Origin of the sequence: Amycolatopsis orientalis DSM 43388 (assembly GCF_000411975.1) — a bacterium.
Classification (GTDB): domain Bacteria; phylum Actinomycetota; class Actinomycetes; order Mycobacteriales; family Pseudonocardiaceae; genus Amycolatopsis; species Amycolatopsis orientalis_D.
The window spans coordinates 1-50,007 of record NZ_ASXG01000066.1 but is presented as its reverse complement, the minus strand read 5'-3'; the positions used below and the strand labels follow the sequence as shown (position 1 = coordinate 50,007).

47 protein-coding genes are annotated in these 50,007 nt (G+C 70.1%); 23 read left to right on the top strand and 24 right to left on the bottom strand.

Features of this window, described 5'->3' with window-relative positions; translation table 11 throughout:
• Positions 1–840: 840 nt before the first annotated feature.
• Positions 841–1,179 (bottom strand): hypothetical protein, encoded by a 339-nt coding sequence (locus L942_RS44240; RefSeq protein WP_158684453.1) that lies wholly within the window; start codon positions 1,177–1,179, stop codon positions 841–843.
• Positions 1,180–1,663: 484 nt separating this feature from the next.
• Here L942_RS44240 and L942_RS11765 point away from each other — a divergent pair, with 484 nt between their 5' ends.
• From L942_RS11765 to L942_RS11755, 4 genes are all read left to right on the top strand, one after another.
• Positions 1,664–2,290, top strand: a complete 627-nt coding sequence (locus tag L942_RS11765) for a maleylpyruvate isomerase family mycothiol-dependent enzyme (protein WP_037358844.1) — start codon at positions 1,664–1,666, stop codon at positions 2,288–2,290.
• A 583-nt stretch (positions 2,291–2,873) separates the two neighbouring features.
• Entirely contained in the window at positions 2,874–3,104 is a 231-nt protein-coding gene (locus L942_RS42820) for a zinc finger protein (protein WP_081655030.1), read from the top strand.
• Between the two features lie 142 nt (positions 3,105–3,246).
• Positions 3,247–3,720 carry a hypothetical protein gene (locus tag L942_RS11760; protein ID WP_081655029.1) on the top strand — a complete coding sequence of 158 codons (474 nt, stop codon included), beginning with the start codon at positions 3,247–3,249 and terminating at the stop codon, positions 3,718–3,720.
• 692 nt (positions 3,721–4,412) lie between these two features.
• Entirely contained in the window at positions 4,413–4,898 is a 486-nt protein-coding gene (locus L942_RS11755) for a DUF2127 domain-containing protein (RefSeq protein WP_037358840.1), read from the top strand.
• Positions 4,899–4,904: 6 nt separating this feature from the next.
• Here L942_RS11755 and L942_RS11750 read toward each other — a convergent pair whose 3' ends face one another.
• From L942_RS11750 to L942_RS11715, 8 genes are all read right to left on the bottom strand, one after another.
• Entirely contained in the window at positions 4,905–5,606 is a 702-nt protein-coding gene (locus tag L942_RS11750; protein ID WP_037358837.1) for a PP2C family protein-serine/threonine phosphatase, read from the bottom strand.
• Between the two features lie 77 nt (positions 5,607–5,683).
• Positions 5,684–7,516 (bottom strand): glycosyltransferase family 39 protein, encoded by a 1,833-nt coding sequence (locus tag L942_RS11745; protein WP_037358836.1) that lies wholly within the window; start codon positions 7,514–7,516, stop codon positions 5,684–5,686.
• Entirely contained in the window at positions 7,513–8,778 is a 1,266-nt protein-coding gene (locus L942_RS11740) for a bifunctional glycosyltransferase family 2/GtrA family protein (protein WP_037358833.1), read from the bottom strand. Before L942_RS11740 ends, L942_RS11745 begins: the two co-directional genes overlap by 4 nt.
• Positions 8,779–8,881: 103 nt before the next feature.
• On the bottom strand, positions 8,882–10,693 hold the full coding sequence (locus L942_RS11735) for an ArnT family glycosyltransferase (protein ID WP_037358832.1): 1,812 nt from the start codon (positions 10,691–10,693) through the stop codon (positions 8,882–8,884).
• Between the two features lie 39 nt (positions 10,694–10,732).
• A complete protein-coding gene (locus L942_RS11730; RefSeq protein ID WP_037358831.1) occupies positions 10,733–12,253 on the bottom strand; it encodes a sensor histidine kinase in 1,521 nt (506 codons plus the stop codon).
• 422 nt (positions 12,254–12,675) lie between these two features.
• Complete coding sequence (locus L942_RS11725) at positions 12,676–13,545, bottom strand: carbohydrate kinase family protein (protein WP_037358828.1); 870 nt, start codon at positions 13,543–13,545, stop codon at positions 12,676–12,678.
• Positions 13,542–14,456, bottom strand: coding sequence for a pseudouridine-5'-phosphate glycosidase (locus L942_RS11720; protein ID WP_037358825.1), 915 nt, complete (start codon positions 14,454–14,456; stop codon positions 13,542–13,544). The genes L942_RS11725 and L942_RS11720 overlap by 4 nt, the downstream gene beginning before the upstream one ends.
• A gap of 9 nt (positions 14,457–14,465) precedes the next feature.
• Complete coding sequence (locus L942_RS11715) at positions 14,466–15,122, bottom strand: HD domain-containing protein (protein WP_037358821.1); 657 nt, start codon at positions 15,120–15,122, stop codon at positions 14,466–14,468.
• An 84-nt stretch (positions 15,123–15,206) separates the two neighbouring features.
• On the opposite strand from L942_RS11715, the gene L942_RS11710 reads away from it, so the two are divergent.
• Together L942_RS11710 and L942_RS11705 are read left to right on the top strand one after the other, a co-directional pair.
• Positions 15,207–15,449 carry a DUF3039 domain-containing protein gene (locus L942_RS11710; protein ID WP_037358817.1) on the top strand — a complete coding sequence of 81 codons (243 nt, stop codon included), beginning with the start codon at positions 15,207–15,209 and terminating at the stop codon, positions 15,447–15,449.
• A gap of 137 nt (positions 15,450–15,586) precedes the next feature.
• On the top strand, positions 15,587–16,435 hold the full coding sequence (locus L942_RS11705) for a hypothetical protein (RefSeq protein ID WP_037358815.1): 849 nt from the start codon (positions 15,587–15,589) through the stop codon (positions 16,433–16,435).
• A 2-nt stretch (positions 16,436–16,437) separates the two neighbouring features.
• On the opposite strand, the gene L942_RS11700 is transcribed toward L942_RS11705, so the two are convergent.
• Complete coding sequence (locus L942_RS11700) at positions 16,438–17,676, bottom strand: YihY/virulence factor BrkB family protein (RefSeq protein ID WP_063695761.1); 1,239 nt, start codon at positions 17,674–17,676, stop codon at positions 16,438–16,440.
• 212 nt (positions 17,677–17,888) lie between these two features.
• Here L942_RS11700 and L942_RS11695 point away from each other — a divergent pair, with 212 nt between their 5' ends.
• The 5 genes from L942_RS11695 (at position 17,889) to L942_RS11675 (ending at position 24,630) form a co-directional block, all read left to right on the top strand.
• Positions 17,889–19,634, top strand: coding sequence for a DEAD/DEAH box helicase (locus tag L942_RS11695; protein ID WP_037358861.1), 1,746 nt, complete (start codon positions 17,889–17,891; stop codon positions 19,632–19,634).
• Between the two features lie 349 nt (positions 19,635–19,983).
• Positions 19,984–21,120 (top strand): sugar ABC transporter substrate-binding protein, encoded by a 1,137-nt coding sequence (locus L942_RS11690; RefSeq protein ID WP_037358813.1) that lies wholly within the window; start codon positions 19,984–19,986, stop codon positions 21,118–21,120.
• Between the two features lie 93 nt (positions 21,121–21,213).
• Positions 21,214–21,987 (top strand): ATP-binding cassette domain-containing protein, encoded by a 774-nt coding sequence (locus L942_RS11685; protein ID WP_037358810.1) that lies wholly within the window; start codon positions 21,214–21,216, stop codon positions 21,985–21,987.
• A gap of 17 nt (positions 21,988–22,004) precedes the next feature.
• Positions 22,005–23,438 carry a sugar ABC transporter permease gene (locus tag L942_RS11680; RefSeq protein WP_037358808.1) on the top strand — a complete coding sequence of 478 codons (1,434 nt, stop codon included), beginning with the start codon at positions 22,005–22,007 and terminating at the stop codon, positions 23,436–23,438.
• Between the two features lie 22 nt (positions 23,439–23,460).
• Positions 23,461–24,630, top strand: coding sequence for an ROK family transcriptional regulator (locus tag L942_RS11675; RefSeq protein WP_037358806.1), 1,170 nt, complete (start codon positions 23,461–23,463; stop codon positions 24,628–24,630).
• 532 nt (positions 24,631–25,162) lie between these two features.
• Here the strand turns inward: L942_RS11675 and L942_RS11670 are convergent.
• Entirely contained in the window at positions 25,163–25,342 is a 180-nt protein-coding gene (locus L942_RS11670) for a DUF7455 domain-containing protein (protein WP_037358805.1), read from the bottom strand.
• Between the two features lie 341 nt (positions 25,343–25,683).
• Between L942_RS11670 and L942_RS11665 the strand changes: the two genes are divergently transcribed.
• From L942_RS11665 to L942_RS11655, 3 genes are all read left to right on the top strand, one after another.
• Positions 25,684–26,484: an EamA family transporter gene (locus L942_RS11665; RefSeq protein ID WP_037358859.1), complete on the top strand. Its 801-nt coding sequence runs from the start codon at positions 25,684–25,686 to the stop codon at positions 26,482–26,484.
• Between the two features lie 63 nt (positions 26,485–26,547).
• Complete coding sequence (locus tag L942_RS11660) at positions 26,548–27,900, top strand: glutamine synthetase family protein (RefSeq protein WP_037358804.1); 1,353 nt, start codon at positions 26,548–26,550, stop codon at positions 27,898–27,900.
• The gene (locus tag L942_RS11655; RefSeq protein WP_037358798.1) at positions 27,888–28,646 is read left to right on the top strand and encodes a DUF6885 family protein; all 759 of its coding nucleotides are present in this window, start codon (positions 27,888–27,890) and stop codon (positions 28,644–28,646) included. The genes L942_RS11660 and L942_RS11655 overlap by 13 nt, the downstream gene beginning before the upstream one ends.
• On the opposite strand, the gene L942_RS11650 is transcribed toward L942_RS11655, so the two are convergent.
• Positions 28,613–29,002 (bottom strand): winged helix-turn-helix transcriptional regulator, encoded by a 390-nt coding sequence (locus tag L942_RS11650; RefSeq protein WP_037358797.1) that lies wholly within the window; start codon positions 29,000–29,002, stop codon positions 28,613–28,615. The genes L942_RS11655 and L942_RS11650 overlap by 34 nt on opposite strands.
• Positions 29,003–29,085: 83 nt before the next feature.
• Here L942_RS11650 and L942_RS11645 point away from each other — a divergent pair, with 83 nt between their 5' ends.
• Positions 29,086–29,706 carry an NAD(P)-dependent oxidoreductase gene (locus L942_RS11645; protein ID WP_037358795.1) on the top strand — a complete coding sequence of 207 codons (621 nt, stop codon included), beginning with the start codon at positions 29,086–29,088 and terminating at the stop codon, positions 29,704–29,706.
• Positions 29,707–29,708: 2 nt separating this feature from the next.
• Here the strand turns inward: L942_RS11645 and L942_RS11640 are convergent, their stop codons facing one another.
• The 3 genes from L942_RS11640 to L942_RS11630 all read right to left on the bottom strand — a co-directional run bounded on the left by L942_RS11640 (position 29,709) and on the right by L942_RS11630 (position 33,097).
• Entirely contained in the window at positions 29,709–31,142 is a 1,434-nt protein-coding gene (locus L942_RS11640) for an APC family permease (RefSeq protein ID WP_037358792.1), read from the bottom strand.
• Between the two features lie 123 nt (positions 31,143–31,265).
• Positions 31,266–31,919 (bottom strand): response regulator, encoded by a 654-nt coding sequence (locus L942_RS11635; protein ID WP_037358789.1) that lies wholly within the window; start codon positions 31,917–31,919, stop codon positions 31,266–31,268.
• Entirely contained in the window at positions 31,916–33,097 is a 1,182-nt protein-coding gene (locus L942_RS11630) for a histidine kinase (RefSeq protein ID WP_037358856.1), read from the bottom strand. The genes L942_RS11635 and L942_RS11630 overlap by 4 nt, the downstream gene beginning before the upstream one ends.
• A gap of 124 nt (positions 33,098–33,221) precedes the next feature.
• Between L942_RS11630 and L942_RS11625 the strand changes: the two genes are divergently transcribed.
• Genes L942_RS11625 through L942_RS11610 form a run of 4 tightly spaced genes read left to right on the top strand, consistent with a single transcriptional unit; the run spans position 33,222 to position 35,372 of the window.
• Entirely contained in the window at positions 33,222–33,791 is a 570-nt protein-coding gene (locus tag L942_RS11625) for a hypothetical protein (protein WP_081655031.1), read from the top strand.
• Positions 33,788–33,991: a hypothetical protein gene (locus L942_RS11620; RefSeq protein ID WP_037358787.1), complete on the top strand. Its 204-nt coding sequence runs from the start codon at positions 33,788–33,790 to the stop codon at positions 33,989–33,991. The genes L942_RS11625 and L942_RS11620 overlap by 4 nt, the downstream gene beginning before the upstream one ends.
• A 10-nt stretch (positions 33,992–34,001) precedes the next feature.
• The gene (locus L942_RS11615; protein WP_037358851.1) at positions 34,002–34,379 is read left to right on the top strand and encodes a hypothetical protein; all 378 of its coding nucleotides are present in this window, start codon (positions 34,002–34,004) and stop codon (positions 34,377–34,379) included.
• Between the two features lie 21 nt (positions 34,380–34,400).
• Entirely contained in the window at positions 34,401–35,372 is a 972-nt protein-coding gene (locus tag L942_RS11610; protein ID WP_037358785.1) for a phosphotransferase family protein, read from the top strand.
• On the opposite strand, the gene L942_RS11605 is transcribed toward L942_RS11610, so the two are convergent.
• From L942_RS11605 to ppgK, 7 genes are all read right to left on the bottom strand, one after another.
• Positions 35,364–36,299 carry a DUF3592 domain-containing protein gene (locus tag L942_RS11605; RefSeq protein ID WP_200862782.1) on the bottom strand — a complete coding sequence of 312 codons (936 nt, stop codon included), beginning with the start codon at positions 36,297–36,299 and terminating at the stop codon, positions 35,364–35,366. The genes L942_RS11610 and L942_RS11605 overlap by 9 nt on opposite strands.
• 80 nt (positions 36,300–36,379) lie before the next feature.
• Entirely contained in the window at positions 36,380–38,071 is a 1,692-nt protein-coding gene (locus L942_RS11600; protein ID WP_037358782.1) for an ABC transporter family substrate-binding protein, read from the bottom strand.
• A gap of 40 nt (positions 38,072–38,111) precedes the next feature.
• Positions 38,112–40,244 (bottom strand): ABC transporter ATP-binding protein, encoded by a 2,133-nt coding sequence (locus tag L942_RS11595; RefSeq protein ID WP_037358780.1) that lies wholly within the window; start codon positions 40,242–40,244, stop codon positions 38,112–38,114.
• Positions 40,241–41,248, bottom strand: a complete 1,008-nt coding sequence (locus L942_RS11590) for an ABC transporter permease (RefSeq protein ID WP_037358778.1) — start codon at positions 41,246–41,248, stop codon at positions 40,241–40,243. The genes L942_RS11595 and L942_RS11590 overlap by 4 nt, the downstream gene beginning before the upstream one ends.
• Positions 41,248–42,225, bottom strand: coding sequence for an ABC transporter permease (locus tag L942_RS11585; RefSeq protein WP_037358777.1), 978 nt, complete (start codon positions 42,223–42,225; stop codon positions 41,248–41,250). Before L942_RS11585 ends, L942_RS11590 begins: the two co-directional genes overlap by 1 nt.
• Before the next feature lie 602 nt (positions 42,226–42,827).
• Positions 42,828–44,249 (bottom strand): RNA polymerase sigma factor, encoded by a 1,422-nt coding sequence (locus tag L942_RS11580; protein ID WP_037358774.1) that lies wholly within the window; start codon positions 44,247–44,249, stop codon positions 42,828–42,830.
• A gap of 222 nt (positions 44,250–44,471) precedes the next feature.
• On the bottom strand, positions 44,472–45,233 hold the full coding sequence (gene ppgK, locus L942_RS11575) for a polyphosphate--glucose phosphotransferase (RefSeq protein WP_037358770.1): 762 nt from the start codon (positions 45,231–45,233) through the stop codon (positions 44,472–44,474).
• Between the two features lie 64 nt (positions 45,234–45,297).
• On the opposite strand from ppgK, the gene L942_RS11570 reads away from it, so the two are divergent.
• Positions 45,298–46,134 carry an inositol monophosphatase family protein gene (locus tag L942_RS11570; RefSeq protein WP_037358768.1) on the top strand — a complete coding sequence of 279 codons (837 nt, stop codon included), beginning with the start codon at positions 45,298–45,300 and terminating at the stop codon, positions 46,132–46,134.
• A 34-nt stretch (positions 46,135–46,168) separates the two neighbouring features.
• On the opposite strand, the gene cei is transcribed toward L942_RS11570, so the two are convergent.
• Positions 46,169–46,852, bottom strand: coding sequence for an envelope integrity protein Cei (gene cei / locus L942_RS11565; protein WP_037358765.1), 684 nt, complete (start codon positions 46,850–46,852; stop codon positions 46,169–46,171).
• A 509-nt stretch (positions 46,853–47,361) separates the two neighbouring features.
• Between cei and L942_RS11560 the strand changes: the two genes are divergently transcribed.
• Positions 47,362–47,670 (top strand): DUF4193 domain-containing protein, encoded by a 309-nt coding sequence (locus L942_RS11560; protein WP_013224476.1) that lies wholly within the window; start codon positions 47,362–47,364, stop codon positions 47,668–47,670.
• Between the two features lie 481 nt (positions 47,671–48,151).
• On the opposite strand, the gene L942_RS11555 is transcribed toward L942_RS11560, so the two are convergent.
• Entirely contained in the window at positions 48,152–48,634 is a 483-nt protein-coding gene (locus tag L942_RS11555) for a DUF3093 domain-containing protein (protein ID WP_037358762.1), read from the bottom strand.
• A 24-nt stretch (positions 48,635–48,658) separates the two neighbouring features.
• Between L942_RS11555 and dut the strand changes: the two genes are divergently transcribed.
• Positions 48,659–49,162 (top strand): dUTP diphosphatase, encoded by a 504-nt coding sequence (gene dut / locus L942_RS11550; protein ID WP_037358759.1) that lies wholly within the window; start codon positions 48,659–48,661, stop codon positions 49,160–49,162.
• Entirely contained in the window at positions 49,162–49,818 is a 657-nt protein-coding gene (locus L942_RS11545) for a DUF3710 domain-containing protein (protein WP_037358757.1), read from the top strand. The genes dut and L942_RS11545 overlap by 1 nt, the downstream gene beginning before the upstream one ends.
• Positions 49,819–50,007 lie beyond the last annotated feature (189 nt).

The following is a 50,007-nucleotide window of genomic DNA, read 5'->3' as shown; positions in this document are numbered from 1 at the left end:
CGAGCCGAGCCGAGCCGAGCCGAGCCGAGCCGAGCCGAGCCGAGCCGAGCCGAGCCGAGCCGGGGTTCTGTCGGGCCCGCGGAGCGGGGGTTGTGCCGGGCCCGCGGAGCGGGGGTTGCGCCGGGCCGGGCTGTGCGGGCCGAGCTGAGGTGGAGGCCGAATCGGGCGAGTCGACCTGCGCCGCTCCCGAGTCCGAGTCGTTTTCTGCGGGGCCGGATGGTGCGAGGCGGTGTCACCGGTCGGGCCGAGCGAAGGATCGTGCCGGGCCGAGCTGAGGCAGAGGCTGAGTTAAGCGAAACGAGCTGCGCCGCCGAGTCTCCGAGCCGAGTCGTGTGCTGCCGGGCCGGGGGACGTGCCATGCCGGGCCGAGTCGAGCCGCTTTATGTTGAGCAGGGCGGGGCGCCGGTGGGGTCGCGTCAGGTCGAGGTGGGCGGAGTCGGGGCGGGTCAGGTGGAGGTGCGCCGCGCGGCACGGAACCGGGCCGAGCCGAGCGGGTTGTGGCGAAGGCGGGCTGGGCGGGTGGAATAAGGCCAGGCTGGCGGCCGAATCAGGCTGATCGCCCAGCGCGGCGGTTGAGCCTGAGCGAGCAAGCGAGCGGGCCAGGCGGATCGAGCGGAACGCGGACCGAGCGAAACGACCCCGGCTCCCCTCCCCTCCTCTCCTTCCTCTCCACGCGCTGACGAGCCCCGGCGTCGGTCTTCCCGTCATCGCCGGTCGGAGCGGCCAAATCCCCGAGTCGGCAACCCCTCGTCTCCCGGTGCCCGGCTCTGCCCAGCCGGGCACCGGGAGGGCAGAACGCGGGCGGCCCTGAGCCGCCGCCCGCGTCCGCTTCGAGGGTGGTCAGGCGTCCCGGCGCGCTGTGTACCGCTTGCGGAGCACAGCGCCCGCGACGTGCACCAGGGCCACCCCGCCCGCGGTGGCCAGGCCGGCCGGGACTCCGGCGGTGGCGAAGACGATCGCGGTCGCCCCGGCGAGCAGGAGCACCAGGAGCGCGATCAGTTGCCCCGACTGGGTCCTGCCGCCCGGCAGCCCGGCGGCTAATTCGACCAACGTCCGCGCCGTCTTCCATGACGGGTAGGCCGGACGCGTGCTCGGCCGCGGCGAGGGTGCCGTCGGTGCTGGCTGCGGCATGCCCGGTTCGTGGAACGTCACGGTCACCCGGCTGGGGCGTTGACTCAAGGCGACGGCATACCGTCTGTCGTCGCCGGGGTCCGACTTTTCTGTCCGACGGCATGCCTGGCCTGCATTTTCCGCGCCAGGAACGGTCATTGTGCATCCTTTCTCATCCGCCGGAAAAGTTTCGGAACACAGTTCCCCGGCCGCATCGAGGGAAGCTGGTTCCGGTGGCTGCAGCGGGCGTCCGAGGAATGGAATATTCCACCCTTTTAACCCTTCCTGCCTGCGGCAACGCTATCTTTGCATGCCCACTGTCGATCGCGCTAACCCGGGGTGGATTATTCCTCGCCGCAACCGGACTTCCTGGTGTTTTGGGAACAGGTAGTCGCGATCTGGCGGGCTATTCTGGACGTTATCCACTGGCGCATATTCGACCCGATCGGATGAACAGACGCGAAGTTCCACTTTGGGTCCCCGGCTGTGATCAAACCGGCGAACGTCGGTGGAGCGCTGCTACGGTGAGTGTCCGCCGCAGGTAGGGGAGGGCATGGACGTACGGACGCTGGCTCGCGAAGAGCGCGCCGACTTCGCGGACTTCCTGGAGACCCTCACGCCAGAGCAATGGGACCACCCGACGCTGTGTGTCGGCTGGAACGTGCGCTCGGTCGTCGCCCATGTCGTGAGCTACGACGAACTGAGCGGACGCCAGCTGGCGCGGCGGTTCGCCCGCGCGAGGCTGTCGCTGAGAAGGTCCAACGAAATCGGCCTCGCCGAATACCGGGTGCGCGCGCCGGAGGAGCTGATCGGCGTGCTGCGACGGCACCCGCAGCCCGGCCGGCGCCTGGGCAAATTCGGCGGGATGGTCGGATTTCTCGACGGCTTGATCCATCAGCAGGACATCCGCCGCCCGCTGGGGTTGCCGAGGACGATCCCGGCGGTGCGGTTGCGCCGGGCGCTGGAACTTTCGCTGCGCGCGCCGCCGCTCGGGGTGTCGCGCCGGCTGACCGGATTGCGCGCGGTCGCGACCGACCTGGACTGGACGACCGGCACCGGCATCGAAGTCCGCGGCCCGGCGGAGGCCTTGCTGCTCGCCCTGGCCGGCCGCCGCGCGGCGGCGGACGACCTCGCGGGACCTGGCCTTGACGTGCTGATCAGCCGCACCACGGTGGCGTGATCGGGGCTGTCGCTGTTCGGGCGGGCCGCGCTGGTTGATCGTATTGCGGGGCATGGCCCGGCGGGTGGTTGACCATGCATGGTCGTGCTCCTGCCCGGCACCGGGGGCGTGCCCAGGTCCGCGCCGCATCGGCTCAATCCCCCTCGCGACAGCGCCGCCATGGCGTGCCGAACCCAGCGTGCGTGCTTTTCTCGCCACTGTCGGGTGACAACCCGCGCGCGGGGGTTGCGTATGCGCTTGGCGACAGCCGTCATGGCGGCAACCGCACTCCTGAAAGCGAGGTGATGCCCGTCCGGACGCCCGCCGCTGCTCTTCCCCTCGCGGCACCCGTGCTTGCTGCCGCGCCTCGCATCGCTGAAGCAGCACGAGTGCCGCAACCACCGCGGCGGCGTCCGCCCTCCGGGGTGTCACCAGCTGGTGACACCCGACCCCTCGGTAACCCGCGTTCGGTCCCGGGCGAGTGCGGAAAATACTGGTGGCACAAGGGAAAACCTGGTCCCGATGATCACCCGGAACGGGGGCTTGCGTTACGCGGCGGCGACATCCCAAATGGGACTCCAAGCACCACAAGGGGAGGAGTCCGGTGTTCAGATGGCAGCAAGCAGAAGGAAAACGGCACGCGCTGGACGGGCCGTTCGCGCCGCGACCCGAGGAAACGTTCATCGCACTGTGCGGAGCCGAAGTCACGGTCGCTCGCCGGGACGTGCCGCAACTCGGCGGGCACTGGTTCGACCCGACGTGTCCTGACTGTGCGGACGAATGGCGCCGCCAGAAGGGAGAAGCTCGCACGAGGGAACAACGGTGCCTGGCGTGAGCAGTACGGTGTCGGCCGCGGCGGGGCCGGGGTTGGCGTGGGCGCGCGGGACGTTGGGGCCGGGACTGGCATCGAGCTGGGGAGTGGCGCGCGGCGGTTTCCGGGGCGCGCGCGGTGCGGCATGCGGCGCTGGGAGCAGCGCATGACCGGACACTGGAGCAGGTTGCCGGAACAGCGCGGTTCGGCAGTCGGGCTCACCGGTCCCGAACTGGTCAGCTGGATCCGTGACCTGCAAGCCACGCTCGCGCTGGACCTCACCTTCCTCACCCGCGCGCTCGACGAACGATGCCCGCGCCCCGACGCGGTGCGTGACCTCGGCGAGCGTCTCCTCGACCTCGGCCGGGCGTTGATCCGGCGGGCCGATCACCTGAACGAGGTCGTCCTGGCAAGCCTGCCCGCGCACGGCTGGCTGCCGCAGGCGGGCACGCCGGAGAACGCGGCGCGGCTCGCGCATCAAGTCGGACGCCGTCCGCTTCGCTGCGGGCCGGTCTACCTCGGCTTGTGCGGAGCCGCGTGTTACCCGGTGTTCGGGCAGGACCCGCACAATCACACGAAACGGTACGCGCGGTGCCCAGAATGCCAGAGCAAAGGCGGTGCGGCCATGCTCAGGGAGTGAAAGGGGACGCTGGGCAGGCGGTGGACCGGGCTCGGTGGGCCGGAAGAACAGGCGGCGGACCAGGCTCGGTGGGCCGGAAGAAGGTGCCGCGGGCGCGCGGGAAGGCTGCTCGGTGAAAGAGGGATAGCGCCGAGGTCCGAGCATGGCAGGTTCGTCTGCAGCTGGGAGCCGCGAGGCGCGACTACCGGGTTCCGGGCCGAGGGCAGAGGCGCGGAGTGTGCGAACCGAAAACGCATCCGAGGCCAAGCCGCGATCCGTGGGAGCCGGAGGAGTAGTTCGAGGTCGAGTCGCAGTCCCGTGGGAGCTGGAGTGGCTGTTCGAGGTCGAGCCGCAGTTCGTACGGGCCGGAGCAGCGGTTCGAGGTCAAGCGCAGTCCGCGCGAGCTGGTGCGGCCGTTCGAGGTCAAGCAGCCGTCTGTGCGAGCCGAAACAGCCGTCCTAGATGAAGCCGCAGTCCGTGCGAGCCGAAGCAGGTGTCCGAGATCGAGTCGCAGCCCGCACGAGCTGGAGCGGCGGTCCGAGGTCGAGTCGCAGTCGGCGCGAGCCGAAGCAGGTGTTCGAGATCGAGTCCCAGCCCGCGCGAGCCGAAACCGCCGTCCGAGACCAAGTCGCAGGCCCACGCAAACCGGATCACCCGTTCGAAACCCGGCCATCAACCCAGCACCGTCCGGGTTTTTCCGGTTTCCTGTACCGATGAGCGAGGAGACATCCACCCGTTCCACCGAGCGGCTGTTCAAGATCGCGATCACCCTGAAAGGCCTCGACGGGGGCCTTCAGCTGATCGGGGCGCTGATCCTGGCGTTCATCCCCGCGACAGCCGTCACCGGGTTCGTCAACGCGGTCATCACCCGCGACCTCCTTGGCGACCCCTCCGGCACGCTCGCGCGGCATCTGGAAACCGCGGCCGAGCATTTCGCCGGAGGGGGCACCAAGACGTTCGCCGTCGTGTACCTGCTGGCGCACGGGTTGCTCAAGCTCGGCCTCGTGTGGGCGCTCGCGCGCAAGTGGGTACGCGCCTACCCGGTCGCGATGGTCGTGCTCGCGGCGTTCGTCGTGTACGAGATCTACCGTGCCTTCGAAACCCACTCCATCGCGCTGCCGTTCTTCGCGGCGCTCGACGCGGTGATCATCGTGCTCGTCTACCGCGAGTACCGGAACCTGAAACGCGAGCGCGCCTGACCTCGCTCAGGCGGCCGTCGGAAACCTCTCCGTGGCCAGCGCGGCCACGTCCGGGGCTTCCACGAACAGCGCCGTCGCGTTGTCGCGGCCGCCCAGGGCGATGGCGGTCGCGACCAACGCCGACGCGCCGCGGGCGGGGTCGGCGAGGATCTCGTCGATCGTGGCGGGCGGCAGGACCTTGTGCACGCCGTCGCTGGTGAGCAGGAGACCGCCGCTCGGCGCTTCCGCCGTGCCGATCTCTTCCGGCTTCGCCGTCCGGACACTGGTGGTCACCACATGCTCCATCCGCGGCGAGTACGGCTGATGCCGCGAGCGGAAATACTCCGCCAACGTGTGGTCCTGCGTGAGTTTGTGGATCATCGACCCGTCCCACGAGTACGCACGCGCGTCGCCGACCCAGGCGATCCGGTATCCGCCGGCGAAGGGCATCGCCACCACGAGAACCGCGTCTCCGGTGCCGCCCAGCCGCTGAACCGCTTGCTGCGCGGCCAGAATCGCCTTGACCGGGCCGGCTTCGACCGGAGTGCGCGCGGCGGCCGCGGCGGCGACCCGGGCGGCCCGTCCGGCACCGGGGTCGTCCCCGACGCCGTCGGCGAGCGCGAAGGTGATGCCGGGCGCCCCGGCGGCCGCGTAGGCGCTCACCGCGTCGGCATTGCGCTCGCGCGGCCCCTGCTCGCTCGCGGTGTGCCAGCGTTGATATCCGGCCATCGTGACCTCCCGGACGTTCGCCTCGGACGACTCCAGAATGCGCCTCGTTCCTGGGAAGAGGCTGAGGATTTCCCGACTCACCGGGTGAGCTGATAGACAGTTTCGCCACCGACCGTGATCGCGGGGAAATTCGCGGCCACCCACTCGGAGATGTCGTTCGACCCGCCGCCGGGACCGCCGCCCCGGCCGCCGTCCACGTAGTACGCCACTTCTCCCGCCGCGACGTACTGCTTGAACTCCTCCAGCGTCGGGGCCGGATCGCTGCCGTCCCAGCCGCCGATGCCGATCACCGACTTGCCGCTCGCCAGTTCCAGGCTCGCCGCCGACTGCGATCCGGTCGTCGCCGCGGCCCACTTCGTCGTCGTGCCGCCCAGCAACTGGCCGACGGATCCGCTGGCCTCCTCCATCCCGCCGCCGAACCCGCCCATCCCGCTGGCACGCGGACCCGAAGTCGGGATAGAACCGCTGTGCGGCAAGGAAACCGTCTCCACGGCGTACCCGGCGGTGCCGATCCCGAGCGTCACGACGACCGCCGCCGCGAGGCCGATCAAGACGGTCCGCACCCGCGGCACCCCGACCACCACCAGCGTGCTCACCAGCAACCCCAGCACGACGATCGCCCACCGCAACGCGGGAAACCAGTCCGGCGTCCGGTCAAGCAGGATGAAGTCCCACACGGCGGTCGCCGCGATCATCCCGCCCAGCACCGTCCGCGGCGCGGCATGCGCCCGGCCCCGCCACAGCGCATGCCCGGAAATCGCGACCAGCGCGGCGATCGCGGGCGCGAGCTGCACCGCGTAGTACGGGTGCACGGTGCCGCTCATGAAGCTGAACACCAGCCCGGTCACGAGCAGCCATCCGCCCCAGACCACCAGCGACGCCCGGGTCCGGTCGGTGCGGGCGGCATGCCGGGTGAACCACAGCCCGGCCACCAGGCCGATCAGCGCGGCGGGCAGCAGCCACGAGACCTCGGTGCCGAAGCTCGCGCCGAACATCCGCCCGAGGCCGGAACTGCCGCCGAACGCGGTGTTCCCGCCGCCCATCCCGCCTCCGGCACCACCGCCGAAGCCGTTGCCCTGCCCGCCGAAGATCCGCCCGAACCCGTTGTACCCGAGCGCCAGCTCCAGCAGACTGTTCCCGGTCGACCCGCCGATATACGGCCGCGAAGCCGAAGGCCAGATCTCCACCAGCGCCACGAACCAGCCCGCCGACACGACCACTGCGACCCCGGCGCACACCAAGTGCAGCACCCGTTTTCCCAACCCGGTCGGCGCGGCGATCAGGTACGCCAGCGCGAAGGCGGGCAGCACGAGAAACGCCTGCATCATCTTCGTCAAGAACCCGAAACCGATTGTCACGCCAGCGAAAACCAGCCATCGCGGGCTGGCCTTCTCGACCGCGCGCACCGTGCAGTACGCACCGGCGATCAGCAGGAGCACCAGCAACGCGTCGGGGTTGTTGAAGCGGAACATCAACGCGGCGACCGGCGTCAGCGCGAGAATCGCCCCGGCCAGCAGTCCGGGCAGCGGGCCGGAAACCCGCCGCACCGTCAGGTACAGCAACCCGACCGCGCCGACGCCCATCAGCGCCTGCGGGGCGAGCACGGTGAAGCTGGAAAACCCGAAGACCCGTGCGAAAGCCGTCCCCACCCACAGCGCGGCAGGCGGTTTGTCGACAGTGATCACATTCCCGGCGTCCAGCGAACCGAAGAGCCACGCCTTCAAGCTCTGCGTGCCCGATTGCACGGCCGCGGCGTAGAAGGAGTTGCCGAATCCGGAAGCGGTGAGATCCCAGAAGTACAAGACCGCGGTGAGCGCCAGCAGACCGAACACCGACGGACGGATCCAGCGCGGCGTCGCGAGATCCGGCGCGTCCGGGGCGGCGGGCCGGGCGGACAGGACAGTGCTCAAGACGACTCCTCGGTAGCGGTTCGGCGCGGATTGAAGACCCAGCCGCGCAGCAGGAGGAACCGGAGCACCGTGGCGGCGAGATTCGCCAGCACGAGCACGGTCGTCTCCAGCACGAGCCCGGGATGGGTGGTGTGGTTGAGCAGCGCGAGCGACCCGCTGGTCAGCGCCAGCCCGAGGCCGAACACGAGCAGCCCCTCGAACTGATGCCGCCCGGCGCCGGCCCGGCCGCGGACGCCGAACGTCACCCGCCGGTTCACCGCGGTGTTCGCGATCGCGGTGACGAGCAGTGCGGTGAAGTTGGCCGCCTGCGCGCCGACCATGGTCCGCAGCAGCAGGAAAAGCAGCAGGTACGCGACCGTGCTCGCGACACCGACCGCGGCGAACCGGACGAGTTGCTTGACCAGGCTCGGGGACACCCCGGGGGCCTCCACGCCGATCGGTTCGCGGCCGAGCTGCTCGCGCAGCCGGCGCACCGGGATCTCGCCGGTGAGCGTCGCGCGGGTGACCCGGGCGATGCCTTTGAGGTCGGCGGCGGCGGTCGCGAAGAGGTCGACCGACGAATCCGGGTCGTCGACCCAGTCGACCGGCACCTCGTGGATCCGCAGGCCGGCGCGCTGGGCGAGGACGAGCAGTTCGGTGTCGAAGAACCAGCCGGTGTCGCGCACGTGGGGAAGCAGCGCGCGGGCGACGTCGGCGCGGATCGCCTTGAAGCCGCATTGCGCGTCGGAGAATCTCGCCGCCAGCGTGCCGCGAAGGATCAGGTTGTAGCAGCGGGAGATGAACTCTCGCTTCGGTCCGCGGACCACCCGGGCGCCGCGGGCGAGCCGGCTGCCGATCGCGACGTCCGAATGTCCGGACAACAGCGGCGCGACGAGCGGGTCCAGCGCGGCCAGGTCGGTGGAGAGGTCCACGTCCATATAGGCCAGCACCGCGGCGTCCGAGGACGACCAGACGGCCCGCAGCGCGCGGCCGCGGCCCTTCTCGTCCAGGTGGTGCACCTCGACCTCGGGGAATTCGCGAGCGAGTTCTTCGGCCACAGCAAGGGTTTTGTCGGTGCTCGCGTTGTCCGCGACGGTGATCCGGTACGGGTATCCGGCGCGTTCGGCGAGATGCGCGCGCAGTCTGCGGATGCACGGTTCGAGGTCGGCTTCCTCGTTGTAGACCGGGATGACGACGTCGAGGACGGGATGCGGGCCGCCGAGGCCGACCGGAGTCGTCCCGGGCCGCGGGGCGCCGCTGCGGGAGGGGGCGGTGGCGTTCATGAGTTCACCGTCGTGGACCGGGCTTTGGCCACGTTGTGGTGTTCCTGTGCCTGCGCTGTGCGACGTACGCCCGCTCGGGTGATCTTGGCCGCACGGCATGGAATCAGGCAGTCAGGACATAGACGGAGACTCCGTCCACTGTGGTCATTCGGCAGTTATCGGCGACCCACTGGACGATCCGGGCGGCGGCGTCGCTTCCGCTGCTCGAACCGCGCATGGCCAAGCCGTCGCCGAGGAAGTAGCGGATCTGCCCTTGCCGGACGTACTGCTCGAACTGCTCGAGCGTCGGATACGGGTCGGTGCCGTTGAATCCGCCCACGGCGAGCACGGGTTTTCCGCTGGCGAGCTGGTATCCGGCGGCGTTGTTGGATCCGACGGTCGCCGCGGCCCACCGGTAGTCGCCGGCCTTCTGCAGCAAGGCGGTCAGGTTCTCGCCCGGCAGGGTGGTGCCGAGCAAACCGCCGCCGCCGAACATTTGCCGGGTGTTCGGGCCGGCGGACGGAATCGCGCCGCTGTGCGGAGTCGCCGCGGTCGCGAGGCTGTACGCGCCGCTTCCGAGCAGCAGCACGACCAGGCCTGCCACCGCGGCGACCCGGCCGAAGTGCGGAACGAAAAACAGTGCGGCAGCGGCCAAGAGCCCGAGAATCAGCACGGTCGGGGCGAGCCATGGCTGCCAAGAACCGTTCAACAGCAGGTAACTCGTCAGCGTGGTCAGTGCGACCCCACCGCTCAAAAACCCGACAGCGGCCGGATTGCCGCGGATGCGCCACAACTGGACCGCCGCGGTCCCGACGAGCGCGGCGATCGCCGGGGCGAGGGCGACGGTGTAGTAGGGATGGATGATCCCGCCCATGAAGCTGAACACCGCGGCGGTGACGATCAGCCAGCCGCCCCAGAGAAGCAGGGAAGCGCGGCTGCGGTCGGTGCGCGGCGCGTAACGCGTGAACCACAGGCCGGCGCCGAGCCCGAGTACCGCCGCGGGGAGCAGCCACGCGATGCCGCCCGCCATTTCGCTGCCGAACAACCGGAACAGTCCGGTGCTGCCCCAGCCTCCGCCCGGGTTGCCGCCGACGCTGCCGGTTTCGTCGCCGGTGATGCGGCCGAAACCGTTGTAGCCCAAGGCGAGTTCAATCAGGCTGTTGTGTTGCGAGCCGCCGATGTACGGCCGGTCGGCGGCCGGCCACAGCGCCACGACGGCGAGATACCAGCCCGCGGAAACCACGACCGCGGCCAGCCCGGCGAGCAAGTGCAGGAGCCGTTTGCCGAGGGCGGCCGGTGCCGCCACCAGGTAGGCGAGCGCGAAAGCGGGCAGGACGAGGAACGCCTGCAGCATCTTCGCCAGGAAGCCGAATCCGATGGCCACGCCCGCGAAAACCAGCCACTTCGGACTGGCCTTCTCGATCGCGCGCACCGTGCCGTAAGCCCCGGCGATGAGCAGCAGCACCAGCAACGCGTCCGGATTGTTGAAGCGGAAGATCAAGGCCGCGGCAGGGGTGAGGGCGAGGACCGAACCGGCGAGCAATCCCGCCGCGGCCCCGGAAGTGCGCCGGACCGTCGCGTAGAGCAGCCAGGTGGAGCCGACACCCATCAAGGCTTGCGGCACGAGAATGCTCCACGCGTTCACCCCGAAGAGCCGTGCGGACAGGCTCATCACCCAGAGCGCGGCCGGCGTCTTGTCCACGGTGATGCCGTTCGCCGCGTCGGTGGAGCCGAAGAACAACGCCTTCCAACTCTGCGTTCCGGCTTGCGCCGCGGCGGAGTAGAACGCGTTGGCCCAGCCGGACGCGCCGAGATCCCACAGGTACAGCGCGGCGGTGGCGACGAGCAGCAGCACGAGGGCGGGACGCACCCACCGTGGCTCGGCGCGCTCGACCGGCGCGGCGGGAACGGCTGGCTGGGTCGCGACTGCGGTCATGCGGCCAGCCTCGCGGGACGACCTGGGGCCGGGATGTGCCTACCCTGTGTGCCCGCTGTGGGACTTGCGGTCATCCCCGGCCGGCGTCCGCGGACCCGGGACCACGACCGGCAGCCGCACGGCGAATTCGGTCTGGCCTGGGCGGCTGCGCATGGCGATCGTGCCGTGGTGGGCGGTCAGCACCGCGGAGGCGATCGCCAGGCCCAGCCCGGTCGAACCGGCCGCCCGCGACCGGGACGAGTCCCCGCGGGCGAAGCGTTCGAACACCGCTGGCTGCAGTTCCGCGGGAATGCCCGGGCCGTCGTCGGTCACGGTGACCAGGGCACTGCCGTCCGCGGACCGCGTGAGGGCGGTGACCACTGTCGTGCCGGGCGGTGTGTGGACCCGGGCGTTCGCGAGCAGGTTCGCCAAAACCTGGTGCAGCCGTTGGACGTCGCCCAGGACGAGGATCGGTTCCTCCGACATCGAAAGCTGCCAGACGTGGTGCGGGCCGGCCACGTGCGCGTCGCCGACCGCATCCGCGACCAACCGGGTCAGGTCGACTTCGGCGACGTCGAGCGGGCGGCCCGCGTCGAGGCGGGCGAGCAGGAGGAGGTCCTCGACGAGCGCGGTCATCCGGTCGGCCTCGGACTCGATCCGGGACATCGAGTGCGCGACGTCCGGCGGGGCGTGGCTGTCCGACCGCCCGGCGAGTTCGGCGTACCCGCGGATCGCGGCGAGCGGGGTGCGCAGCTCGTGGCTGGCGTCGGCGACGAAGCGGCGGACCCGCAGTTCGCTGGCGTGCCGGGCTTCGAGCGCGGAGGAGATGTGGCCGAGCATGTGGTTCAGCGCCGCGCCGACCTGGCCGACCTCGGTGCGCGGATCGGTGTCCTGGGCGGGGACTCGGACGGACAGGTCGACGTCGCCGCGGTCCAGCGGGAGTTCGGAGACCCGGGAGGCGGTCTCCGCGACGCGTTCCAGCGGACGCAGCGTGCGACGGACGGCGAACGCGCCGAGGAACGCGGCACCGGTGACTCCGGCGGCGGCGACGCCGAAGAGGATGAGGCCGACGGTCAGCAGGGTTTGCTGCATCGGGGCCAGGGGCACGCCGGTGATGACCACGCCGTCCGGGACCGGGAACGCGGTGAGGCGGTAGTCGCCGAGGGAACCGATGGTGCGGGTGTAGGGGCGGCCGTTGGTGGGGAGGTCTTGGAGGGCGGCCAGTTCGTCGGAGGTGAGGGTGACGCGCTGGCCGTGCTGGGAGAGCCAGCCGCCGGTGCCGTTCGTGCCCTCGGGGGAGAAGTGCGCGTTGACGGTGCCCGCGCCTTGTCCCGGGGCGTCCAGCGGGTTGCGTTCCCCGTCGCCGGGCGGGCCGGGGTGAGTGGCGAAGTCCAGGGCACGGGCGGTCGCGGCGGAGAGCTGGGCGTCGGTCTGCGACATCAGGAACGCGCGGAGGGCGAACTCGCTGATCACGCCGATCACCAAGCAGACGAGGGACAACAGGACGACGACGGACACCGTGAGTTTCGCGCGCAGCGACCGGCGCCCGAACCGGGCGGCGAATTTCCTGCGCGAACTCATGACCTGAGCGTGCGTTCCGACGGTGTGGGCGCGATGTGTGCTTCCTGTGAGTCGGCTGTGGGGTCTCGGCTCGTCGCCTGGCGGCGACATTGCGCCCTCCGGCGTGCGTGGGGCACCCCGAAGCTTGATTGTGCTGACGGTCTTGGGGTGCTTGTCAAGGCGGGAAAGCGTGCCTTGACAAGCACCCCAAGACCGCAGGGAGGCTTCGTATCGGGGTGCGGGGGAGGGGCTGGGTGCCTCGAATTTTGGGTGCAGCGGCTGCGGTTGGCGGTGGGGTGCGCGGCTCGGGTGGCTTGGTGCGGGGGTTCGCGGGTCCGGAGGCGCTCCCGATGCCGCGTTGGGGCGCGTTCCGGCTGCGGGTGGTCCGTGAAGGGCTCCTTGAGGGAATCAGATTCCCTCAAGGAGCCCTTCACGGACGTGGGTCAGGGTTGGGGGCCGATGCGGCTTACTGCCAGTGCGCCCAGTTGGGTGCCGGTGCGCAGGACGTCCATTGTGGACTTTCCGGCCAGCCAGGTGGTGAGGACGCCTGCGTCGAAGGCGTCGCCTGCGCCGGTCGAGTCGACGCAGGTGGTTTCTACTGCGGGGACTGTCGAGATGCCGGTGGCGTCGATCCAGCTCGCGCCGTCCAGCCCGGCGGTGACCACTACCGCGCCGACGGTGTCCAGTAGCTCTTCGGCGGAGGACGGGTCGGAGGAGCCGGTCAGGGCGACTAACTCCTCGGTGTTCGGCATGAGCAGGTCGGTGCCGCGTACGTCGTCCAGGAAAGCGGCCGGGTCGTGGATGTGGGCGGCGGCTTGGGGGTCCACGGACGTGGTCAGCCCGGCTTCCTTGGCGGCGGCGAGCGCGGCCAGGCCCGCGGGGCGCGAAGACGGGTCGAGCAGGACATAGCCCGACAGGTGCAGGTGGGTGGAGCCGGCGAGGGCGGCTGGGGTGACGTCCTCGGGGGCGAAGCGTTTGTTGGCGCCGCGGTCGGCGAGCATGCTTCGTTGGCCTTCTCCGTCCACCAGGACGACCACACAGCAGGTCGGGGCTTCCGGGTCGGTCGCGAACGCGCAACGGACGCCCGCGGCCTCCAGCTCGGCTCGGATCAGGCGGCCGCCCGAGTCGTCGCCGATTCGGGCGATCAAGGTGGTTTCCGCGCCAAGGGAACGCAGCCACAGGGCCGTGTTCGCTCCGGCGCCTCCGCCGGTGAAGCGGATCGCGGCTCGGGCGTCGCCGCCGTGCGGGAGGGGCTGGTCGTGTCGCGCGACGACGTCCAAGCCCGCGTCGCCCACTACTACGATTCCGGTCACGAGAGGGCCACCGCTACTTCGGCGGCGAGTTTGGCGTTGGACAGCACCAAAGCTTCGTTCGCGTCGATGCTGACGCCTTCGCTGGCGGTGTGGAAGTGCTCCAGCAGCACGGGAGTCACGTCCGCGCCGTGCACGTCCGCGTCGGCCAGTTTCGCCAGGCCCTCCCGCAGCAGGCGATCGTGCAGTGCACGGTCCATTTCGGACTCTTCCGGGATCGGATTGGCCAGCAGGACACCGGAATTCGCGTAGCGGCGGTGCGCGGCGATCACCGCGGCGGCCTGTTGCGGGTCCTGTACCCGCCAGCCAACGGGGTGCCCCGACGAGCGGAGGTAGAAGGCGGGGAAGTCGTCGGTGCGGTAGCCGAGGACCGGCACCGAATTCGTTTCCAGCACTTCCAGGGTCGCGGGGATGTCCAGGACCGACTTCACGCCGGAGCAGACGACCACGGTCGGCACCTTGGCGAGGACGCCCAGGTCTGCCGAGACGTCCCAGCTCTGCGCCGCGCCCAGGTGCACGCCGCCGAGGCCACCGGTGGCGAAGACGCCGATTCCGGCCGCCGCGGCGAGCGCGGAGGTGCCCGCGACGGTGGTGGCGCCGGAGCGGCCGAGGCCGACCGCGGGGCCCAGATCGCGCAGGGACAGCTTGTCCAAGCCGGCATCGGGGGCGCAGACGCGCTCCAGTTCGGCGGGGGAGAGGCCGATGACCGGCCGTCCGTCCAGCACGGCGATGGTGGCCGGCACAGCGCCGCCGTCCCGGACGGTTTGCTCGATCCGGCGGCCGACGTCGAGGTTCCGGCCGTAGGGAAGGCCGTGCGAAAGGATCGTGCTCTCGAGGGCGACGACGGGGTGTCCGTCGCGCAACGCCGAGGCGACTTCCTCGTGGACGAACAGGGGAGTGGTCTGGGTGGTCACGAACGGACATCATCTGTGATCGCCGCGCACCTCGCGGCATCGGGTCAGCTCTGCCTGCAGATTTCGCCGCGCCGCCGTCTCCCAGCGTGAGCGGGCGCTTTCGGTGAGGTACAGCGCGGGGCGCGCGAGAAGGCTCTCCAATACGGCGGCGCGGCCGGTTGCCCAGGCACCGTCGGGGTAGCGCGCGTACTCCTCGCGCACCTTCTTCACGTACGCGCCGTACGCGGCGGGCGGTGCGCCGAGGATGGCTAGGTCGGCATCGAGGAGGGCGGCCGCGGCGAGGTCGTCTTCGGGGGCTTCGTGGGCGGCGGTAGCGAGGACAAGACCTTCGGCCCGGTCGATGTGTGCGTCGGCAACCCCTGCGCGCGTAAGCCAACGGCGAAGCCACTCCGCGCTGCGGCGCTCGTCTTCGCCGGGTACAGCGTCGTAGACCACGTCGTGCGCCCACGCGGCGAGCACGACGACGGCGCGTTCATGGAACGGCAGGTCGGCCGCCAGCTGCTCCGCGTCGCGCGCGACGGCCGTGGCGTGGTCGAGGTCGTGGTAGCGGCGGTGCGGTTCGCGGTAGCGCGTTTCCAGCTCGGTCCAGGCGTCGCGGCCGACGCGGTGGTCGCCGCCGAGCCCGGCGAGGCAGCTGTGCCAGCGGGGTGCGGGCTCGTGCGGCATCCGGGCTCCTGAAGGGTCCCTTGGCAGGTCAGACGAGCCTAGCCGGGCATGACCGCGGGCGCGGCGCTGAGGCATGATGGTGGGGTGAGCACCGAAACGCTGACCAAGCCGGAGACCGACAGCACCGAGTCGACCGACGACGACTCGCCGAAAATGTTCCACTACGTGCGCAAGAACAAGATCGCCGAGAGCGCGGTCATGGGCACGCACGTCGTGGCGCTCTGCGGCGAGGTCTTCCCGGTCACGAAGTCGCCCAAGCCGGGGTCCCCGGTGTGCCCCAAGTGCAAGAAGATCTACGACGGCCTGCGTCCCGGCGGCGACGACTGACGCGTCCCGGCGGCCTTCCCGCGCGTCCCGGTGCGCGGGAACAAAGGTGAAAATCCTTCACTCGGTGGCTGTGCACCCGGGGAGGAACTGGTAGACCTTCAGTCCGGCCAGTCGCCTCCCCGCAGGAGTGTCCCCGCATGCGCGCTACCGGGATCGTGCTTTCCCTCGTCGTCCTGCTGTCCGCCTTCAGCGCCGTCGCGGCGGGCGCCGCGGACGCGGTGACCGGATGGACCGCCGTCGGCTCCGACCGGGCCCGTCCGCTCGACGAGAGCCAGGGCCTCGCCACTGTCGAGCGCCCGTCCGGCACCACCATCCGCTACACCGGCATCGGCACCGTCGACCCGGGGCTGGCCGCGAAGGGCTGGAACCACATCGGCGACCCGGGGTCGGCGAAGGGCTGGTACGTCGAGCCCTACCAGCGCGACGACCGCGGCGCGAAACTCTTCCGCGTCGAGGCCCCGGACGGCTCCCGCGCCGACTACCAGCACGCGCTGGAATCGTGGGAAGCCAACAACAATTCGTTCGCCGCCGTGTCGCCCGACGCGCGCTGGCTCGTCTCCGGCGAGTGGGGCACGATGGACCGCCTGCTCGTTTACCCGATGCCCGGCGTCGCGGCCACCGATCCCGGCCAGAACCTGCCGTACGCGTCGGCGATCCGGCTCGACCACCAGGTGCGCGACGTCCAGGGCTGCGATTTCGTCTCGGCCACCCGGCTGATGTGCTCCTCCGACGACCCGGACGGCAGCCTCTTCGGCACCGCCAAACCGCTGCTGCAGGTCGACCTCTCCGGCGCCGTCTCCGGGTCGGACGTCACCGGGCACGTCACCTCGCTCGGCCAATTGCCCCTGCAAAGCGGCTGCAGCGGCAACTTCGAGGTCGAGGGCATCGACTACGACGAGCGCGACGGAACCCTGCGCGTGGTGGTGATGTCGCCGAGCGTCTGCATCGCCTTCGACAGCAAGACGTGGCGGTTCCGCCAGGGCTGACCTCAGCCCTGCTGCGGGCGGTGCGGGCGCGGTTCCGGGCCGGGCGACGGCTGGGGACCCGCCCGCTCGTCGGTCCGCTCGGGCCGGGCGAGCTGCACGGTCTCCGATTCGCTGTGGTTCACCTCGGCGCCGTTCGGTTCAGCGTGGTCCGCCGTGTCTTCTTCGGAGTGCCGTTTCGGCCGCCGCAACGGCATCGTGGTGCGGTCCCACAGCCGGCGGCCCTCCTCGGCCCGCATCCGCTCGTTCGCTCGTTCCATCTCCAGCCGCCGCCACTTGCGCCGCTGCCGCCGCGTCGCCTTCGCCGGCCACAGCTCCTGGATCGCGCTGTTGAAATACGCGCCGCCGACCACCGCGAGGCCGATGAAGAACATCAGCAGCAGGAACGCGATCGGCGCGGCCAGCGCGCCGTAGGTGTAGCCGGTCTTGGTGATCCAGTTCAGGTAGATCCGCAGGCCGATGCTCGACACCAGGAACACGACGCCGGCCAGGATCGCGCCCGGCAGCCCGCGGTGCCAGGGCAGCCGCCGCGGCAGCGCGAGTTTGTACAGCGTGGTCAGCGCGAGCGCGATCATCACGCCCAGCACCGGGTAGTAGAGCGCGCCGACCCATGACGAGACCGTCGGACGCCAGTCGACCGGGAAGAACTCCGGCAGCAGATCCGGCCCGATCGCCAGCAACGGCAGCCCGATCACGAGCCCGATCAGCGCGCACAGGTACAGCAGCAGCGCGAAAATCCGCTGCCACACCTCGTTGCGGACGCCGTACTGGTCGTGCGCGACGGTGATCGCGTCGACGAACGACGACATCGCCGACGAACCCGCCCACAGCGAGATGACGAAGCCCACGGACACGATCTCGCCCTTGCCGACGGTGAGGATGCTGTTCACCGTCGGCTCGATGATCTCCTGCACCGCGTTCGCGCTGAAGATGGTGTGGCTGAAGGTGATGATCCGGTCGTGCACCGCGGTGACCACGTTCTGGCCGAACCACTCGCCGATGAACCCGACGCTGCCCAGCAGCCCGAGCAGCAGCGGCGGGAGCGACAGCGTCTGCCAGAACGCCGCCTCGGCGGCCTCGGAGAAGATGTTGCCGTCCCACGCTTTCGCGAGCGTGCGGGTGAGGAGCCGCCACGGCCCCCTGCGCACGGTCTTCTCCGGCACGCTCTTCTCCGGCACTGCCTCGCCGTCCGGCACTGCCTCGCCGGCGCCCGGTGTCACCTCGCCCATGGTGTCTTCCAGCATGGTCCATGCGCGCGGTTTTGGCTCGTCACCCCCGCCGAGACGGGGCGTGTCGGAGGACACCACCCGTGGCGGTGCCGGGCGCGGCCGGACCCGGAAGGTAAGCTGGCCGACGTGCCCTCATCGCGGCGCCCGGCGGCGAAGCCGGTGCCACAGTGGGGGTTTTCGCACGTCACGGCCGCGCCGAGCGGCCCGAGGAGGGGGTGAACCGAGTTTTGTCCGAGACGACCCAGCCGGTCCTCGGGGCGCCGCCCGCAGCGACGGACTCCACCGCGCGCCCGCTGCGCGCCTGGCAGCGCCGAGCGCTCACGAAGTACCTGTCGAGCAAGCCGAAGGACTTCCTCGCGGTCGCGACGCCGGGCGCGGGCAAGACCGTCTTCGGCCTCCGGATCGCCGCCGAGCTGCTGTCGGACCGCACCGTCGAGGCGGTCACCATCGTGACTCCGACCGAGCACCTGAAGCACCAGTGGGCGGCCTCGGCCGCGGCGGCGGGCATCCCGATCGACTCGAACTTCCGCAACACGACCGGTGTCACGTCGTCGGACTACCGCGGCGTCGCGGTCACCTACGCGCAGGTCGCCGCGCACCCCACGCTGCACCGGGTGCGCACGGAGAACCGCAAGACCCTGGTGATCCTCGACGAGATCCACCACGCCGGCGACGCGAAGTCCTGGGGCGACGCGACGCGCGAGGCGTTCACCCCGGCGGTGCGCCGGCTGGCGCTCACCGGCACCCCGTTCCGCAGCGACGACTCGGCCATCCCGTTCGTCACCTACGAACCGGACGCGGGCGGGTTCCAGCGCAGCAAGGCCGACCATTCCTACGGCTACTCCGACGCCCTCGCCGACGGCGTGGTCCGGCCGGTCGTGTTCCTCGCCTACTCCGGCGAGGCGTCGTGGCGCACCAGCGCGGGCGAGGAGTTCACCGCGCGGCTGGGCGAGCCGCTCACCGCGGAGCAGAACGCGCGCGCCTGGCGCACCGCGCTCGACCCGGCGGGCGAGTGGATCCCGGCGGTGCTGCAGGCCGCCGACACCCGGCTCAGCCAGGTGCGCCAGGGCATTCCGGACGCGGGCGGCCTGGTGATCGCCACCGACCAGGAAACCGCGCGCGCCTACGCCAAGATCCTCGAGCGGATCTGCGGCCAGACGCCGACGCTGGTGCTGTCCGACGACCCGAAGGCGTCCGGGCGGATCAAGGAGTTCTCCGAGACCAACGAACGCTGGATCGTCGCGGTCCGGATGGTGTCCGAGGGCGTCGACGTCCCGCGGCTGGCCGTCGGCGTGTACGCGACCAGCGCGTCCACCCCGCTGTTCTTCGCGCAGGCCATCGGCCGCTACGTGCGGGCCCGGAAAAAGGGCGAGACGGCGAGCATCTTCCTGCCGAGCGTGCCCGTGCTGCTGGAGCTGGCCAGCGAGCTGGAGGCGCAGCGCGACCACGTGCTCGGCAAACCGCACCGGGAGAAGGAAGGCTGGGACGACGAACTGCTCGCCCAGGCCAACCGCACCGAGGACGAACCGGGCGAGGAGGAGAAGGCGTTCACCTCGCTGCACGCCTCGGCCGAGCTCGACCAGGTCATCTACGACGGCAACTCGTTCGGCACCGCGGTCTTCTCCGGCACCGACGAGGAGCAGGAGTACCTCGGCCTTCCCGGCCTGCTGGAGCCGGACCAGGTCCGCGCGCTGCTGCGCAAGCGGCAGGAAGAGCAGCTCTCCGACGAGAAGAAGCGCAAGCCGAAGGTCGAGGAGCAGGCCGCGCCGGCGCCCCGGCCGCAGTCGGTGACCGAACGGCTCGGCGCGCTGCGCAAGGAACTCAACGCTCTCGTCGGCGTGTACCACCACCGCACGAAGAAGCCGCACGGCGCGATCCACAACGAACTGCGCCGCCAGTGCGGCGGTCCGCCCACCGCGATGGCGACGGTGGAGCAGCTGGAAGAGCGCATCGTCACGCTGCGCTCCTGGTAGTCCCGAAGGCGAAGCGACGGGCGCACGCCAGTGGTCGTGCGCCCCTTCGCCTGGTACAACGGTTCGTCCGGTTCGATCCGGGTGCCTGAACGGGCGCCTCTGCCCGCGCGACCGGACAGGACCGGACAAGTTCTCGTTACGCTCGGTGCGTGGCGGGGGTCACTCAGTCAGCGCACCGCGCATATTAGGGCTGCGTTGCCGAACCGTGTCCATTTGGTGTCGGTTACTCGATCCCGCCATCTTCCGCAGAGCCGTTCCGCGGCATATGTTGTCGGCCACAACATATCTGCGACGGTGCACGGGGACCCCTCCCGATCACCCCGCGAGCATGATCGGAGAAGGAACGAGGATGCGCACCAGAACCCTTACCCTCCTCGCCGCGACGGTGAGCGCCGGCCTGGCGCTTTCGGCCTGCGGCGCCAACAGCGCGGGCTCCGGGAGCTCCGGGGACAACAAGAGCTCCGCCTCCGCCCCGGCGGGCGGCGGCGCCAGCGGCAAGGTCGGCGTGATCCTGCCGGAGACCGCGACTTCGGCCCGCTGGGAAGCGTTCGACAAGCCGATGCTGCAGGCCGCGCTGTCCGCGCAGGGCTTCAGCGCCGACATCCAGAACGCCCAGGGCGACAACCAGAAGTTCTCCACCCTCGCCGACGGCTTCATCAGCCAGGGCGTCAAGGTGCTGATCATCGCCCCGTCCGACCCGGCGGTCGGCGCGGCGATCGAGGCCAAGGCCAAGCAGGCCGGCATCCCGGTCATCGACTACGACCGTCCGAGCCTCGGCGGTTCGGCCGACTACTACGTCTCGTTCGACAACGAGAAGGTCGGCGAGATCCAGGCGCAGGGCCTGGCCGACGCGCTGAAGAGCAAGCCGGGCGCCAACGTCGTGCAGATCGAGGGCGCGCCGACGGACAACAACGCGACGCTCTTCGCCAACGGGCACGACAAGATTCTCAAGCCGCTGTATGACTCCAAGGCCCTGAACCTGGTCCAGAAGCAGCCCATCGACAACTGGGACGCCCAGGTCGGCGGCACCACCTTCGAGCAGATCTTCACCCGCGTCGGCGGCAAGGTCGACGGCGTCCTGGCGGCGAACGACGAACTGGCCGGCGCGGTGATCACCGTGCTGAAGAAGAACGGCCTCAACGGCAAGGTCCCGGTCACCGGCCAGGACGCGACCGCGGCCGGTCTGCAGGCGATCCTGCGCGGCGACCAGACGCTGACGATCTTCAAGCCGATCAAGGAAGAGGCCGAGAACACCGCGAAGCTGGCCGCGGCGCTGGCCAAGGGCGACAAGGCGGGCGCGGACGCGATCGCGACCGGCAAGCTGCACGACCCGAAGAACAACCGCGACCTGAAGTCGGTGCTGCTGCAGCCGCAGCTGATCACGATCAAGGACATCAAGACCGTCGTCCAGCAGGGCTACGTCAAGGCGTCCGACATCTGCACCGGCGACCTCGCCGCCAAGTGCACCGAAAACGGCATCTCCTGACGCCGTAGCCACCCCGCCAAGAGCAGCCGGGCCGGGACGCGTTCCCCCGACACGCGTTCCGGCCCGGCACCCACGCGAGAGACAAGCGAATCCATGAGCGAGCCCATTCTCGACATCACCGGCCTGAACAAGAGCTTCGGCCCGGTCCACGTCCTGCACGACGTGGACTTCGCCGTGCGGGCGGGCGAAGTGACCGCGCTCGTCGGCGACAACGGGGCCGGCAAGTCCACTTTGGTCAAATGCATCGCGGGCATCCACCCGTACGACACCGGATCGGTGCGGTTCAACGGCGCGGACGCGCACATCCGCGGCCCCAAGGACGCCGCCGGGCTCGGCATCGAGGTCGTGTACCAGGACCTCGCGCTCGCCGACAACCTCGACATCGTGCAGAACATGTTCCTCGGCCGTGAGCGCGGCAGCAGCTGGCTGCTCGACGAGGCCAGCATGGAAAAGGCCGCGCGCGAGACGCTGGCGTCGCTCGGCGTGCGCACGGTGAAATCGGTCCGCACCTTGGTTTCCTCCCTGTCCGGCGGTCAGCGGCAGACGGTCGCGATCGCGAAATCGGTCCTGTGGAACAGCAAAGTCGTCATCCTCGACGAGCCGACCGCCGCGCTCGGCGTCGCGCAGACCAAGCAGGTGCTCGACCTGGTGCGCCGGCTGGCCGAACAGGGCCTCGGCGTGGTGCTGATCAGCCACAACATGGCCGACGTGTTCGAGGTCGCGGACCGGATCGCGGTGCTGTACCTCGGCCGGCTGGTCGCGGAGGTCCAGACCGGCGAAGTGACCCACAGCCAGGTCGTCGAACTCATCACCGCGGGCCGATCGGGCGACCTCGGCCTGGCCCGTCCCGAAGCTGTCGTGCAGTGAGCGAGAAAGAACCCGCCATGACCGAAACTTCCGAGAAGCCGCAGACGCCGGACGCGCCCGCCGGCGCGATCGCCGACTTCGGCATCGACACGACCTCGATGTCCACCGGCGAGGCCATCAAGGACTACTTCGCCCGGATGAAGGACGGCCAGCTCGGCTCGATTCCCGCCGTGCTCGGCGTGATCGTGCTGGCGATCCTGTTCAGCGCCCTGTCCGGGGACTTCTTCACCCTGCAGAACATCGCGAACCTGCTGCAGCAGGGCGCGGGCCAGACCATCATCGCGATGGGCATCGTGTTCGTGCTCCTGCTCGGCGAGATCGACCTGTCCGCGGGCACCGCGTCCGGCGTCTGCGCGTCGCTGATGGCGCTGCACTACGTCCACAATGGAAACTTGCTGGGTTCCATGGGAACCGGCGTGTTCATCACGTTCCTCGCGGTGCTCGTGCTGGCCGTGGCGCTGGCGCTGCTGCAGAAAATCTGGGCGGGCGCGGCGATTTCGCTCGTCGGCATCGTGGTGATCCTGGTCGGCGCACCGGTGAACGCGTGGGTCGAGATGCTCATCGCGGTGTGCACCGGCACCGCGATCGGCTGCATCACCGGGTTCCTGGTCTCGAAGATCGGGATGCCGTCCTTCGTGGTCACGCTGGCGTTGTTCATCGTGTGGCAGGGTGTGATCCTGCAGTTCGTCGGCGAGGGCGGCACGCTGCCGATCGGCACCAGCGACACGCTCAACGCGGTCGCCAACGGCAACCTTTCGGTGGCGGGCAGCTGGATCCTGTTCGTCGTGGCGGCGGGCGGATACGCGCTTCTCGCGCTGGGCCAGCATTTCTCCCGGCTGAAGCGCGGCCTCGTGGTGCAGCCGACGCCGATCGTGCTGGCCAAAGTCGGCGCTGTCGCGCTGGTGGCGGCGGTCGCGACCTACCTGCTCACGATCAACCGGTCGCCGAACAGCCTCGTCGTGATCGCCGGCGTGCCGTACGTGGTGCCGATCATCCTGGTCCTGCTGGTGGCGGGCACGTACGTGCTCAACCGCACCCGGTACGGCCGGCACCTGTACGCGGTCGGCGGCAACAAGGAAGCCGCGCGCCGCGCCGGTATCAACGTGCCCAAGCTGCGTACCAGCGTGTTCGTGATCAGCTCGTCGTTCGCGGCGATCGGCGCGATCGTGTACTCGTCGAAGGTCGGCTCCGTCAGCGGCCAGTCCGGCGGCTTGAACACGCTGCTGTTCGCGGTCGGCGCCGCGGTCATCGGCGGCACGTCGCTGTTCGGCGGCAAGGGCCGGATCATGGACGCGGTGATCGGCGGCGCGGTGCTGGCGATCGTGAACAACGGGCTCGGCCTGCTCCAGCAGAAGGCCGCGGTGGTCAACATCATCACCGGTCTGGTGCTTTTGCTGGCCGCGACCGTCGACGCGCTGTCGCGACGGCGGGCTGAGGCGTCGGCCCGCTGAGGGCTGATGGGAAGATGACCCGGTGAGCAGCCCGCCCGTCGCCCGCCCGGACGAGGTGCGCCGGCACAACCGCACGACCCTGCTGCGCTTGCTGCACGTCGGCGGGCCCAGTACGCGGGCTGCCTTGGCCACCGAGCTGGGGCTCAACCGGAGCACCATCAAAACCCTCGTCGACGGCCTCGCCGAGGCCGGCGTGGTCGAGGAGAAGGTGCCGAGGCCAGGGCGAGGGGCGGGCCGTCCCTCGCTCCTGGTCCTGCCGCAGCCGCACGCCGCGGTGGTGCTCGCGATCGACGTGCAGGTCGAGCACGTGGCCATCGCGCTGGTCGGGCTGGGCGGGCAGATCCTCGGGCGCAACAGCTGGAACCTGCACGCCCGGACGCGCACCGCGGACGAGGTCATCACGCACGTGATCGAGTCGACCCGGGTGCTGGCGAGCGACCTCGGCGTGGAGCCGGTGGCGGCCGGGGTGTCGGTGCCCGGGGTGGTGCGGCGGGCGGACGGGCTGGTGCACGAAGCGCCCAACCTGCGCTGGACCGACGTGGCGCTCGGCGAGCGGCTGTCGGCGGTGCTGCGGATCCCGGTGCTGGTGGCCAATGACGCCGAGCTGGGCGCGGTCGCCGAACATCTGCGCGGGGCGGCGCGAGGGTCGTCGGATTCGGTGTACGTGTCCGCGGACGTCGGCGTCGGCGGCGGAGTGATCTCGCAGGGCACTTCGCTGCGCGGCGGCGCGGGGTATGTCGGCGAGATCGGGCACATGGCGATCCGGCCCGGCGGGCGGGCTTGCTACTGCGGGAGCCGCGGGTGCTGGGAGACCGAGATCGGCGAGGCGGCGTTGTGCCGGGCGCTGGGATTGCCGGAGGACACGCCTCGCGGAGTGATCCTCGTCGAACTGCGGGAGCTGGGCCACGCCCCCGCGGCTGCCTCGGAGCGGCTGGCGGAGTACGCGGAGTGGCTCACGCTGGGGCTGGTCAACGTGGTCAACCTGCTCGGGCCGGAGCTGGTGGTGCTGGGGGACCTGCTGACGGTGCTGCCGGAATCGGTGATGCGGTCGGTCGCCGACGAGGTCCGGGGCCGGAGCCTGGTCTCGCGGGCGGTTGGCGGGACCCGGATCGTCAGTTCGGCACTGGGCGCGGACGTGAAGCTGCTGGGGGCGGCCGAGGTGGCTTTCGAGGTGGTTCTGGACACGGTGTGACCTGGGGTTTTCGGGTGCGGGTGGGCACCCCGAAGCCTGATTGTGCTGACGGTCTGGGGGTGCTTGTCAAGGCGGGAAAGATGCCTTGACAAGCACCCCCAGACCGCAGGGAGGCTTCGTATCGGGGTGCTGGGAGGGGGCTGGGTGCCCCGCCTGGGTGAGTGCACTGGTGCGCGTTCGGGGATTTTGTGGTCCGTGAAGGGCTCCTTGAGGGAATTGGATTCCCTCAAGGAGCCCTTCACGGACAGCGGCTGGGTGACCGGGTGGCGCGCCTTGGGGGCAGCACGTGCTCAACGGCATCGTGCCAGGTCCGGCCGGTTCAAGCGCCGAATCCGCGAGGTGCCTAGGCCGCACAACGTGAGTGCGGCAACCCCCTACCTCACCCGGAAACCGCCGCAGGCCGCCAGCCCGAAGGCACAGAGCGCGCAGAATCCAAGAGCGCCGACCCCAGCCACCTCGGGCCGGAAAAACGCCGGAGGCGGCAAGCGCACGCGCCTGCCGCCTCCGGGGAGCTTTCTGTCGGTGAGCGAACTTACTTCTGGATCTCCGCGGCCAGTTCCTTGAGCTTGGCCTCGTGCTCGCGGGCGTGGTGCCCGCAGAAGAGCAGCTCGCCTCCGGAGCTGAGGACCGCGCGTACCTGAGCTGCTGCTCCGCACCGGTCGCATCGGTCGGCTGCGGTCAATTCGGGGCGGGTGAGCGTCGGTGTTGTCATGGGGGTCTCCCTCCGTCCCGGCACCGGTCGCCCGGTGCCTCGATCCAGCTACGCCCACTTCGGTCTCGATGCCTTCGGCGGGGATCGCTTCTGGCTCCGCGGTGTTCGTGCTTCCACTCTTGCAGACGTTTCGCGGCCCGCAAGTGTTCCCGCGCCGGTGGGAGGTGCGTCACGCCGAATTAGCCCGGTTGCCGCAACGATGTTCCACTCCGTAGGACCAGACCACCCGGCGCGGCGGGTTTTCCGTGGTCAGGCACCATGCGGGGGTGGGCATCGCACTCTCCAGGAAACGCGTGAACGCGATTCCGGCACCGGTCTTGTTCGTTCTCAGCGGAATTTCGATGTATGCCGGTGCGGCCATCGCGGTCGACCTCTTCGGGCACGCCACGCCCTCCGGGGTTGCGTGGCTGCGCTGTCTCGGGGCGGCCGTCGTGCTGCTGCTGTGGCGGCGTCCGCCGAAAGCGGCCTGGCGGGGCAAGCGGCTGCTGCTCGCGGGCGCCTTCGGGGTCGTGACGGCCGGGATGAACGTGGTCTTCTACGAGGCCATCGCGCGGCTGCCGCTGGGCACGGTGGTCGCGTTGGAGTTCGCCGGTCCGGTCGTCGTGGCGGCGATCGGGTCGCGGACGCGGCGGGACCTGATCGCGCTGGTCCTGGTGGCGGTCGGGGTGGTCGCGATCGCGGACGTGCGCATCGCGGGCAGTCCGCTCGGCGTCGTGTTCGCGCTGGCCGCGGCGGCTGCTTGGGCGGGGTACATCGTGCTCGGCAAGCGGGTCGCGATCGGCGGGGACGGGCTGGATTCGCTGGCGGTCGGGTTCGCGGTGGCGACCGTCGTGCTGTCGCCGCTCGCGCTCGGCACCGGGGAGGTGTGGGCTTCGCCACGCATGCTGCTGCTCGGAATTGGTGTCGGCGTGCTGTCGACCGTGGTGCCGTACGCGCTCGACCAAGTGGTCCTGCGCCGGCTCGGGCAGGCTCGGTTCGCGGTGTTGCTGGCGTTGCTGCCGGTGACGGCGGGAGTCGTCGGGTTCCTGGTGCTCGCGCAGGTGCCGAGTGTCGTCGAAGCGCTCGGGACGCTCGCCGTCGTCGCGGGAGTGGCGTTGCGCAGCCGGGACGACTCCGGGCCGGTCGCTGAGCCGCCCGGGTGAACACTCGCGGATGGCCCGGGCGGCCCCGGCCCGCGATACTGATCCCGAGCCCGAGGAGGTGCCATGACCAAGGCGGCGTCGGCGGCGGCGAAGGACCTGGCCGCGGCGGGGGTCAGCGGCGTCCACCTGGCCTGGGCGGACAACAACGGCATCCCGCGTTCGCGCGTGGTCCCGATCGGCGGGCTGGCCGACGCGGCGGTCCGCGGCGTGGGCGCGACCTCGCTGTTCGCGGTCTTCGACAGCCACGACGCCATCACCTACGCGCACTCCGGCCTCGGCACGCCGTCCGGCGACATCCGGCTGGTGCCGGTCATCGAACGGCTCCGCCGGCTCGCCGGACAGCCTGCGCTCGCCTGGGCGCCGGTGCGGCAGCTCGCCCCGGACGGTTCGCCCTGGCCGTACTGCCAACGGTCCGTTTTGGAACGACAGGTCGCCGAGGCGGCGCGGCGCGGCCTCGAATTCCGGGCCGGATACGAGCTGGAATTCTCTGTCGCGCCGGCAGGCAGCGAGGACGTCGTGTCCGCGCCGGGGCACCGCGGCCCCGCGTACAGTCCGCACGCGCTGATCGCCTTGGACGACTTCATCGCCGCGCTGCTGCACGATTTCGCCGCGAACGGCCTGCACATCGGCCAGCTGCACGCGGAATACGGCGTGGCACAGCTGGAATTGTCGCTCGCGGCGACAGATCCGGTGTCCGCGGCGGACGATCAGCTGCTTGCCCGGCAGACCATCCACGCCGCCGCGCACGCACACGGGCTCGTGGCGAGTTTCGCGCCGATGATCGGCCTCGGGGCCGCGGGAAACGGCTGGCATCTGCACACTTCGGTCCGTCGCAAGGGCCGCAATCTCCTGACTGGCGACGGTGTTCCGGAAGGCGACGGCGCGGCCTACCTCGGCGGGTTGTTGCGGGATTTGCCCGCGCTGACAGCGATCACCGCGCCGAGCGTGCCTTCGACGATGCGGTTGCGGCCCGGGTTTTTCGCTGGCGCGTATGCGTTTTGGGGCGTGGAGAACCGCGAAGCGCCGCTGCGGTACATCCCGGGCACGGCGTTGCTCGGGACGGAACACGCGAACGTCGAGCTGAAGACGTCGGACGCATCGGCCAACCCGTATCTCGCGCTGGCCGTCGTGCTCGCGGCCGGGATGGCCGGAATCGAGGATTCGGCGGCCCTGCCGGACCCGATCGGGGAGGACCCGGGCAGCTGGACCGAAGGGGAACGGGACACCGCGGGGGTGCTGCCGCTGCCGGCGAGTCCGTCCGAACAGGACACTGCGCTGCTGGCGAACCCGCGCGTGTCCGGGGCGCTGGGGGACGAGCTGCTCGGCGCGTTCCGCGCGGTGCGCGCCTCGGACGCGGCGTGGGCCGCCGAGCGGGTGCCCGAGGAGATCGTGGCGGCGCATCTGTGGCGGTACTGAACACGGGACTTTCCGACGTCCACTGGCTGCCCGGCGGTGCGCGCCTGGTCGCCGAGGCCCGGGCGGAACTGCCGCAGAAGGACGGCTTGGCGGCGGCCTTCGCCGGGTTGGCGGTCCTCCGTGCGGCCGATATCGCGGTGCCGGACCAGGACGAGGTGGCGATCGCGGCCGGGACGGTGCGCGGATCGACCAGCCGTCCGGAAGGTGTGTTGTCCCGCAACGACTTCCGCCTCCCAGTGCCGTTCGATGAAACCGCTGCGGGTACTTCGCTGGAAGGTTTGGCTTCAGCGATCCGGACCTTGTCCGGGGAGAAGCTGGCGGTGGTTCCGGCGCTGGGGGAGTGGAGCGCTGCCACCGTCTCGGATTTGCTGCTGGGCCTGTGGGAATTGCCTCGAGTGGCAGTGCTCGCCCGGGTCGATCCGGCGGAACTGGGTTCACCGGACACGCCGGAACGCGCGCTGCTGGACTATCTCGACACCGGCATCCCTCCACTGTGGACGAATCGGTGGCGGCCGCCCGCGCCTCATCACGTGCTGCTCGCCGGAGTGCGGCTGGGCGCGGAGGGAACCCTGCTGTCCGTTGTGGACACTTACCGCGAACTGGGCGACGACGGCGTGCACGACCAGCCGGTGGAATGGATCGCGGCGGCGCTGGAATCGGCGCTGCTGGTGGCGGACGCCCGGCACGCGGAGGCGCTGGCGCAAGCGGTTTCCTACGCCGGGCTGCGCAGCGGCGGTGCGTCGTAGCGCTCCTGAGCGAGCAGCAATTCCTCCCAATGCTCCGCGACCCACCCGTACACCACCTGCATCGGCTCCAGCAGGCTGCGGCCGAGCGGCGTCAGCGCGTACTCGACCCCCAGCGCGGGATCGGCATGCGCCGTGCGGGACACCAGCCCGGAGCGTTCGAGGCCGCGCAGTGTCTGGGTCAGCACCTTCGGTGTCACGCGGGGCAGCGGCACCCGCAGCTCGGAGAACCGCCGCGGCCCGTCTTCCAGGCAGCGGATCACCAGGGCGGACCACTTGTCCCCGAACCGGAACGGCACCAGCGAGGACGGGCACAGCTCCTCGAACAGGTCGGGCGGCAACGGCTGGCGCACGGGCATCGCGGTCTCCTCTCAGTATCCCGGAGGGAACCGGCCCCCTGGATACCTTCCAGAGCATCAGCACTCCAGGAGGTATTCCCACGATGAGCAAGATCGTGATTTTCGGGGCGGGCGGCCGGGCCGGACGGCAGGCGGTCACGGAGGCCCGGCGGCGCGGCCACGAGGTCACCGCGGTGGTGCGCGATCCCGCGCGCTACCGCGAGGCGCCGGACGTCGTTGCCGGCGATGTTACGAGCGCGGCCGACGTCGCCGCCCTCGCCGCCGGGCACGACGCGGCGATCAACGCGGCCGCGGTCTACGGCGAGGGCACCGATCCGGACGCGTTCTTCACCGGTGCGGCTCGCGCTCTCGTCACCGGGTTGCGGCAGGCCGGCGTGGACCGGCTGGTCGCGGTCGGGCTGTCCGCTCTGCTGCCCGCCGCCGACGGAACCCCGGTGCTCGACTCGATTCCGGCCGAGTTCCGGCCGTTCTGCCTGGCGCACGCGGCGGGGCTCGAGGTGTTGCGCACCGAGGGCACCGGGCTGGAGTGGGTTTATGTCAGCCCGGCCGGCGACTTCGACCACGACGGCGAGCGCACCGGTCGCTACGAAATCGGCGAGCATGGCGACCTCTCGCGCAAGATTTCGTACGCCGATTTCGCCGTGGCGCTGCTCGACGAGGTCGACAACCCGCGGCACGCCCGCGTCGACCTCGCGGTGGCCTGAACCTACTTGGCGAAGCGGGAGTGCTTGCGGCCGTAGAAGAAGTAGATCAGCAGGCCGATCACCAGCCAGGCGGCGAACCGGATCCAGGTCAGCACGTCGAGGTTCAGCATCAGGTAGAAGCACGCGACCGCGGCGACGATCGGCAGCACCGGCGAGAACGGCACGGTGAACGGCCGCTTCAGCTCCGGGCGGCGTTTGCGCAGCACCGGCACCGCGACCGCGACGATGATCATCGCCGACAGCGCGCCGATGCTGACCATGTCGGCCAGCGCGGAGATCGGCACGAACGCCGCCAGCACGGCGATCAGCGCGGCCCCGCCGATGGTCATCCGGTGCGGCGTGCCCCAGCGCGGGTGCGCCGTGCCGATGGCCTTGGGCAGCAGGCCGTCGCGGCCCATCGCGAAGCCGATCCGGCCGATCGTGACCAGTTCGACCATCATCACCGACGTCAGCCCGGTGACCGCGCCGAGCGAGATCAGCGCGCCGACCCAGTGCTGGCCGACCCGGTCGAACGCGTCCGCGAGCGGCGCGCCGGAGTCGATGTCGGAGTAGTGGACCATGCCGGTGAGCACGATCGACACGCCGATGTAGAGCACCGCGCACACCGCCAGCGCGCCCAGGATGCCGACGCGGAGGTCCTTGCGCGGGTTGATGGTCTCCTCGCCGAGGTTGGCGAGCGCTTCGAAGCCGGTGTAGGCGAAGAACACGACGGCCGCGGCGGTGACCATGCCGGCGATACCGTACACCGACTGCTCGAGCCCGAGCGCGGCCTGGACCACCGGCTGGTGCAACGCGTTCGCGCTGCTCGACGGCGGCTGCGCGGGCGGGATGAACGGAGTGAGGTTCGAGCCTTTCACGAAGAAGACGCCGACCGCGAGGATGAGCACGCAGACGGCGACCTTGACCAGCACCAGCAGGTTCGTGAGCCACGCGGACTCCTTGATGCCGACCACGGCCACGACCGTGAGCACCGCGATGATCAGCACCGCGCCGACGTTGACCGTCGCGTGCTCGCCGAACCAGTCCGGCGACAGCCCGAGCAGGTTCGCGAGATACCCGGACCAGCTGCGCGACACCACGGCCGCGCCGAGCGCGAACTCCAGCAGCAGGTCCCAGCCGATGATCCAGGCGAAGACCTCGCCGAGGGTGGCGAAAGCGTAGGTGTAGGCGCTGCCCGCGGTCGGCACGCTGGAGGCCAGCTCGGCGTAGCAGAGCGCGGCGAGGCCGGCGACCACCGCACCGATCACGAACGACAGCGTGACCGACGGTCCGGCGTGCGTCTTGGCTTCGACCCCGGCGAGGGTGAAGATGCCGGTGCCGATGATGATGCCGACGCCGAACCCGATCAGGTCGCGTCCCCGGAGCCGCCGCTTCAGCTCGCCGGATTCCTGTCGCTTGAGGACTTCGTCGACGTCGAGAGTTCTCCGCTCACCCATGGGGGAACGTTAGAAGGTCCCGCCGGGATGCGCAGATCGGCTGTCGGGGTGTCGTTTCGCGGTGGCGGGGCTGCCCAGGACCGCGCGCGGTTTGGGCGAGGTCCGCGAGCCCGGGCACGTCGGCTATCCGGGCGGCTCGATGCCGTGGTCCTGGGCGAGGATCGCCGCCTGCACCCGGGACCGCAGGCCGAGCTTGGCCAGCACGCGGGAGACGTGGGTTTTCACGGTCGCTTCGCCGATGTAGAGGCGGGTGGCGATTTCGGCGTTCGAGAGCCCCGCGCCCAGGCAGCCTAGCACTTCGCGTTCGCGTTCGGTGAGGTCCGACAGCCCGGTCGGCGCGGGCGACGGCCCGGCCGGGGTGCTGGCGAAGGCGGCGATCAGGCGTTTGGTGACCTGCGGGGCGAGCACCCCCTCGCCCGCCGCGACCAGCCGGACGGCCTCGATCAACCGCGGCGCCTCGACCGACTTCAGCAGGAACCCGGCGGCTCCGGCGCGCAGCGCGGCGTGCACGTACTCGTCGAGGTCGAAGGTGGTGAGGACGAGGACTTCGGCGAGCCTCTCGGCGATCAGCTGGCGGGTGGCGGTGATCCCGTCGGTGCCGGGCATCCGGACGTCCATCAGGACGACGTCCGGCCGCAGCGCGCGGGCCTGGCGCAGCGCGACCTCGCCGTCGGCGGCTTCGCCGACCACTTCGATGCCCTCGGCGTTGCCGAGGATGAGCACGAGCCCGGCGCGGATCGCGCCGTGGTCGTCGGCGACGAGGACTCGGATGGTCATGACGGCTCTCCGGCGAGGGGAAGTTCAGCGTGGACCAGCCAGCGCGGCCCGGACGGACCTGCTCGCAGGGTGCCGCCGACGGCGTGCGCGCGCTCGCGCATGCTCAGCAAACCGTGTCCGCCGCTGTCGGACTGCGGCGGCGCGCCGAGCAGTTCATTGCCGATTTCGACACTCAGCGTGCCGTCGGCCACTCGCAGCCGCACAGTCACCTCTCCGCCCGGCGCGTGTTTGACCGCATTCGTCAGCGACTCCTGCGCGATCCGGTACGCGGTGAGGTCGACCGCGGTCGGCAACGCGAGTCCTTCGTCCACAGTGGAATCCACGGTCACCGTCATGCCCGCCGCCCGCGCCGATTCCACCAGCCGGGCCAGTTCGGCCAGCCGGGCCGGGGCGGTCACCTCGTCCTCCGCGGATTCCGAACGCAACAGGCCGATCATCGCGCGCATTTCCTCCAGTGCGCGCACGCTGTTCTCTCGCACCGCGACGAGAACCGTTTGCGCGGTCTTCGGATCGTCCGCCATGGACAGCGCCGCCTCCGACTGGATGGCGATGGCTGACAAATGCCCGGCGACGACGTCGTGCAGGTCGCGGGCCATCCGCGCGCGTTCGGCCGCCACCGCCGCCCGCCGGTCCAGCGCGGCGATCGTCGCGAGCTGTTCGGCGTTGGCGCGTTCGGAGGCCGCGATGTCGCTCTGCTGGCGCACATTCGCCCCCCACCACACCGGGACGAGCAGGAACGACAACATGCTGAACGCGCCCAGCGCGGCCGTCCGCCAGCCCGCCACGGCCAGGAACACGAACAGCACGGTGAGCGTGATCGTCGCGGTCACCCCGACCAGCACCCGGGTCGTCCAGCGGGAGCCGTACAGCATCGCGGAGTACAGGAAATCCGTGTACGCGACGGCGATCGGCAGCGACAGGCCCAGCGCGACGTCGACGCCGACGATCGCGGTGGCGACCAGCAGTCCCCACGGCACGTGCCGGCGCAGGAACGTGGCCAGGCAGACCGCGCCGAGTTCGGCGAACCGGATCCAGAGCGGAAACGGGTCGCCGCTCGGCAGCAGGCGATGGCTGTCGGTGAGGTAGAGCATGGCGCCGCCGGCGAACACCGCGAGCGCGATGAGGCCGTTCTGCTGCCACGGCGGCAGTTCGCGCGGCCGGGGGAGGGCCGAGCGCAGATCTCGCAGGCGCACCCGACCATGACAGCACACCGCGGCGCCCCGGTCGTCCTACGAAATGATGACCCCTCGATCGTGCCGTCCGCTGACGCGCGCGGTGGCCGTCGCCCGCGACAGTGAGGCCATGGACGAGATTCTGACCAGCCCGATGACCGTCGCCATCGTGGCGTGCGAGATCGGGTTCTGGGTCTTCATCGCGGCCGGGCTGCTGACCCGGTACGCGCTGCGCAAGCAGAAGGCCAGCACCGTGCTGCTGGCGCTGGTGCCGGCGGTCGACCTGGTGCTGCTGGTGATCACCGTGATCGACCTGATGAACGGCGCGAAGCCGAACGTGACGCACGGGCTGGCCGCGGTGTACATGGGCTTCTCGGTGGTCTTCGGGCCGTCGATGGTGGAGTGGGCCGACGCCCGGTTCGCGCACCGGTTCGCCGGCGGGCCGCGGCCGGAGAAGCTGACCGGCCGCGCGAAGGCCCGCAAGGAGTGGCGCGAATGGGGCAAGTGCGTGCTGGCGTCCGCGCTCAGCGCCGGACTGCTGCTGCTCGCGATCGCAGTGGTCGGCGATTCCGGCCGCGTCGAGCCGTTGTGGGGCTGGCTGCCGCGGCTGGGCACGCTGACCGGCCTGTGGTTCGTCTTCGGCCCGCTGTGGCAGGAGATCTTCGGCTCGTCCGGGTCGAAAAAAGAAGTGTCGCGATGATCGAGCTGGTCGGGATACTCCTCGTGGTGCAAGGCGGGGGCGGGCTGATCAACCGGCTGGCCGGGGCAGAGCACCCGAGCTGGTTCGTCCAGCTGCATCTGCTGCCGCCGCACCTGCACGTCATCGCCAGCGTCGTCCTGCTCGGCGCCGGGGTCGCGGTGCTGTTCGCGAACCAGGCGCGCAAACGCCGCCGCGGCTAAACTCGTGAGCATGGCGGCCGGTCCGGTTCTGCTGTTCGCCGTGGTCAGCGTGGCACCCTCGGCGTTGTTCTGGGCTGCCCTCCGGGTACCGGCCCTCTGCCGCTGGGTGCGCCGCCGGCACGCCGCTCCGGTGCCGTCCGAACCGCCGGTGGAGCAGGTGGCCGCCGACCTGCGCCGGGTGCGCCGGACGCTCGCGGAACTTCCCTCCGGAACGCCCGCCGCGCGCCGGATCGGCACCCGGCAGGCGTATGACGCACTCCTCGTCACCGCCTGCCGCGAGGTCGGGGTAGCGCACCGGCTCGACGGCTTGCGCGAGGGAGCCGACCGCGATCTCGAACGGCTGCGCATCGAGGATTCGCTGAGCCGTAAAGGATTCGTGCTGTCCTGAGCGGAGTGGCAGGATGCCCGGGTGGACTTCCAGCCGAAAGACCGGCCCCCGGACGCGTTCCAGCAGCCCCTCACCGCGGACCAGATCGAACTGCTCTGCCGTCGCGCGCTCGGCTCGAGCGTGCGGTCCGCGGTCGAAATCGGCTGGGGCGGCTACAACAACACGTACCGGGTGGAGCTGGCCGACGGCCCGGCGATCCTGCGCGTCGCCCCGGAACCGGCGCGGCAGACCCGGATCGAGCCCCAGTTCATGCGCAACGAATACCTGGCCGCGCCGTACTTCGCGCCGATCGCCCCGCTGATGCCGCGCACGCTCGCCGCCGACTTCACCCACCAGGTCATCGGCCGTGATTACGTGCTGCAGGCGGTTCTGCCCGGCCAGCCCGGTCCGGAGATCCTGTCTGGCTTCGAACCGGAGCAGCGAACGCCGTACTTCCACCAGCTCGGCGAAATCACCCGCGCCATCCACGACGTGCGCGGACCCGGCTTCGGCCGGGTGGCCGGGCCGCATTACTCGACCTGGAGCGAAGCGCTGGTCGCGTACTTCGAGGACAACGCCGCGGACGTCGAAGACCTCGGCCTCGACGCATCCGACCTGCGCGCGGTGGCCGCCTGGGCGAAGCGCGACGCCGCGCTGCTCGACGAGATCACCGAACCGCGCCTGCTGCACGGGGACCTGTGGCACGTGAACGTGATGCTGAGGCCGTCGCTGGAGATCGTCGGAGTGTTCGACCACGACCGCAGCTGGTGGGGAGACCCGGCGGCGGACTGGACGATCCGCATGGCCTCGGTGAAAACGGGCTCGAGACGGGATTGGTTCTGGGACACCTACGGACAGCCCGACGAGTCTCCGTCGGCGCGGCGGCGGGCGTTGTACTACGAGGCCCGTCATGTCGGCGCTGTGCGGCTGGAGCGGCAGCGGCTCAAGGAGCGCGAGGTGGAGGAGACGTACGCCGATTTGGCCGAGATCCTGGCGGCGCTGGAGTCAGAGTGACGGGTCCGAGCCGCGCAGCGCGGCCCACCAGAATCCGAACGCCGCGATCAGCACGCTGACCGTCAGCCAGCCCGCGAAACCGCTCCCGTCGACCAGCGCCCAGAACGCTCCCACCACCGGGGCGACCGCCAGCACCGGCAGGTCAGCCCGGAACTGCCGGGCGAGCCGTACCGGCGTGGCGGCGGCGACTGCGCGTTCCTCGTCCGGCTCGGCAGGGTTGTCCAGGCGACGGCCGCGAGGTTCGCCCGTGCGCACCGAGCCCGCCGGGTACAGCACCTCGTCGTCGATCCGGACCGCGACATGGCGGTCCGTGCGCAGGTCGCCCAGCACCTCGACTCGGGAAGGCGACGGCAGGCCGATCAGCGTCGGCGAGAAGTACACCGGGATCCAGCGAGGCGTCGCGGTGTCGGTCTCCAGCCACGACCGGGTCAGCAAACCGCGCTGCACCTTCACCCGGCGCATCGGGACCGAAGCCCCCGCCTTGCGGCGAGAGGGCTGCACGAAGCGCGTGAAAAGCAGGAATCCGTTCACCCCGAGCATCGCGAGCACCGCGACCACGGTGACCGTGGCATAGGTCGAGGCACGGTCGGCGGTCACCAAAGCCGAAGCGCCGGTCGTGACCGCCCGCGAAGGGGCCGACGGGTCATAGCGCACCGGGACCTTCGCGCCCAGCGGCGGGGGACTAGTGTCCAGCTCGACCGCCGCGCTCGCCTCGGGCTGGTTCGGCACCGGGAACCGGACCGTGACGGTGGCGTCGTCGACCCGCGCGACGATTCCGGTCGCGTTCGCGGTGAGTCCCTGCAGCCGCGGTCGCGCGCTGTCGAACTCCAGCAGCTGCACCACGAACACCGCGGCGCACGCGACGAACACGACCGCACTCGTCACCAGGATGTGCCGCACCGGCCGCAATCGCAGGAAATTTCGCACAAGGCTCACCTTAACTGTCCAAAAAGGAAGGAGCGGCGCGGGGAGTCCGCGCCGCTCCTTCGCTTCCCGCTGCGGGAGGATTACTTCATGAACCCGATCTTGGGGTAGTCGTACGGGTTGTTCGCGTAGCCCGGCGAACCGTAGTTGGCCACCGTCTTGCGGACGGCGAACGCACCGACCGACTGGAAGATCGGAAGCTGGTGGCCCAGCGCCCAGATCTCCTTGTCCGCGGCGTTGATGTCCGCGGCCCGCTTCGTGTCGTCCAGTTCCTGCGCGGCGGTGTCGAGCAGCTGGTTTTCCTTGTCGCTGCCGATCCGGCCGTAGTTCTGGTTGACGTTCTTCGGGTCGAGGTAGTAGATGCCCTTGCTGCCGCCGATCGGGAACGAGTTCGAGATCCAGCGGAACAGCGTGAGGTCGAAGTTGCCGACGTTCACGTAGTTCTTGAAGAACTCGGTCGACGGGACGGCGACGATGTCGATGCCCACGCCGATCGCCTTCAGCTGCGACTGCAGGATCTGCGCGGTCTGCTGGCTGATCGGGGTGCCGGTCGGGATCACCAGGCGCAGCTTCAGCTGCTTGCCGTCCTTGGCGCGCAGGTCGCCGGACTGCTTCCAGCCCAGCTTGTCCAGCTCCGCCTTGGCCGCGTTCTGGTCGAACTTGTACGGGCCGCTGTTGTCCTCGTAGGTCTTCGAACCCTTGAGGTACAGGTGGTTGCCGATCGGCGTGGTGTCCTTCTGCATCTGGCCGAGGATCGACTTGGCGATGGTCACCGTGTCGACGCCGCGCATGACGGCCAGCCGCAGGTCCTTGTCCGCGAGGATCGAGGACGGCGCGCCGTTGAGCGTCATGTGCGTGTAGTCGGGGTAGGCCGACTGGCGCACGACCGCGTTCGGGTCCGCCTGGGCCCGCTTGAACGCGTTGATGTCGTTGTTCAGCGGGTAGAAGTCGATCTGCCCGTTGGCGAACGCGTCCGCCAGCGCCGGCCGGTCCACGACCTTGTAGGTCACGGTGTCCAGCTTCGGCTTCTCGCCCCACCAGTTCGGGTCGCGCTCGAACACCGCGGTCTTGGCCGTGTAGTCGACGCTCTTGATCTTGAACGGACCCGCGGTGATCAGCGCCTTCTGCGCCCAGCCCTTGTTGAAGGTGTTGGCGTCGGCCATCGCCTCCTTCGGGTACAGCGGCGAGAACAGCGACTTCCACTCCGCGAACTTCTTCGCGAAGGTGACCTTGACGTCGAGGTCGTCAGTGCCCTTCTCGACCTTGGCGATGTCCTCGTAGCCGGTGGTGCTGGAGACCTGGTAGGCGGTGTCCTTGCCGGTCAGCGCCTTCGCCATGGCGGCGAAGTCCTCCCAGGAGAACTGGCGCCCGTTGCTCCACTTGGCCTTCGGGTTGATCTTGTACTCGATGACCTGCGGGTCCTTGCTGACGATCTCGGCCGAGGTCAGGTAGTTCTTGTCCAGGCCGACCGTCGCGTCCGCGTTCTGCGGGAACGGGTAGGGCAGGATCGCGCCGAACATGTTGGCGCCGTCCAGGACCGTGCCGTCGACCTGGTAGTAGTTCCAGTTGTCCGGCAGCTGGTCGACCGGCCACTTGAAGTCGCCGCCGTCCTTCAGCTTGTCCAGCGGCTGCTCGTTGATGTCGGCGGTCTTGACGCCCGAGGAACCGGTGTCCTGCAGGCCGTTGCTGCCACCGCCGCTGCCGCCGCCGCAAGCGGCGAGCAGGAGCCCCAGAGCGGCAACGGGGGCCACGATCGCGGCCATTCTCCGTCGCATGTGTTTACCTTCCTTCTCCTGGTGTGCCAACGGATCGTGGCTACACGACTTCGCGGGTTCTGGCGTAGTGGCACGCCACGTCGTGGTCGTCCGCACGGGACTCGCGCGGAGGCTCGACGTCGACGCACTTGCGTTTGTCCTCTTCGGACAGTTGCGAGAAGACGAAACAGCGCGTGCGGAACCGGCAGCCCGACGGCGGATTCGCCGGGCTCGGCAGGTCCCCGGTGAGGATGATCCGGCCGCGCTCGCGTTCCTTGGCCGGGTCCGGGATCGGGATCGCGGACAGCAGCGCCTGCGTGTACGGATGCTGCGGCGCCTCGAAAACCGTGCGGACGTCGCCGATCTCCACGATCTTGCCGAGGTACATCACCGCCACGCGGTCGGCGATGTGCCGGACCACCGACAGGTCGTGCGCCACGAACAGGTACGACAGGCCCAGCTTGGCCTTGAGCTCGTCCAGCAGGTTGATCACGCCGGCCTGGATCGACACGTCGAGCGCGGACACCGGCTCGTCCAGCACGATCAGCTTCGGCTCCAGCGCGAGCGCCCGCGCGATGCCGATGCGCTGGCGCTGCCCGCCGGAGAACTCCGCCGGGTACCGGTCGGCGTGCTCGGCGCGCAGGCCGACCAGCCCGAGCAGCTCCGGCACCCGCTTCTCGATGCGTTCCTTGGAGAACCCGTGCGTGACCATCGGCTCGGCGATGATGTCGCCGATCGGCAGCCGCGGGTCGAGCGCGGCCATCGGGTCCTGGAAGACCACCTGCAGGTCGCGGCGGATCGACTTGCGGTCCTTGCCCGCGAGCTTCGCGACGTCCTTGCCGAGCACCGCGACCGAACCGTGCGAGGGGGCCGCCAGTTCGAGGATCTCCATCAGCGTGGTCGACTTGCCGCAGCCGGATTCGCCCACCAGGCCCAGGGTTTCGCCCTCGACGATGTCGAAGGTGATCCCGTCGACCGCGCGCACGGTGCCGACCTTGCGCTTGAAGACGGTGCCCTTGCTGACCGCGTAGTGCTTCTGCAGGTCCCGCACGTCCAGCACGGTCGAGCGCTGGGCGCGCGGCAGGGACGCGACCGCGGCCTCCTCGATCACCTCGGCGCCGTAGACCTCGGCCGCGTCCGCTTCCGGACGGCCGAGTTCCTCGGTGCGGATGCAGGCGGCCCGGTGCGTGGTGTCGACCGGCGCGTTCGGGTTGCCCGGCGTGATCGTGAACAGTTCCGGCTCGGCCGCGCGGCAGGCGTCGATCGCCAGCGGGCAGCGCGGCGCGAACGGGCACCCCCGCGGCAGGTTCACCAGCGACGGCGGCTGGCCCTCGATCGGCACCAGCGGCTGCTTCTCCCGCGCGTCGACGCGGGGGATCGAGCCGAGCAGGCCCAGCGTGTACGGCATCCGCGGCTGGGCGTAGATCGTCTCGACCGGACCCTGCTCGACCGCGCGCCCGGCGTACATCACCATCAGCCGGTCGGCGAACCCGGCGACCACGCCGAGGTCGTGGGTGATGATCACGATGCCGGCGCCGGTGACCTCCTGCGCGGTCTTCAGCACCTCCAGCACCTGCGCCTGCACCGTCACGTCGAGCGCGGTGGTCGGCTCGTCGGCGATGATCAGGTCCGGGTCGTTGGCGATCGCGATGGCGATCACCGCGCGCTGGCGCATGCCGCCGGAGAACTCGTGCGGGAACGCTTTCGCCCGCGCCGCCGCGTTCGGGATGCCGACCAGGTCGAGCAGTTCGACCGCGCGGTTGTTCGCCTGCTGCTTGGTGATCGTGCCCTTGCCGTGCACCAGCAGCGCTTCGGCGATCTGCGCCCCGACGGTGTACACCGGGGTCAGCGCGGACAGCGGGTCCTGGAAGACCATCGAGATCTTCTTGCCGCGGATCTTCGACAGCTCGGTGTCGGACTTGCCGATCAGTTCGCTGCCCTGGAACCGGATCGAGCCCGACACCCGCGCCTGCGGGGGCAGCAGCCCCATCACCGCGAGCGACGAAACCGACTTGCCGGAACCGGATTCGCCGACGATGCCGAGCACCTCGCCCGCGGCGACCTGGTAGCTCAGCCCGCGCACCGCGTGCACGCGGCCGGACTCGGACGGGAAGGACACTTCGAGGTCGGAAACCTCAAGCACGGTGCCGGTCGGCCTGCCCGTTTCCGCGCTCAGTTCGAGTGCGGCGCTCATGCTTCTGCTCCCACGGTCTGCGTCGAGGCGCTCGACTTGGTCTTCTCTTCGATCCGCTTCCGTTCCTTGCGCCGCGAACGGCTGGACGACGGGTCGAGCGCGTCGCGCAGGCCGTCGCCGACGAAGTTCACCGCGAGCACGGTGAACACGAGGAAGCCGGCCGGGATGTAGAACAGCCACGGGAATGTCCGGACCGCGTCGGAACCCGCCGAGATCAGCGTGCCCAGCGAAACGTCCGGCGCCTGCACGCCGAAGCCGAAGAACGACAGCGACGTCTCCATGATGATCGCGACGCCGACGTTGATCGTCGCGTCGATGATCAGCAGCGACGCCATGTTCGGCACGATGTGCTTGAAGATGATCCGCCACGGGGACTGGCCCATGAACTTGGCGGCCTTGACGAACTCGCGTTCGCGCAGCGTCAGCGTCATGCCGCGGACGATGCGGGCGGTGATCATCCACTGGAACAGCGCGATCAGGCCGACCAGGATCAGCCACGTCTTGCCGCGGAAGGCCGGCGACAGGATCGAGATGATCAGGAACGGCGGCAGGATCAGCAGCAGGTCGACGACCCACATCGACACCCGGTCGGTCCAGCCGCCGAAGTACCCGGCCGCGGAGCCGACGATCGAGGCCACGCCGGTGGAGAACAGCGCGGCCAGCAGGCCGATGGTGAGCGACTTCTGCAGCCCGCGCATGGTCTGCGCGAACATGTCGCCGCCGATCTGGTTGGTGCCGAACCAGTGCGTGCCGTCCGGCGGCATCAGCGTGGAGGCCGGGTCGAGTTCGTCGTAGCCCCACGGCGAATACCAGCTGTAGGTGAACGCCAGGACGTAGAACAGCACGATGACGACGAGCCCGGCCAGCGCCAGTTTGTTGCGGAAGAACCGGCGGGCGACGAGCTTGCCGCGGCTGGAGGACTTCCCGCCCTGCTGCTCGGTCGCGGTCTCGGTGGCGGCGACGGCCGAATCGGCGAGGTCGGCCTCGTTCAATGGGGCGGCCATCAGATCCTCACCCTCGGGTCGAGCGCGGCGTAGAGCACGTCCGCGAGCCAGCCGGCGAGCAGCACGCAGATCGCGATGAACAGGGTCACGGTGGTGACGATGTTGGTGTCCTGCTTCTGGATCCCGGTCACCAGCCAGTCGCCCATGCCGTACCAGCCGAAGATCTTCTCGGTGAAGACACCGCCGGTGATGAGCAGGCCGAAGCCGAACGCGAACAGCGTCGCCATCGGGATCAGCGCGGTGCGCAGGCCGTGCTTGAACAGCGCGCGCCTGCGGGTGAGGCCCTTGGCCTGTGCGGTGCGCAGGAAGTCCGAGCCGAGCACGTCGAGCATCGCCGAACGCTGATAGCGGCTGTAGTAGGCGACCTGGGTCAGCACGATCGCCAGGGTCGGCACGATGATGTGCTGCAGCCGGTCGAGCAGGACGTCGCCGAAACCGCCGTCGACCGCGCCGCCCTCGCCCTGCACGATGAAGAACTGGTAGCCGTCGAGCAGGTTGTCGTTGACCGACTGCGCGCCCGCCTTGAGGATCGTGGCGATCACGAACACCGGCGTCGACAGCACCACGAAAGAGAACGTGGTGGCGATGTAGTCGCTGATCTTGTACTGCCGGATCGCGCTGACCACGCCGACGAGCACGCCGACGATGATGCCGATCGTGATCCCGAGCAGGAACAGCCGCAGGCTCACGCCCGCGCGGCGGAACAGTTCGTCGGTGATCGCCTGGTCGGCGACGGTGCGGCCGAAGTCGCCCTGGAAGACGCCGCCCAGCCAGGTGAAGAACCGGTGCGGGATCGACTGGTCCAGGTGCAGTTCGGCGGCCTTCGCGTCGATGGTCGCCTGCGGCGCGGGCGGGTTGCGCAGCTTGAGCGCGTCCAGCGGGCTGAAGGACAGCGACGCCAGCGAGAACGCCGCGAAGGTCGCGACGAGGCAGAGGGCGATGTAGTTGACGAGTCTGCGGAGGAGGAACCCGATCACAGTTGCCTCGCTTCACCGGGGCCGGAGGATCCGCTCCGCGCCGCCGGGCATCCCTGGCTCGCTCGCGATTGAGTTTTCGTCGAAAACACTGGGCGGTGCTGCCTTCCAATACTGACGCTCGTTGTGCGCGCAGCCTAATGGCGATCACCCGTTGCGATCTTCGTTTTCAGGCAACCAAACAATCACGATTTCCGCTTCTGGGCGGAGAACAACCGACTTTAGCATCTTGTCCGCGCACCAATGTCGCGTTGGGTGCGCGACCGTGCACCGGCGATGAGTATTCCGGAACGGTTCCGGGGTTCCGCGTGAACGGTTGTGAACGGGAAACGGACCTGCCGGCGAACGCCCGCGGTTCGCGGACTCCGCCGCGGTGCACGTTCGGCTGCACGCTCGCCTCGCGGATTCCTGTTGCGCCGCAGCGTAATTCGGATCGCGAGCCGGTGTCGCCGGGTTTTCCGGACTCGTCCGGTCCACTGTGGTCAATCGAAGGAAGGATTTCGCGGAAATGCCGGGCCGATGCCCTCGGCACCCTTGCCGGTAAACGCAGAAACCCCGCCGCCGCGTAAGTGCGGGGCGGGGTTTCTCGCGGGAATCGAAGCAGCTCAGTCCAGGTAGTCGCGCAGCACCTGCGAACGCGACGGGTGGCGCAGCTTCGACATCGTCTTCGACTCGATTTGCCGGATCCGCTCGCGCGTGACTCCGTAGACCTGGCCGATCTCGTCGAGCGTGCGCGGCTGGCCGTCGGTGAGGCCGAACCGCAGCCGGACCACGCCCGCCTCGCGCTCGGACAGGGTCTGCAGCACCGACTGGAGCTGGTCCTGCAGCAGCGTGAACGACACCGCGTCCACCGCGACGACCGCCTCGGAGTCCTCGATGAAGTCGCCGAGCTGCGAGTCGCCCTCGTCGCCGATGGTCTGGTCCAGCGAGATCGGCTCGCGCGCGTACTGCTGGATCTCCAGGACCTTCTCCGGCGAGATGTCCATCTCCTTGGCGAGTTCCTCGGGCGTCGGCTCGCGGCCGAGGTCCTGCAGGAGCTCGCGCTGGATGCGGCCCAGCTTGTTGATGACCTCGACCATGTGCACCGGGATGCGGATGGTGCGCGCCTGGTCGGCCATCGCGCGGGTGATCGCCTGGCGGATCCACCACGTGGCGTACGTCGAGAACTTGTAGCCCTTGGTGTAGTCGAACTTCTCCACCGCGCGGATCAGGCCGAGGTTGCCCTCCTGGATCAGGTCCAGGAACGCCATGCCGCGGCCGGTGTAGCGCTTGGCCAGCGACACCACGAGCCGGAGGTTCGCCTCCAGCAGGTGGTTCTTGGCCCGCTCGCCGTCGCGCACGATCCACTTGAGGTCGCGGCGCATCTGGGTGACGAGCTTCTCGCCCTCCTCCTCGGCGGTGCGCACGCGCTCGGCGGCGTAGAGCCCGGCCTCGATCCGCTTGGCGAGCTCCACCTCCTCCTCGGCGTTCAGCAGCGCGACCTTGCCGATCTGCTTGAGGTAGGCGCGGACGGAGTCGGCCGACGCGGTGAGCTCGGCGTCCTTGCGCGCCTGGCGCAGCGCCTCGGACTCCTCCTCGTCCCACACGAAGTCCGGGTTGTCCGAGGACTTGCCGCCCTTGTCGGCCGCGCTCGCGCGACGGCGCGCGGCGGTCGAGGAACCCGCGCCCGCGGTCCCGTCGGCCTCGTCGTCGTCCGAGTCGTCCTCGTCGTCGTCCGCCTCGTCGTTGACCGTCTCGTCGACGACGTCGACCTCGACCTCTTCGAGATCGGACAGGTCCGGGCTGTCGAGTTCGGCCTCGTCGAGGTCGACCGGGCCGTCGGGATCGCCGTCGTCGGTCTTCGGACCCTTCGCGGCGGCCTTCTTCGCCGGAGCCTTCTTGGCCGGAGTCTTCTTCGCGCCCGCCGACTTCGCGGCGGTCTTGCGCGCCGGGGACTTCGCCGCTCCGGTGGCTGCCTCGTCGGCCGGCTCGCCGGCTTCGGTCGCTGTCTTCGTCCCGCCTCGGGTTGCGGTTCTTGCGGCTGCCACTTACGCCCTTTCGCAGCGGTCGATCATGACGAGCCGAGATGTCGCCACCTCAGCTGCCTCACATTCGGGGAACACGCCTCGGCCTGCGGTTTTGCCTCCGCAGCTCCTGCGCCGTGTTCCATTGTAACGACGCCGGCCCACTGCGTCGCGAAGCGATCACCCTCCGGCCCCCTTCCCGGCGCCTGGCGGTGACCGGTCCGAGACCGGCGCGGACGCCCCGCCTCAGTGCCCGGCGCTCTCCGCGGCGGCCGCGGCGGCCCCGACGATGCCCGCGTTGTTCTGCAGCGACGCGACGACCACCGGCGTGCGGATGTCCAGCAGCGGCACCCACTTCTCGGCCTTCTTGCTGACGCCGCCGCCGACGATGAACAGGTCCGGCCAGATCAGGTTCTCCAGCACCGAGAGGTACCGGTGCACCCGCTTGGCCCACTGCGGGTACGACAGGCCCTCGTTGTCTTTCACCGACGCGGCGGCGCGCTTTTCCGCGTCGTGCCCGTCGACCTCCAGGTGGCCGAATTCGGTGTTGGGGACGAGCTTGCCGTCGTGGAACAGGGCGCTGCCGATGCCGGTTCCGAAGGTCAGCAGCGCGGTCACGCCGGTGCGCGCGGCCGCGTCGCCGAAGCGGATCTCGGCGAGGCCGGCGGCGTCGGCGTCGTTGAGCATCGTGACCTCTTCGACGCTCTTGCCGAGCCGCTTCGCGAAGAGCGCCTCGGCGTCGGTGCCGATCCACTTGTGGTCGATGTTGGCCGCGGTGTGCGCGGTGCCCTTCTTGACCACCGCGGGAAGCGTCACGCCGACCGGGCCGTCCCATTCCGCCGCGCGGACGATCTCGGCGACGACGTCGGCCACCGCGTCCGGCGTCGACGGCTGCGGCGTTTCGATCCGGTGCCGGTCCCCGATGAGCTGTCCCTGTTCCAAATCGACCAGCGCGCCCTTGATCCCGCTGCCGCCGATGTCGATTCCGAAGCCTCGGGTCGCCGTCACTGACGTGGTCCCTTCTCGCACGATTCAGAAGTCTGCTGCGGAGACTTTAACCGGATGTGATGACATGGCGGGCGTGGGAGTTGACGAGGCGACGCTGAACGACCTGAAAAACACCGCCGAACAGGTCGCGGTCGAGGCCGCGCACCTGGTCCGGACGGCCTGGGTGCGGATGCGGTCCGGCGGCGAGGTCGCGGTGGACACGAAGTCGGCGGAGACCGACGTGGTGACCGCGGTGGACCGGGAGTCGGAGGAACTGGTCCGGGCCCGGCTCGAGCGGCTCCGGCCCGGGGAACCGGTGCTGGGGGAGGAGGGCGGCGGCGCCGGGCACGACGCCGCCGGCGGGGTCGCGTGGGTGGTCGATCCGATCGACGGGACGGTCAACTTCCTGTACGGCCTGCCGACCTTCGCGGTGTCGATCGCCGCGCAGATCGACGGGGTCTCGGTCGCCGGGGCGGTCGTGGAGCCGGTGAGCGGGCGGCGCTGGACGGCGATCCGCGGCGGCGGGTCCTGGCTCGACGGCGCCCGGCTTTCGGTGTCCGCGGCGGACCGGCTGGACCTCGCGCTCGTCGGCATGGGGTTTTCCTACGCGCAGGACCGCCGGGTCCGGCAGGGCAAGCTGACCGCGGACCTGGTCGGACGGGTCCGCGACATCCGCCGCCGGGGCGCGGCCTCGCTGGACTTGTGCGCGGTCGCCGCCGGCTGGCTGGACGGGTACTTCGAGCACGGTCTGCACCGCTGGGACTGGGCCGCCGGAGCGTTGGTGGCGCAGGAGGCGGGCGCGACGGTGCTGCTGCCCGGCGAAGCGGCGGACCTGGGGGAGGACGCGACGTTCGCGGCGACGCCAGGCGTCGCGGCGGAACTGCGTGCGGCGCTGGCCGCGGGCGGCGCGGCAGAGGTGTGACCGCGGGTCGGGCCCGCTGACCTCGTCCGAGGGGTCAGCAGGTGACGGCGCGCGCCGAGGCCAGCAGCGTCTGGTCGATCACCGGCGCGCCGGGGCTGGCGGACTGCTCGCTGCTGCCGCCGCCCTGGTGCGCCTGCGACCAGGCGGTGAGCTGCTTCAGGATCTTGACCGCCTCGGGCCGCGGCTGGATGTCGGTGAACAGCTTCCCGGTGGCCAGGTCGACGGTGGCGTCCTTGCGGGTGTCGTGCACCAGCTCCGCGCACGGGACCACCAGGCTGACCGTGCGGGCCGCGGAGGCGCCGTTGTCGCCGTAGCGGATCTGGCCGCGGCAGCGCGCGTCGCCCTTCGGGTACGCCGGGTCGTTGGCGGGGTCGCCGATCGCGGTGAAGCCGAGTTCGCGCAGCGCGTTGGTGGCGATGCTGCCCTGCCCGCGCGTGCTGGACGCGTTGAGCACCTTCAGCGCGACCTTGTCCGGCGGCATCGGCGAGCGGTCGTCCAGGCCGTTGTGCGGGACCGGCGTGTAGGTGATTCCCGGGGGAGCCTTGGGCTCCGGGCTGCAGCGGACCGCCTCGTCTACGTCGCCGCGGCCGACCACGGCGTGCACCCAGACGAACACCGCGCCGAGCGCGAGCACGCCGATCACGATCAACGCGGGCAGCGGACGGTGCTTGCGATAAGGCCGCGCACCACGGTTCCCCGCCCCGTTCCCCGACGCCACCTGCCCCGTCCCTTCCCCTCGCAGAACCGGCCGCGGTCGCGCCGCCGCGCCTCGCGGTAACCGCCAGCGTACGCACCGGCGTGGTAGCCGGTGAGCCTAGGCGCTGTTCAAGGCGCGCGGTGTCGCGGGTCACCTTCACCCGTTCCGCGTAATGCCCCTCCGGGCCGATCGCACCACGGACGGCTCGGCGCGAGCAAGCGGACTCGGCCGCGAGGTGATGTTTACGACGCCGGGGCAACCCGAACGGAGGACAGGCGTCTCACCTGCGCGTTCCCCCTCCCGGGTGACGCTGGTCCGGCAATGTCCGACTCGGTGCGAGGCGCGCCCGGCGGTGAGCTACCCTTCCCGGGCTCCGGCCGCAGAACGAGGTCAACCAGGTTGAGACCTGGGTCACTCGAAGGCCGGGCACAAACAGGGGCGCTGGAACGTTGACCAGCGGCACGACCGGTATCGGGCGCCTCCGGAACCGGTGCAGGACGACACGCTGAATCGCAGGGGTGAGGGACACCATGGCTACCGACTACGACGCTCCGCGCCGCAGCGAAGCCGACGAGCTGGCCGAAGACTCGTTGGAGGAGCTGAAGGCCCGGCGGAACGAGAACCAGTCCGGCGTCGTCGACGTCGACGAGGACGCGACCGCGGAGAACTTCGAACTTCCCGGCGCGGACCTTTCCGGGCTCTCCGGGGAGGACATGACCGTGAAGGTCGTGCCGAAGCAGGCGGACGAGTTCACCTGCTCGGTGTGCTTCCTGGTGCACCACCGCAGCAGGCTCGCCGAGGACAACGGCGGCCGGCTGATCTGCCGCGATTGCGCCTGACCTGAGGATTTCTAGGGGATTTTCCAGGGGAGATTCACGGGGACAGCGTTTCGCGGTCTTGGGATGACCGGGTAAGCCAAGGGGGTCGGCCGTTGTGGTCGGCCCCTTTACTCGTGTTCTGGGGTGGCTCGTCGCCCTGGCGGGCGACATTGCATTGGGGGCGTGGGGCACCCCGAAGCTTGATTGTGCTGACGGTCCGGGGGTGCTTGTCAAGGCGGGAAAGATGCCTTGACAAGCACCCCCGGACCGCAGGGAGGCTTCGTATCGGGGTGCAGGGCGGGGGCTGGGTGCCTCGATGGGTGGGTGCAGCGGTTGCGGTTCGGCGGCTGGCGGGGCTAGCGCCCCGGATGTGGCATTGGTGCGCCTGATGCACCGGACGCCCGCTTTGGGTGCCTGGGGTGGCTGGTCGTGAGGGGAGCCGTGGGGGAATCAGCGTCTGTAGGGGTTCCCCTCACGGAACTGGACGGAGGGGCGTCCGCGGTCAGGCGTTGCGGAGCAGCTCTGCTACTCGCTGTGGTTTGCGGGTGCTGAAGAGCCAGTACGGGGTGGGGTCGGCCGGGTCGGTCAGGGTGATCCGGACTGCGGGGCCTACCCAGCCGCGGTGCAGGACGAAGGCGGCGGGGTCGCCGTCGCGGCCCAGGGCGTGGCGTTTGGCGTCTTTTTCCACGATGGCGATGTCGCCGACGTAGCGGAGCGGCAGGTGGGCGTCGCCGACCCAGAGTTCCGGGTCGTCGCCCGCGGTGATCTTGATTTTCGCCCTGCCCAGCGACAGCAGGAGCGCGGCCATGACCGGCACGGCGATCGCGAGCGGGATCCACATCGGGATGGACGGGTAGCCCAGGTGGACCTCGACGCCCAGCAGGATCGCCCCGGCCATCGGCAGGGGCCAGCCCCACCACGGCAGGTAGAGCCGTTCGGAGTGTGCGACGACGCCCGTCGCGGCGGTGTTCACGCGGTCAGCCACACCGCAAGGGTAGTCTCGCCGCCCGTGTCCAGCGTTCAGGTCCTCCTCCAGCGGCTCGACCCCGGAGTCCCGCCGCCCGCCTATGCCCGGCCCGGCGACGCCGGGGCCGATCTCGTCACCACCTCGGATATCGTGCTCGGACCCGGAGAGCGCGGGGTCGTCGGCACCGGGGTCGCGATCGCGCTGCCTCCCGGGTACGCCGGGTTCGTGCACCCGCGCTCGGGGCTCGCGGCGCGCGTCGGATTGTCGGTGGTGAACACTCCCGGCACGATCGACTCGGGCTACCGCGGCGAGATCAAGGTCTGCCTCGTCAACCACGACCCGCGCGAGAAAATCGTGCTGGCGCGCGGCGACCGGATCGCGCAGCTGGTAGTGCAGAGAGTGGAGCACGCGGAGTTCGTCGAGGTCGCCGAACTCGAGGCGACCGAACGCGGCGCGGGAGGTTACGGCTCGACCGGCGGACACGCCACACTGGCACCCGGCGCCGGAGACACCGGCGCGGGCACCGGGGAAGGAGCGGAACGATAGTGGGGATTTTCGGACGCAAGCGCCGGTCCGGCGACGACGAGACCGGAGGCGTCGCTTCCGAGCGCGAAAGCGTCGAAGCCGACGACGCGCTCGAACCCGAGGACCAGCTGTCGGAGACAACCGACGGCCCGTTCGACGTCAGCGAGGCCGAAGAAGACGGCATCCCGCGCATCGACCTGGGCTCGGTCCGCGTACCGGTGCCCGACGGTTCGCAAGTGCAGGTCGAAATGGACCCGGAGGAAGGCGGCGTGCGCGCGGTGCACGTCGTGACCGAAGTCGGGCAGATCACCGTCAGCGCCTACGCGGCCCCGAAATCCGGCGGCCTGTGGCGCGAAGTGAGCAACGAACTCGCCGACCAGCTCCGCGCGGACGGCGCGAAAGTCAACGTCGGCCGCGGCGAATGGGGCATGGAACTGTCCGCGATCGTCGGCGACGTAGCCCTGCGCTTCGTCGGCGTGGACGGCCCGCGCTGGATGCTGCGCGGCGTAATCGCCGGCCCGCAGTCCACCGCGTCGCAAGCCCCCGAAGTACTGCGAGCGATCGTGCGCCGCACGGTGGTCGACCGAGGCAACTCCCCGATGCCGGTGCGCACCCCGCTTCCCATCACCCTCCCCGACGCAGTCGCCCAGCACATCGCGGAACAACAGCAAGGCTGACCCCGCCCCGCGAGCACGGACCCCCTCACGACCAGCGACCGGCCGTGAGGGGCTCCTTCACGAACTTAGATTCCCTCAAGGACCCCTCACGACCAGCGACCGCCCGTGAAGGGCTCCTTCACGGACTTAGATTCCGGCTTGTGTGTGGGGACCGGTTGGATGGGCTGGCTGATCACTGGTCGTAGTCTG

Coding starts and splice junctions, on each gene's coding strand:
- L942_RS11765 (WP_037358844.1), top strand. CDS start 1,664: ATGGACGTACGGACGCTGGCTCGCGAAGAGCGCGCCGACTTCGCGGAC.
- L942_RS11760 (WP_081655029.1), top strand. CDS start 3,247: ATGACCGGACACTGGAGCAGGTTGCCGGAACAGCGCGGTTCGGCAGTC.
- L942_RS11755 (WP_037358840.1), top strand. CDS start 4,413: ATGAGCGAGGAGACATCCACCCGTTCCACCGAGCGGCTGTTCAAGATC.
- L942_RS11750 (WP_037358837.1), bottom strand. CDS start 5,606: ATGGCCGGATATCAACGCTGGCACACCGCGAGCGAGCAGGGGCCGCGC.
- L942_RS11740 (WP_037358833.1), bottom strand. CDS start 8,778: ATGAACGCCACCGCCCCCTCCCGCAGCGGCGCCCCGCGGCCCGGGACG.
- L942_RS11735 (WP_037358832.1), bottom strand. CDS start 10,693: ATGACCGCAGTCGCGACCCAGCCAGCCGTTCCCGCCGCGCCGGTCGAG.
- L942_RS11730 (WP_037358831.1), bottom strand. CDS start 12,253: ATGAGTTCGCGCAGGAAATTCGCCGCCCGGTTCGGGCGCCGGTCGCTG.
- L942_RS11715 (WP_037358821.1), bottom strand. CDS start 15,122: ATGCCGCACGAGCCCGCACCCCGCTGGCACAGCTGCCTCGCCGGGCTC.
- L942_RS11705 (WP_037358815.1), top strand. CDS start 15,587: ATGCGCGCTACCGGGATCGTGCTTTCCCTCGTCGTCCTGCTGTCCGCC.
- L942_RS11700 (WP_063695761.1), bottom strand. CDS start 17,676: ATGCTGGAAGACACCATGGGCGAGGTGACACCGGGCGCCGGCGAGGCA.
- L942_RS11690 (WP_037358813.1), top strand. CDS start 19,984: ATGCGCACCAGAACCCTTACCCTCCTCGCCGCGACGGTGAGCGCCGGC.
- L942_RS11685 (WP_037358810.1), top strand. CDS start 21,214: ATGAGCGAGCCCATTCTCGACATCACCGGCCTGAACAAGAGCTTCGGC.
- L942_RS11680 (WP_037358808.1), top strand. CDS start 22,005: ATGACCGAAACTTCCGAGAAGCCGCAGACGCCGGACGCGCCCGCCGGC.
- L942_RS11670 (WP_037358805.1), bottom strand. CDS start 25,342: ATGACAACACCGACGCTCACCCGCCCCGAATTGACCGCAGCCGACCGA.
- L942_RS11665 (WP_037358859.1), top strand. CDS start 25,684: ATGTATGCCGGTGCGGCCATCGCGGTCGACCTCTTCGGGCACGCCACG.
- L942_RS11660 (WP_037358804.1), top strand. CDS start 26,548: ATGACCAAGGCGGCGTCGGCGGCGGCGAAGGACCTGGCCGCGGCGGGG.
- L942_RS11650 (WP_037358797.1), bottom strand. CDS start 29,002: ATGCCCGTGCGCCAGCCGTTGCCGCCCGACCTGTTCGAGGAGCTGTGC.
- L942_RS11645 (WP_037358795.1), top strand. CDS start 29,086: ATGAGCAAGATCGTGATTTTCGGGGCGGGCGGCCGGGCCGGACGGCAG.
- L942_RS11640 (WP_037358792.1), bottom strand. CDS start 31,142: ATGGGTGAGCGGAGAACTCTCGACGTCGACGAAGTCCTCAAGCGACAG.
- L942_RS11635 (WP_037358789.1), bottom strand. CDS start 31,919: ATGACCATCCGAGTCCTCGTCGCCGACGACCACGGCGCGATCCGCGCC.
- L942_RS11625 (WP_081655031.1), top strand. CDS start 33,222: ATGGACGAGATTCTGACCAGCCCGATGACCGTCGCCATCGTGGCGTGC.
- L942_RS11620 (WP_037358787.1), top strand. CDS start 33,788: ATGATCGAGCTGGTCGGGATACTCCTCGTGGTGCAAGGCGGGGGCGGG.
- L942_RS11615 (WP_037358851.1), top strand. CDS start 34,002: ATGGCGGCCGGTCCGGTTCTGCTGTTCGCCGTGGTCAGCGTGGCACCC.
- L942_RS11600 (WP_037358782.1), bottom strand. CDS start 38,071: ATGCGACGGAGAATGGCCGCGATCGTGGCCCCCGTTGCCGCTCTGGGG.
- L942_RS11595 (WP_037358780.1), bottom strand. CDS start 40,244: ATGAGCGCCGCACTCGAACTGAGCGCGGAAACGGGCAGGCCGACCGGC.
- L942_RS11590 (WP_037358778.1), bottom strand. CDS start 41,248: ATGGCCGCCCCATTGAACGAGGCCGACCTCGCCGATTCGGCCGTCGCC.
- L942_RS11570 (WP_037358768.1), top strand. CDS start 45,298: ATGGCGGGCGTGGGAGTTGACGAGGCGACGCTGAACGACCTGAAAAAC.
- L942_RS11560 (WP_013224476.1), top strand. CDS start 47,362: ATGGCTACCGACTACGACGCTCCGCGCCGCAGCGAAGCCGACGAGCTG.